Source organism: Erwinia sp. JH02, from assembly GCF_013074405.1.
In the GTDB taxonomy this organism is placed as follows: Bacteria; Pseudomonadota; Gammaproteobacteria; order Enterobacterales; family Enterobacteriaceae; genus Erwinia; species Erwinia rhapontici.
Genome location: NZ_JABANZ010000007.1, coordinates 173015 through 230685 on the forward strand (window position 1 = coordinate 173015; position 57671 = coordinate 230685).

General features: G+C 53.9%; 51 protein-coding genes (2 of these 51 running past the window's edge). 19 read left to right on the forward strand and 32 right to left on the reverse strand.

The features are described from left to right. A protein-coding gene (locus tag HHI26_RS18425; protein ID WP_171149481.1) for a membrane-bound PQQ-dependent dehydrogenase, glucose/quinate/shikimate family crosses the window boundary here: on the reverse strand, nt 1-228 show its start. It extends 2145 nt beyond the left edge of the window; 228 of the gene's 2373 nt are visible here — the first part of the coding sequence; the start codon lies at nt 226-228; its stop codon lies beyond the left edge, outside the window. Nucleotides 229-698: 470 nt separating this feature from the next. Here HHI26_RS18425 and HHI26_RS18430 point away from each other — a divergent pair, with 470 nt between their 5' ends. Further along, nucleotides 699-1763, forward strand: a complete 1065-nt coding sequence (locus HHI26_RS18430) for a LacI family DNA-binding transcriptional regulator (RefSeq protein WP_133844395.1) — start codon at nt 699-701, stop codon at nt 1761-1763. 129 nt (nt 1764-1892) lie between these two features. On the opposite strand, the gene gorA is transcribed toward HHI26_RS18430, so the two are convergent. From gorA to HHI26_RS18470, 8 genes are all read right to left on the reverse strand, one after another. Further along, nucleotides 1893-3245, reverse strand: coding sequence for a glutathione-disulfide reductase (gorA, locus tag HHI26_RS18435; RefSeq protein WP_133844393.1), 1353 nt, complete (start codon nt 3243-3245; stop codon nt 1893-1895). A gap of 332 nt (nt 3246-3577) precedes the next feature. Next, nucleotides 3578-4039 carry a DUF943 family protein gene (locus HHI26_RS18440; RefSeq protein WP_171149482.1) on the reverse strand — a complete coding sequence of 154 codons (462 nt, stop codon included), beginning with the start codon at nt 4037-4039 and terminating at the stop codon, nt 3578-3580. Next, the gene (locus tag HHI26_RS18445; protein WP_171149483.1) at nt 4023-4874 is read right to left on the reverse strand and encodes a YPO3983 family protein; all 852 of its coding nucleotides are present in this window, start codon (nt 4872-4874) and stop codon (nt 4023-4025) included. The genes HHI26_RS18440 and HHI26_RS18445 overlap by 17 nt, the downstream gene beginning before the upstream one ends. Before the next feature lie 153 nt (nt 4875-5027). After that, entirely contained in the window at nt 5028-5492 is a 465-nt protein-coding gene (locus tag HHI26_RS18450) for a DUF943 family protein (RefSeq protein ID WP_171149484.1), read from the reverse strand. After that, on the reverse strand, nt 5476-6324 hold the full coding sequence (locus HHI26_RS18455) for a YPO3983 family protein (protein ID WP_171149485.1): 849 nt from the start codon (nt 6322-6324) through the stop codon (nt 5476-5478). The genes HHI26_RS18450 and HHI26_RS18455 overlap by 17 nt, the downstream gene beginning before the upstream one ends. A 173-nt stretch (nt 6325-6497) precedes the next feature. Beyond that, nucleotides 6498-7280, reverse strand: a complete 783-nt coding sequence (locus HHI26_RS18460) for a nucleotidyltransferase domain-containing protein (protein WP_171149498.1) — start codon at nt 7278-7280, stop codon at nt 6498-6500. 17 nt (nt 7281-7297) lie between these two features. Then, on the reverse strand, nt 7298-8515 hold the full coding sequence (locus HHI26_RS18465) for an RtcB family protein (RefSeq protein WP_171149486.1): 1218 nt from the start codon (nt 8513-8515) through the stop codon (nt 7298-7300). Nucleotides 8516-8517: 2 nt separating this feature from the next. Next, nucleotides 8518-9651, reverse strand: a complete 1134-nt coding sequence (locus tag HHI26_RS18470; RefSeq protein WP_133844380.1) for a slipin family protein — start codon at nt 9649-9651, stop codon at nt 8518-8520. Nucleotides 9652-10166: 515 nt separating this feature from the next. Here HHI26_RS18470 and rtcR point away from each other — a divergent pair. Then, entirely contained in the window at nt 10167-11750 is a 1584-nt protein-coding gene (gene rtcR, locus HHI26_RS18475) for an RNA repair transcriptional activator RtcR (protein ID WP_133844378.1), read from the forward strand. 94 nt (nt 11751-11844) lie between these two features. Here rtcR and HHI26_RS18480 read toward each other — a convergent pair whose 3' ends face one another. The 4 genes from HHI26_RS18480 to HHI26_RS18495 all read right to left on the reverse strand — a co-directional run bounded on the left by HHI26_RS18480 (nt 11845) and on the right by HHI26_RS18495 (nt 14324). After that, on the reverse strand, nt 11845-12324 hold the full coding sequence (locus HHI26_RS18480) for a DUF943 family protein (protein ID WP_171149487.1): 480 nt from the start codon (nt 12322-12324) through the stop codon (nt 11845-11847). Nucleotides 12325-12406: 82 nt separating this feature from the next. Then, nucleotides 12407-12874 (reverse strand): DUF943 family protein, encoded by a 468-nt coding sequence (locus tag HHI26_RS18485; RefSeq protein ID WP_171149488.1) that lies wholly within the window; start codon nt 12872-12874, stop codon nt 12407-12409. A gap of 132 nt (nt 12875-13006) precedes the next feature. Beyond that, entirely contained in the window at nt 13007-13486 is a 480-nt protein-coding gene (locus HHI26_RS18490; protein ID WP_133844370.1) for a DUF943 family protein, read from the reverse strand. Then, nucleotides 13470-14324 carry a YPO3983 family protein gene (locus HHI26_RS18495; protein ID WP_133844368.1) on the reverse strand — a complete coding sequence of 285 codons (855 nt, stop codon included), beginning with the start codon at nt 14322-14324 and terminating at the stop codon, nt 13470-13472. Before HHI26_RS18495 ends, HHI26_RS18490 begins: the two co-directional genes overlap by 17 nt. A 221-nt stretch (nt 14325-14545) precedes the next feature. Here HHI26_RS18495 and rnz point away from each other — a divergent pair, with 221 nt between their 5' ends. After that, nucleotides 14546-15460, forward strand: a complete 915-nt coding sequence (gene rnz, locus HHI26_RS18500; protein ID WP_167864233.1) for a ribonuclease Z — start codon at nt 14546-14548, stop codon at nt 15458-15460. Nucleotides 15461-15566: 106 nt separating this feature from the next. Here rnz and HHI26_RS18505 read toward each other — a convergent pair whose 3' ends face one another. Next, complete coding sequence (locus HHI26_RS18505) at nt 15567-16409, reverse strand: 23S rRNA (adenine(2030)-N(6))-methyltransferase RlmJ (RefSeq protein WP_133844363.1); 843 nt, start codon at nt 16407-16409, stop codon at nt 15567-15569. 94 nt (nt 16410-16503) lie between these two features. Then, the gene (locus tag HHI26_RS18510) at nt 16504-17328 is read right to left on the reverse strand and encodes a CPBP family intramembrane glutamic endopeptidase (protein WP_133844360.1); all 825 of its coding nucleotides are present in this window, start codon (nt 17326-17328) and stop codon (nt 16504-16506) included. Between the two features lie 226 nt (nt 17329-17554). Between HHI26_RS18510 and prlC the strand changes: the two genes are divergently transcribed. Together prlC and rsmJ are read left to right on the forward strand one after the other, a co-directional pair. After that, on the forward strand, nt 17555-19597 hold the full coding sequence (prlC, locus tag HHI26_RS18515) for an oligopeptidase A (protein ID WP_133844358.1): 2043 nt from the start codon (nt 17555-17557) through the stop codon (nt 19595-19597). 7 nt (nt 19598-19604) lie between these two features. Continuing rightward, nucleotides 19605-20393 (forward strand): 16S rRNA (guanine(1516)-N(2))-methyltransferase RsmJ, encoded by a 789-nt coding sequence (gene rsmJ / locus HHI26_RS18520; protein ID WP_133844356.1) that lies wholly within the window; start codon nt 19605-19607, stop codon nt 20391-20393. A gap of 64 nt (nt 20394-20457) precedes the next feature. On the opposite strand, the gene uspA is transcribed toward rsmJ, so the two are convergent. Further along, nucleotides 20458-20895 carry a universal stress protein UspA gene (gene uspA / locus HHI26_RS18525; RefSeq protein WP_133844354.1) on the reverse strand — a complete coding sequence of 146 codons (438 nt, stop codon included), beginning with the start codon at nt 20893-20895 and terminating at the stop codon, nt 20458-20460. Between the two features lie 312 nt (nt 20896-21207). Between uspA and uspB the strand changes: the two genes are divergently transcribed. Then, nucleotides 21208-21543 carry a universal stress protein UspB gene (uspB, locus tag HHI26_RS18530; protein WP_133844352.1) on the forward strand — a complete coding sequence of 112 codons (336 nt, stop codon included), beginning with the start codon at nt 21208-21210 and terminating at the stop codon, nt 21541-21543. A gap of 84 nt (nt 21544-21627) precedes the next feature. Here the strand turns inward: uspB and pitA are convergent, their stop codons facing one another. Further along, entirely contained in the window at nt 21628-23127 is a 1500-nt protein-coding gene (gene pitA / locus HHI26_RS18535; RefSeq protein WP_133844350.1) for an inorganic phosphate transporter PitA, read from the reverse strand. A gap of 242 nt (nt 23128-23369) precedes the next feature. Between pitA and HHI26_RS18540 the strand changes: the two genes are divergently transcribed. Further along, the gene (locus tag HHI26_RS18540; RefSeq protein WP_133844348.1) at nt 23370-24554 is read left to right on the forward strand and encodes an NAD(P)/FAD-dependent oxidoreductase; all 1185 of its coding nucleotides are present in this window, start codon (nt 23370-23372) and stop codon (nt 24552-24554) included. A gap of 39 nt (nt 24555-24593) precedes the next feature. Here the strand turns inward: HHI26_RS18540 and HHI26_RS18545 are convergent, their stop codons facing one another. Both HHI26_RS18545 and HHI26_RS18550 read right to left on the reverse strand, forming a co-directional pair. Further along, entirely contained in the window at nt 24594-24824 is a 231-nt protein-coding gene (locus HHI26_RS18545) for a transcriptional regulator (protein ID WP_133844346.1), read from the reverse strand. 478 nt (nt 24825-25302) lie between these two features. Next, nucleotides 25303-25767, reverse strand: coding sequence for an OsmC family protein (locus HHI26_RS18550; RefSeq protein ID WP_171149489.1), 465 nt, complete (start codon nt 25765-25767; stop codon nt 25303-25305). Between the two features lie 102 nt (nt 25768-25869). On the opposite strand from HHI26_RS18550, the gene HHI26_RS18555 reads away from it, so the two are divergent. Continuing rightward, nucleotides 25870-26511 carry a GntR family transcriptional regulator gene (locus HHI26_RS18555; RefSeq protein ID WP_159337786.1) on the forward strand — a complete coding sequence of 214 codons (642 nt, stop codon included), beginning with the start codon at nt 25870-25872 and terminating at the stop codon, nt 26509-26511. A gap of 61 nt (nt 26512-26572) precedes the next feature. Here the strand turns inward: HHI26_RS18555 and HHI26_RS18560 are convergent, their stop codons facing one another. Then, the gene (locus HHI26_RS18560; RefSeq protein WP_171149490.1) at nt 26573-28132 is read right to left on the reverse strand and encodes a BCCT family transporter; all 1560 of its coding nucleotides are present in this window, start codon (nt 28130-28132) and stop codon (nt 26573-26575) included. A gap of 160 nt (nt 28133-28292) precedes the next feature. Between HHI26_RS18560 and betI the strand changes: the two genes are divergently transcribed. Genes betI through betA form a run of 3 tightly spaced genes read left to right on the forward strand, consistent with a single transcriptional unit; the run spans nt 28293 to nt 32087 of the window. Then, on the forward strand, nt 28293-28880 hold the full coding sequence (betI, locus tag HHI26_RS18565) for a transcriptional regulator BetI (protein WP_133844338.1): 588 nt from the start codon (nt 28293-28295) through the stop codon (nt 28878-28880). Nucleotides 28881-28914: 34 nt separating this feature from the next. Next, a complete protein-coding gene (gene betB, locus HHI26_RS18570) occupies nt 28915-30387 on the forward strand; it encodes a betaine-aldehyde dehydrogenase (protein WP_133844336.1) in 1473 nt (490 codons plus the stop codon). Nucleotides 30388-30407: 20 nt separating this feature from the next. Further along, nucleotides 30408-32087 carry a choline dehydrogenase gene (gene betA, locus HHI26_RS18575; protein WP_133844334.1) on the forward strand — a complete coding sequence of 560 codons (1680 nt, stop codon included), beginning with the start codon at nt 30408-30410 and terminating at the stop codon, nt 32085-32087. 128 nt (nt 32088-32215) lie between these two features. Here the strand turns inward: betA and HHI26_RS18580 are convergent, their stop codons facing one another. Together HHI26_RS18580 and HHI26_RS18585 are read right to left on the reverse strand one after the other, a co-directional pair. Next, complete coding sequence (locus HHI26_RS18580; RefSeq protein ID WP_133844332.1) at nt 32216-33610, reverse strand: APC family permease; 1395 nt, start codon at nt 33608-33610, stop codon at nt 32216-32218. Between the two features lie 180 nt (nt 33611-33790). Then, a complete protein-coding gene (locus HHI26_RS18585) occupies nt 33791-34624 on the reverse strand; it encodes a helix-turn-helix domain-containing protein (protein WP_238337090.1) in 834 nt (277 codons plus the stop codon). Between the two features lie 181 nt (nt 34625-34805). On the opposite strand from HHI26_RS18585, the gene HHI26_RS18590 reads away from it, so the two are divergent. The 3 genes from HHI26_RS18590 (at nt 34806) to HHI26_RS18600 (ending at nt 37832) form a co-directional block, all read left to right on the forward strand. Next, the gene (locus HHI26_RS18590) at nt 34806-35945 is read left to right on the forward strand and encodes a tyramine oxidase subunit B (protein WP_171149491.1); all 1140 of its coding nucleotides are present in this window, start codon (nt 34806-34808) and stop codon (nt 35943-35945) included. A 151-nt stretch (nt 35946-36096) separates the two neighbouring features. Beyond that, a complete protein-coding gene (locus tag HHI26_RS18595) occupies nt 36097-36519 on the forward strand; it encodes a RidA family protein (protein ID WP_133844326.1) in 423 nt (140 codons plus the stop codon). Between the two features lie 20 nt (nt 36520-36539). Next, nucleotides 36540-37832: an FAD-binding oxidoreductase gene (locus HHI26_RS18600; protein ID WP_171149492.1), complete on the forward strand. Its 1293-nt coding sequence runs from the start codon at nt 36540-36542 to the stop codon at nt 37830-37832. Here HHI26_RS18600 and HHI26_RS18605 read toward each other — a convergent pair. From HHI26_RS18605 to HHI26_RS18615, 3 genes are all read right to left on the reverse strand, one after another. Further along, on the reverse strand, nt 37811-38893 hold the full coding sequence (locus tag HHI26_RS18605; RefSeq protein ID WP_133844320.1) for a diguanylate cyclase: 1083 nt from the start codon (nt 38891-38893) through the stop codon (nt 37811-37813). The two genes, HHI26_RS18600 and HHI26_RS18605, sit on opposite strands and share 22 nt — an antisense overlap. A 135-nt stretch (nt 38894-39028) precedes the next feature. Further along, entirely contained in the window at nt 39029-41194 is a 2166-nt protein-coding gene (fhuE, locus tag HHI26_RS18610) for a ferric-rhodotorulic acid/ferric-coprogen receptor FhuE (protein ID WP_241008312.1), read from the reverse strand. Between the two features lie 438 nt (nt 41195-41632). Beyond that, the gene (locus tag HHI26_RS18615; RefSeq protein WP_133844318.1) at nt 41633-42649 is read right to left on the reverse strand and encodes an NAD(P)-dependent alcohol dehydrogenase; all 1017 of its coding nucleotides are present in this window, start codon (nt 42647-42649) and stop codon (nt 41633-41635) included. A gap of 464 nt (nt 42650-43113) precedes the next feature. Here HHI26_RS18615 and HHI26_RS18620 point away from each other — a divergent pair, with 464 nt between their 5' ends. Next, nucleotides 43114-46137, forward strand: coding sequence for an autotransporter outer membrane beta-barrel domain-containing protein (locus tag HHI26_RS18620; protein ID WP_171149493.1), 3024 nt, complete (start codon nt 43114-43116; stop codon nt 46135-46137). Nucleotides 46138-46208: 71 nt separating this feature from the next. Here the strand turns inward: HHI26_RS18620 and proP are convergent, their stop codons facing one another. Continuing rightward, entirely contained in the window at nt 46209-47714 is a 1506-nt protein-coding gene (gene proP / locus HHI26_RS18625) for a glycine betaine/L-proline transporter ProP (RefSeq protein WP_159337789.1), read from the reverse strand. Between the two features lie 429 nt (nt 47715-48143). On the opposite strand from proP, the gene HHI26_RS18630 reads away from it, so the two are divergent. Next, nucleotides 48144-48668, forward strand: a complete 525-nt coding sequence (locus HHI26_RS18630; RefSeq protein ID WP_171149494.1) for a hypothetical protein — start codon at nt 48144-48146, stop codon at nt 48666-48668. Nucleotides 48669-48673: 5 nt separating this feature from the next. On the opposite strand, the gene HHI26_RS18635 is transcribed toward HHI26_RS18630, so the two are convergent. Continuing rightward, the gene (locus tag HHI26_RS18635; protein WP_133844310.1) at nt 48674-50245 is read right to left on the reverse strand and encodes an EAL domain-containing protein; all 1572 of its coding nucleotides are present in this window, start codon (nt 50243-50245) and stop codon (nt 48674-48676) included. A gap of 48 nt (nt 50246-50293) precedes the next feature. Here HHI26_RS18635 and HHI26_RS18640 point away from each other — a divergent pair, with 48 nt between their 5' ends. Both HHI26_RS18640 and HHI26_RS18645 read left to right on the forward strand, forming a co-directional pair. Continuing rightward, nucleotides 50294-50515 (forward strand): hypothetical protein, encoded by a 222-nt coding sequence (locus tag HHI26_RS18640; protein WP_133844308.1) that lies wholly within the window; start codon nt 50294-50296, stop codon nt 50513-50515. Between the two features lie 38 nt (nt 50516-50553). After that, nucleotides 50554-50883 carry a DHCW motif cupin fold protein gene (locus HHI26_RS18645; protein WP_133844306.1) on the forward strand — a complete coding sequence of 110 codons (330 nt, stop codon included), beginning with the start codon at nt 50554-50556 and terminating at the stop codon, nt 50881-50883. A gap of 52 nt (nt 50884-50935) precedes the next feature. Here HHI26_RS18645 and uxuA read toward each other — a convergent pair whose 3' ends face one another. Then, nucleotides 50936-52123 carry a mannonate dehydratase gene (gene uxuA / locus HHI26_RS18650; RefSeq protein ID WP_133844304.1) on the reverse strand — a complete coding sequence of 396 codons (1188 nt, stop codon included), beginning with the start codon at nt 52121-52123 and terminating at the stop codon, nt 50936-50938. Nucleotides 52124-52185: 62 nt separating this feature from the next. After that, nucleotides 52186-53475, reverse strand: coding sequence for an MFS transporter (locus tag HHI26_RS18655; protein ID WP_133844301.1), 1290 nt, complete (start codon nt 53473-53475; stop codon nt 52186-52188). A gap of 261 nt (nt 53476-53736) precedes the next feature. Here HHI26_RS18655 and HHI26_RS18660 point away from each other — a divergent pair, with 261 nt between their 5' ends. Next, the gene (locus HHI26_RS18660; protein ID WP_133844299.1) at nt 53737-54423 is read left to right on the forward strand and encodes a FadR/GntR family transcriptional regulator; all 687 of its coding nucleotides are present in this window, start codon (nt 53737-53739) and stop codon (nt 54421-54423) included. A 63-nt stretch (nt 54424-54486) separates the two neighbouring features. On the opposite strand, the gene HHI26_RS18665 is transcribed toward HHI26_RS18660, so the two are convergent. The 3 genes from HHI26_RS18665 to HHI26_RS18675 all read right to left on the reverse strand — a co-directional run. After that, entirely contained in the window at nt 54487-55524 is a 1038-nt protein-coding gene (locus HHI26_RS18665; protein WP_133844297.1) for an AI-2E family transporter, read from the reverse strand. 267 nt (nt 55525-55791) lie between these two features. After that, on the reverse strand, nt 55792-57447 hold the full coding sequence (locus tag HHI26_RS18670) for an iron ABC transporter permease (protein WP_133844294.1): 1656 nt from the start codon (nt 57445-57447) through the stop codon (nt 55792-55794). Between the two features lie 44 nt (nt 57448-57491). Beyond that, a protein-coding gene (locus tag HHI26_RS18675; RefSeq protein WP_133844292.1) for an ABC transporter substrate-binding protein crosses the window boundary here: on the reverse strand, nt 57492-57671 show its 3' portion. The gene runs 795 nt beyond the window's last position; only the last 180 of its 975 coding nucleotides appear in the window; its start codon lies beyond the right edge, outside the window; it ends in the stop codon at nt 57492-57494.

Sequence of the window (57671 nt, forward strand, 5' to 3'; positions counted from 1 at the left end):
GAATGCCCAGATCAGGCTGACAATCAGTAATGCCCAGGCGAGATACAGCGCCCAGCCATTTCTCCTGACCAGTCCCAGACCGGTGGCGGCCATCGCCAGGCCGGCAGGGAGGTAGAACCAGGACCCCTTCAGGGTGATCAGGTAGATACCGCCACCGGCAAGGGACAGGCCCAGAAGTACCAGGGCTATCCCGATGATAGTAACCAGAATATTGCGACTGTTTTTCATGATGAGATATTTTCCATACTGAACAATTCCTTTTCAGGACGATAGGTGAATCGACTCTTGCCCGACATCAATGAAGAAATATTTAAAGTTGTTATGCGCTTGCACCACTTTCCTTTTGCACCGCGTTGCACCTTTCTGCCACGTACTGATAACATTTTTTTCAAAAGGCGGTTTTTCGCCAAATATTAACCACAGCAAAAGATGGGGTAATGCGGTTTTTAGTCATTTAAAAACAGTGGGTTATGGCAATAGTGTGAGCGGGGTCGGATTTTACCTGACTTTGCTACCGTTGGCAAAGGATGTTGCCAACGGTAGCAATAATAAACATCGATGTAACATGTTGATGATAAAGGGGGACGTAAAGGCGGGGGAAATCACACATCCGCCACCCCGTACTTTTGGGGGCGGCGAGATTACTCTATTCTGTTGGCAACAGGTTCAGCCACCGGAGTGCGGGCGTTTAACTCATCATGAAAAATACAGTGAAAGAAAAACAGACTCAGAAAGCGACGGCCAGTGATGTGGCAGAACTTGCCGGGGTTTCTAAATGGACCGTGCTGCGGGCGTTCAAAACGGATGCCTCAATCTCCCCGCTGGCACGGGAAGAAGTGCTGGCGGCGGCGAAAAAACTCGGCTTTCGGCCTAACCTGCTGGCACGCAGCCTGAAGCAGCGAAAAACCCATATTATTGGGGTGGTGGCCGATGAGTTTACCAATCCCCACACACTGAAAATGCTCAACGAGGTTACGCGTCAGTTGAATGAGCGCGGCTATATGGCACTGCTGCTGAATGTGGATTCTGACGCGAACTACCAGTCAGTGCTGCAAATGGCCGGGCAGTTGCAGGTTGATGCATTGCTGTTCCTGGCCACCATCTTCAGTGATGAACTGATTGTTGCCGTGGACGAGTTGCACCAGATCCCCAGTATTCACGTGTGCCGCAGTACCGACAGTGCCGATGTTGAAGTGGTGAGTGTGGACGGGTATGCCGCCGGCGCCGAGATCGGGCGTCTGCTGCTGTCGCAGGGTTATCACCGTTTTGGCTATATGAAAGGCCAGGAGACATCGTCGACCCACCTGCTGCGTATGGAGGGCTACGCCGCCAGTCTGGATGCCGCGAATAAAACGCTGGATAAAGTGCTGGTGGCGGGTCACTACGATCGGGAAATGGCCTATCAGACGATGATGACCTACCTGAAAAACACCTGGGCCTCTGAGCGCGTGGATGCGCTGTTCTGCGAAAATGATGTGCTGGCCTTTGGTGCGATGCAGGCGATCCGCGACTTCGGTCAGGGTGCACATATCGGGGTGGTGGGTTTTGATGACGTAGGAGAAGCCCGCTCTTCCATGTGGAACCTGACCACCTGGGCGCAGCGCTGCGACTTGCAGATTACCGAAGCGCTGAACCGCCTGCTCGACAACCGCGCGGATGAAGAGGGGGCCTGGCGCAAAGGTGAACTGAAGATCCGTCATTCACACCTCAGCCGCGAAGTGCATGGCGAAATGGCCCAGTGCGGCTGCGCCTGCCGCAGCTGATTGCCAGGGCTCTGTTCAGCATCCCTTCGGCTAGCGCGCGGAACGTCTCAACCCCCTTTGTGGGGATGAGGCGAAAAAAAACCATGACACAAGGTCATGGTTTTTTGTTGTACTTATCCGCTAAAGGGATCAGCGCATCGTCACAAACTCTTCCGAACCCGTTGGGTGGATCGCCACGGTATTGTCGAAGTCTTTCTTGGTCGCGCCCATTTTCAGTGCGACGGCAAAGCCCTGCAACATCTCGTCCATACCGTAACCGATGCCATGAATACCGACGATTTTCTCATCGGCGCCCACGCACACCAGCTTCATGCGGCACGGCTGGCGGTGCTGGGTCACAGCGGTGTACATGGCGGTGAATGAAGATTTGTACACTTTCACCTGGTCATCACCAAACTTCTCGCGTGCTTCTGGCTCGCTCAGGCCGACTGTGCCGATTGGCGGGTGGCTGAACACCACGGTTGGCACATTGCTGTAGTCCAGATGCTCGTCCGGCTTGTTGTTAAACAGGCGCTCGGACAGGCGACGACCTGCGGCAACCGCGACCGGCGTCAGCTCGACCGCGCCGGTGTTATCACCGACGGCGAAGATGCCTTTCACGTTGGTGTTCTGGTACTTATCAACGCTGATGTACCCTTTTTCGTTCAGCTTCACGCCGGTCACTTCAAGGTTCAGGTTGTCGGTCATTGGCTCACGACCAATCGCCCACACCAGGCAGTCAACCGTCTGCTCTTTGCCGTTTTCCAGCTGTAAGGTCAGGCTGCCGTCGGCGTTTTTCACCACGGCTTTAGGAACCGACTCGGTGTGCAGCGTCGGGCCTTCGGTGTTCATCACTTCCACCAGCGTGTCGACGATCAGCGGATCGAAGCTACGCAGCGGCGCATGTTTACGCACATACAGATGGGTTTCAGAACCCAGCGCGTTCAGCACACCAGCAATTTCGACGGCGATATAGCCTGCACCGACAACTGCAGTGCGTTTCGGCAGGGCCTGAAGCTCAAAGAAGCCATCGGAGTTAATGCCGTATTCTGCGCCCGGGATGGTTGGCTGGCTTGGGCGGCCGCCGGTGGCGATCAGAATATGATCAGCAGTGATCTTCTCGCCGTTGACTTCCACTGTGTGCGCATCAACGAAACGGGCATAACCTTTGATCACGTCAACGTTATTCTTGCCCAGCACGTTGTCGTAAGAGGTGTGAATACGGTCGATATAAGCGCTGCGATTTTTCAGCAGAACGTCCCAGTTGAACTGGTTAACGGTGGTATCGAAGCCGTAGTCCGGGCCGTAGTTATGGATAGCTTCGGCGATCTGTGCCGCATGCCACATCACTTTCTTTGGTACGCAGCCAACGTTCACGCAGGTGCCGCCGAGATCTTTCGCTTCGATTATCGCGCATTTCTGGCCATACATGGCCGCACGGTTGATGGAGGCGATACCGCCGCTGCCGCCGCCGATGGCAAGGTAGTCATAATGTCTGGTCATCGAGTCTTCCGGTTAAGTGAGAGTCTGTCCCACCAGGCTATTTTATTTGCCATTTTGAACCCGGGCAGTGCTCAGAATCCTCACGTACTCCGTGTACGCTCCGGTTCCTCCGCGCTTTCCGTGTCCAAATTGGCTGTAACAATAACGCCTGGTGGGACAGACTCTGAGTGAGTTAAATCAGCTGGCGTAGAGTGTAACGCCACAAGGGGAAAACCCCCAAAGATTGCGTCTATGATTGTGATAGGGAAGGCACAGAGCAAGCCCTGTGCCTGGGATGGCTTGGGGTAGCGCTGACTACATCAGCAGGTAGCTATTTTACGGGTGTTTTCTTTTTAATATTCATACTTCACAATCTCACCCTTTTTATTCATGCGATATATTCCATCGCGCACAGTGAATAATATGTCATTATTTCTACCCGTCTCAACGGAAAAAACCCGGTTTTTATCAATGCAGTTTTCTTTAGTTTTCATATCAATAAAGCATCGTCGGTCGTACTTACCTTTCTCTTTATATCCATCACCAAATAACCAGAAAACAATAGTAAAACTGCCATCACTATCTGAATTGGGTATTTTATATTTCGAATCCAGTGCTTCTTTGTTTTTCAACCACCAGTTTATTTTTCCACTATTAGTTAATGGGAAGTTTTTAACCAAAACTGAGCTGAACTCACCATCATTATGAATGGCGACTATCTCTACTGGACGAAGGGACAACCAAGTGCAGAGACCGAGGAGAACCGCACAAACACAGGAGGAAGCATAGAATGCTTTCTTATTTTTTACTTTCATTACGGTTTCCAGTAATTTCAATGTTTGCTTCCATATTGGTCATAAAAGGTTTAAATCCGAATTTATCGTAGCGCTGAAGAACGAACCATATACGGAAAAAAATAAAATCTTTGAATTTAGTGTTTAAAATATCAGCGTTATCGAGACCAAAGTGATCCTGCACTTTGTAATGCACTACAGCACGGTAGCTGTCGTTATCAATCTGTAGCGACTTTAGCGTAATCTGCGTTGCCCAAGTGTCGTGGACGGTAATTCCCATACCATTGAAGTTGTCCTTAAATCTGTCAAATTTAGGTAGTTTTCCATCAAGGATAGATTTGATCATTTTTTCCTTTTTATTGACTGGGTAACATTTATTTTCCCAATCTATATTTACACTAAATGCTTTTTTCAAGATTAAACGTGTACTGTTTTCCGGAGAATTATCATTCAAAATTTGCTCTTTCAACGCCGAATCCAAATGCATACTGGTAAATGCCGCACCGTTTCCGTTCTGCATATGCGTGATCATCTGAGCGATGACATGTCTGTAAGGGCCGTAAATAGAGAATATCCGGGATAAATCGCGGAACTCGTCAAACAAAATGCGGGCACACTCCTGACGGCTTATTTTTTCACTCGCGCCGTGTGAGCTACTGTACATTGATGGTGGTCGGTTAGACGTGGTGAATTTTGTCAGCGTGAAAGGGTTTACTCGCCCGGAGACATGAGCAAGGCGAAACCGTGTCTTTAACTGTTCCGCCGTCAGGTCACCGCATTGCATATCTTTGGCATGGTGATCGTCCATGCGGTTTTGCGTGGTGAACAGCGTGCAGGGTAAGGGGAGTGCGGCCATAATAAAACGCTCCTTGTATGATACCCGTTTCCAAAACGGTGTTGGGTATGTCGTCCTTGATGCTTGTCATCGGTGAAATAGTAAGCGGTAGTGGGGTGTTTTGTAAACAGAACGGCCTGCATCAGCAGGCGATTCAGCACGCTGAGATTTCATCTATTCGTATTTTCTTTTTACCATCTGACCGTTTTCTTTAAAATAATATATTCCACTGTCCATGCGAAAATACAGCCCTGTGTTTTTACTGTATTTTACCATCATCAGAGAATCTTTATCGATACAGTTTGTTTTTGTTTTCATATCCTCAAAGCAAAGCCGGTCATTACCATCTGTTACTTTGTACCCTTCACCAAAATTCCAGAATATTACAGTGAATGATTCATCGTCATCAGGTTTTGGAATGTTGTATTCTTCTTTTAATTTTGATTTGTTTTCCATCCACCAATCTATTCTTCCTTTTTCTGTGAGCGGAAAGGTTTTTACCAGAATGTCACTATAATTATTTTTTTTATGAACTGCGAAAATTTCCACTGGACGTAACGATAGCCAGGTAGTGTAACCAGCAATAATACAGCCAGAAAAGAGTAGTGCATGGACCGTTTTTTTACTTTTTTCTCTCATTACGACCTCCGGTAATCTCAACAGTGGCTTCCATATTGGTCATAAAAGGTTTAAATGAAAATTTATCGTAGCGTTGAAGTAAGAACCAGATGCGAAAAAACGGGAAATACTTGAATTTGACGTTTAATATATCATCATTGTCCAGGCCAAAGTGATCCTGAATTTTGTAATGTACCCGCGCACGATAGCGATCGTTATCAATCTGCAACGATTTTAGTGTGATGTGTGTTGCCCATGTGTCGTGGACGGTAATACCCATGCCGTTAAAATTATCCTGAAGCCTGTCAAATTTTGGCAACTTTACTCTGGATATTGCGTCTCGCAGTTCGCCCTTCTGTTCTGATGGGTAATATTTCTTTTCCCAATCTATCTTTGAGCTAATGGTTTCTTTTAAAATAAGGTATGTACTGTTTTTAGAGTTATCATTCAATACTTGCTCTTTCAATGCCGAATCCAAATGCATACTGGTAAATGCCGCACCGTTGCCGTTCTGCATATGCGTGATCATCTGACCGATCAGATGTCTGTAAGGACCGTAAATAGAGAATGTACGGGATAAATCGCGGAACTCATCAAACAAAATGCGGGCACATTCCTGACGGCTGATTTTTTCACTCGCGCCGTGTGAGCTACTGTACATTGATGGCGGTCGGTTAGACGTAGTGAATTTTGTCAGCGTGAAAGGGTTTACTCGCCCGGAGACATGAGCAAGGTGAAACCGTGTTTTTAACTGTTCTTGGCTTAAATCGCCACATTGCATATCTTTGGCACTGTAGTCGTCCATACGGTTTTGCGTAGTGAACAGCGTGCAGGGTAAGGGGAGTGCGGCCATAATAAAACGCTCCTTGTGTGATACCCGTTTCCAAATGATTTTGGGTATATCGTCCTTGATGCTTGTCATCGGTGAAATAATAAGCGGTAGTGGGGTGTTGTGTAAACACAGCGGGCGTCCATAAAAGGTCGCAGGGTGGGGGTGGCACAGAGCGAACCCTGTGCCTGTTTGCATTACGGTGTCAGCACGGTCTGCATCAGCAAATGGTTTAGCGCGCTGGGATCACGTCGGGTAGCATCGGAGAGCGGCGGGCGTTCCTGCTGCGCCAGCTGTTGTTCAATAAAGGCATGGATGCGTTCACGGCGCGGGCCGTGTTCAGCTTCGCCCGCCTGGCGTTTACGCTCCAGCAATGCCTCGATCTCCGCACGCAGCAGCGGGTCACTGACCGTACCCGCCATCAATCGATCAAAACGCATCGGCGGAACGCCTTTTCCGGCCTCAATCCACTGCACGGCCAGCAGCGGGCGCAGCACGTAAAAGTACTTTTTCAGCCGCACCTGTTCGCCCTGCAGATACCCGCGAAAGTTCTTCTTGGCCATGGACAGATAGTGATAGCGCGCCCGCAGATCGCTGAAGAAATCCGGCACCAGCCCACGTAACGCCTGTACCGTTTCAGGGTGCTGGCGATAGATGACGGGTGAATCCAGCCACTCCATCAGCGTCGGGTTGGCGGCTTTCAGCAGCCCCAGTGTTTTACGCAGCTCCCAGCCGCAGACATCCAGCTCGCTGTCGATCGGCAGTTCGATAACATCCCGCGGTGGCTCGATGCGCAGATACCACTCGGGCTGATGCACGTAAATAAAGCGCACATCGTAATCACTGTCGGGGGAGGAAAATCCCCAGCCCCGGCTGCCAGACTCGCAGGCATACAGCACGCGCACGTGGTGGCGGGCTTCGATCGCTTCTAACGCTGCCAGCACACGTTCACGCATAGCCGGGCTGATCGTTTCTTCCATTTTCATCAGGTTGCTCCTTATCCTTTAACACACACGACCTGGCGCAGCGTATGCACAATTTCTACCAGTGATGACTGTGCGGCCATTACGGCATCGATATCTTTATACGCCATCGGGATCTCATCGATGACGTTGCTGTCTTTGCGGCACTCAACGTGGGCGGTGGCGCGCTGCTGGTCGGCCACCGTGAAGCGGTTTTTCGCTTCGGTGCGGCTCATGACCCGCCCGGCACCGTGGCTGCATGAACAGAAACTCTCTTCATTGCCCAGCCCGCGTACGATAAAACTTTTTGCTCCCATCGATCCGGGAATAATCCCCATCTCGCCTTTACGAGCTGACACCGCGCCTTTACGGGTCACCAGGATGTCTTCACCAAAGTGCTGTTCACGCTGCACATAATTGTGGTGGCAATTCACCGCCTGCTCTTCGGCGATAAACGGCGTCGACAGTGCCAGGGCCAGTGCCGTCAGCGTCTGCTGCATCATCACCTGGCGGTTGTGACGCGCAAACTCCTGCGCCCATTCCACCGCCTCAATGTAGTCGGCAAAGTGCTGGCTTCCTTCGCTGAAGTAAGCCAGATCGCGGTCCGGCAGATTCGCGATGTGCTGCTGCATATCTTCCCTGGCGAGGGTGATAAACAGGTTACCGATGGCATTGCCGACGCCGCGTGAACCGCTGTGCAGCATCACCCAGACCCGCTGTGCTTCATCCAGGCACAGCTCAATAAAGTGGTTCCCGGTGCCCAGCGTACCAAGGTGGTGGTAATGGTTGGTTTTCAGCAGCGCCGGGTATTTATCGGTAATGCGTTTAAAGCCCGCGTCCAGTACCTGCCAGTGGATATCCACGGCATGCGGTGGCGTATTCCATGCCCCCCGGTCATTACGTGAACGTCCACTGCTGCGACCATGCGGCACCGCACGTTCAATGGCACTGCGGATGCCGAACAGATTATCCGGCAGATCGCTGGCCATTAGCGACGTACGCACTGCCATCATCCCGCAGCCAATATCCACGCCAACCGCCGCCGGGATAATCGCCCCTTTGGTTGGGATCACGCTGCCGATGGTCGAGCCTTTACCGACGTGCACATCCGGCATTACGGCCAGATGGCGGTAGATAAATGGCATCCGTGCCGTATTCAGCAGCTGTTGCTGCGCTTTGGGATCGACGGGGACGCCCTCGGTCCACATTTTTATCATTGCCGCGCCTGGCGCGGTCAGTTGTTGAATACTCATTGTCAGTTTCCTTTGATCTGTACCAGTCCGTTCAGCACCTGGTCCAGGCCGCCGAACACGGAGATTTTATCGATGCGCTCTGCCACCCTTTCCAGGGTTTCCAGCTCTTTCAGACGCAGTGCTACCGGGTTGTTCTCCATCACTTTGGCGGTGTTCAGCAGCGAGCGCGTGGCGGCGGTCTCTTCACGCCGACGGATCACGTTAGCCTGCGCAGATTTTTCCGCTTCCACCAGTCGGGAGAGGATGGTCTTCATCTCTCCCGGCAGGATGATGTCTTTGACACCCACGGATATCACCTCCATCCCCCAGGCGGCGACATTCTGGCGGATCTGCGTACTGACCAGTTCGTCAATCACCTGCTTGTTTTCCAGCAGCTCATCCAGGCTGCGTGTTCCCACCGCTTCCCGCAGCGCAAACTGTAACTCACGGTAGAGGTATTCCAGCGGTTTGGTCAGTTGCCCCCAGGCACTCATCACATCGCTGTAACGCCAGTTGGCAGCAAGGTTAATGCGTAAGCTGACTTTATCGCGCGTCAGGATCTCCTGGCCGCTGACTTCCAGCGCCTGCACGCGGGTATCCACCACGTCGACCTCAACCTGATGATTAAAGCGCCAGTAGCCGCGAGTACCAGGTGGCAGCAGCGCCTGCGCCATACCATCCACTTTCAGGATCCCCACATGCCAGGCGGGCACCAGCGCCAGCAGTACCCCGGCGTGACCGGCCACCACGTGCTGGCGCAGTTGGGGTTGCATCAGGCTGGCAACAATGGAGGTCGGGATCGCCACGTCATCGGTGGGCAGCAGATCGACGCGCTGCTCGCTGCCGTTCAGCCACCACAGGCGGCGTGTACCCGGCGGCAGGAGTTCTACCAGCAGGTCATTTTTATAGTGCAGCCCGACGCAGGTTTCAGGCACCGCGACGGTCTGGCAAAACTCGCTCACCCACTGCGGATGGTGCTGCTGCAGGTAGTCCGCCAGCGTGTTATCCAGCGGTTGATTCAGCTCAAAGGTGGCCACCTTGAGCTGACGTCGCCAGTCGCGGAAACGATATTCCCCGGCTGGCAGAATCTGTTGGTATTCGTCGTTCTTTACCAGCAACGCGATATGGCCTTTCCGTATTTTGATGTTGTTAAACATATTATCTCCTTCATTAAGGGTGCACCGCAGAGCACGGGCAGCAGCGTGAAGTCAGGGGGAGCATCTGAGCGGCACCCGAAACTGGCGGTGGCGCGGAGGTGATGCCCCAGACCCGACGCGTTTGCCGGTGCTCCGGGTGGGCTGCTGACTGCACAGCCTGGGTACTGCTAATAGTCTCTTTGGAGAGAGGTGCGAAATCGGGAGTCGAACCCGTTCTGGCCCTGTACCCTTCGCTCAATGTCTTCATGCTGGCAGAACGCCTGCGGGAAAACGGTCATCCGTTCCCGGTGCGCTGGCGGGGTTCGTAACCCGTGCAATTCCAGCATGTTGACGGGGTAACTGTCATGTTGACGGGGTAACTATTGCCAGAAGCGTGCCAGGTGAAGAAATATCGCGAATAAAATTATAATATATTGATTATTAATGGATTTATATTTTCAGGAACAAAAGGTATTGCTGGCAGGGGAACACTGAATTTATCCTGTGGGATAAATATTGCGATAAAGGGATAGGGTATGAAGCGCAGAGTCGTGATCGGTATGCTGGGGACCACCCTGGACAAGCGTGGCAAACGGGAAAACCGCTGGAACAAATGGCGGCCCACGCTGGGGCTGTGTATGCAGCCCGATTTGCCCATCGATCGCCTTGAACTGCTGCATCAGCCTGACCGTCAGACGATGGCGCAGCAGATGGCTGAAGATGTGGCGCTGGTCTCAACGGACACCGAAGTGCGGCTGAATCAGATCACCCTCAATGACCCCTGGGACTTCGAAGAGGTGTATACCACGCTGCTCGATTTTTCCCGCCATTATCCTTTTGATACTGAGAACGAAGAGTATCTGGTGCATATCACCACCGGAACGCATGTGGTTCAGATCTGCTGGTTCCTGCTGACCGAGGCGCGTTACCTGCCAGCCAGTCTGCTACAGACCGCGCCCGCCCCGCGTGAACAGGAGAGCGGAAAAACCGAGGGTGTTTATACGCTAATCGACCTCGATCTCAGCCGTTATGCCACGCTGACCAGCCGCTTTATGCGCGAACGTCAGGAGTCGGTGTCGTTGCTGAAAGGCGGGATCTCCACGCGTAATGCGACCTTTAACAACCTGATCGACCAGATTGAGCGTGTGGCGCTGCGCTCGGATGCGCCGCTGTTGCTGACCGGGCCGACAGGAGCAGGAAAATCGTTTCTGGCAGAACGGATTTATCAGCTGCGTCAGTCGCGCCATCGGGTCAGCGGACGGCTGGTCGCTGTGAACTGCGCAACGTTACGCGGCGATAACGCCATGTCTACGCTGTTTGGTCATGTGAAAGGGGCCTTTACCGGGGCATTGCAGGCACGTAACGGGCTGCTGCGTGAAGCGGACGGCGGGATGCTTTTCCTCGATGAAATTGCCGAACTGGGGCTGGATGAGCAGGCAATGTTACTGAAAGCCATCGAAGAGAAACGCTTTCTGCCGTTCGGCGCGGATAAAGAGGTGAGCAGTGATTTTCAGCTGATTGCCGGGACGCATCGCGATATGCGCCAGTGGGTGGCGGAAGGGCGCTTTCGTGAGGATCTCTACGCCCGCATCAATATGTGGAGCTTTACCCTACCAGGACTGGCGGCGCGGCGGGAAGATATTGAACCTAACCTGGAATTTGAACTGTTGCGTTTTGCCAGCAGTGCGCAGTCGCAGGTGCGTTTTGAGCCGCAGGCTCGTCAGCGTTATCTGCAATTTGCCTGCGCGCCTGCTGCCGTGTGGCGCGGGAACTTCCGCGAACTGAGTGCCTCGGTGACGCGCATGGCAACGCTGGCGGACAATGGGCGCATTGAGCTGCCGCAGGTGGAAGAGGAGATTGCCCGCTTACGCGCCAGCTGGCAGCTCGAACCTGCCGTTGTTTTACCGGAAACGCTGGATTTGTTTGACCACAGCCAGCTGGAAACGGTTTTGAAGGTTTGCCGTGAGTCATCTTCCCTGTCCGAGGCCGGACGCACGCTGTTTGCCGTTTCGCGCCAGCAGAAGAAGCAGCCTAATGACGCCGACCGGCTACGCAAGTATCTGGCGCGCTTTGCCTTAGACTGGGAAAGCGTGAAGTCCGGCGGAGTGCCGGAGCGATAACGGCAAGCGAGTGAAGGTGGCAGCCCCGGCGCGTTATATTGCGGGGCTGTGCCGATCGTTTTACGATGCGCTTCAGTGAATTCGGCGGGTAAATTCACCACACTTCATAGTGATCAACATATTTCACGACTTCGCCATTTTTTTGCAAACGATAAGTGCCATCATAGGCCTCAAACATGGTTCCCATATTCCTACTGTTGTCGACTGAGAAAACGATGTCCTTTTCTATGCAATTTTTCTTTGTTTTCATATCCTCAAAGCATAATCTGTCGTACTTTCCCTCTTCTTTATAACCATCTCCAAATAACCAGAAAGTAAGGTAAAATGTGCCATCTGGGTCAGGATTAGGTATGTTATATTTACCCTTCAGTATCTCCTTATTTTTCAGCCACCATGCTATTTTACCTCTATCTGTAAAAGGAAAATTTTTTACTATTACAGAATTAAAATGACTGCCTCTGTTATGAATGGCGATAATTTCTACAGGGCGCATCGACAGCCAGTAAAGGTAACCCATTAACAGGCCACTCACAAAGAGAAGTGTATAAAATGCCATCTTAGTTTTTGCTTTCATTACGGAATATCATAATTTTAGTCGTGGTTGTCATAAACAATCCTTGTCTATTTATAACGTTTTATGAGTGACGATCTTGACGTTAGTGATATACGTGTTTCACGATCTCGCCATTTTTTTGCAAACGATAAGTGCCATCATAGGCTTTGAACATGGTTCCCATGTTTTTACTGTTTTTGACAGAAAATACAGGATCCTTTTCGATGCAGTTCACATTCGTTTTCATATCAGCAAAGCAGAGTCGGTCATATTTCCCCTCTTCTTTGTAACCGTCTCCGAATAGCCAGACGGTAAGAGAAAATGAGCCGTCTGGTTCCGGATTAGGCACGTTGTATTTTTCCTTTAGCATGGCCTTATTTTTCAGCCACCAGTGAATTTTACCTTTATCAGTAAAGGGGAAGTTTTTGACAAGAACATCGCTGTAACCACTTCTTCCATGATGAACGGCAACGATTTCTACAGGGCGATGCGAATACCAGAGGAAACAACCGTGCAGAATACCGCCCGCCAGTAGTAGTGTGTAGGCGGTTTTTTTAATATTTATTTTCATTACGGGCTCCCGTAATGTGGGTTGACTTCATAAACGCTCCTTGTTTAATCGTTAAGGATGATGAAAATTACCACACAGGCTCGGCCTGTGCGGACCGTTTAATGTTGTTTTTTACTGAGTGTGAGGGAGGATTCACCAGGCCTCAGAATGAGAAATGTATTTCACGATCTCGCCATTGTTTTTCAAACGATAAGTGCCATCGTAGGCCTCGAACATGGTTCCCATGTTTTTACTGTAACTAACCGTGAATACTATGTCCTTTTCAATACAGTTTTTTTTCGTTTTCATATCTTCAAAGCAAAGTCTGTCGTACTTACCCACCTCTTTATAACCGTCACCGAACAGCCAAACATTAAGATAAAATGAACCATCTGGATTTGGATTAGGCACGTTGTATTTTTCTTTTAGCATCTCTTTATTTTTTAGCCACCACGCTATTCTACCTCTATCGGTAAATGGAAAGTTTCTGACAAGAATATCACTAAAACTACTGCTTCTATGATGAGCTGCAACAATTTCTACAGGGCGCATCGACAGCCAGTAAAGGTAAACGAGTAGCAGGCCACTCACAAAGAGAAGCGTATAAAATGCCATCTTAGTTTTTAATTTCATTGCGGCGTCCTACTATATCAACAGTGGCTTCCATGTTCGTCATAAAGGGTTTAAAACCAAATTTGTTGTAGCGCTGGAGTACAAACCAGAGGCGGAAAAAATGGAACTGTTTGAATTTAGATTTAGAAATATCCAGAGTATCCAGGCCGAAGTGGTCCTGCACTTTGTAATGCAACACCGCATGGTAACGCTCGTTATCTATCTGCAGGGATTTGAGCGTGATCTGCGTTGCCCAGGTATCATGAACGGTGATGCTCATGCCATTAAAAATATCCTGGGTTCGGTCAAATTTGGGTAATTTCCCCCCAGCTATAGCTTCTATCAGCTCCCCTTTCGCTTCTGAAGGGTAATTTTTTTCCTCCCAGTTTATTTTATCTTCTAGAACTTTTTCTATTCTCAATCGTGTGCTGTTTTTTGTTGTGTCACGCAAAATCTGTTCTTTCAGCGCCGCATCCAAAATCATACTGGTAAATGCTGCACCGTTGGCGTTTTGCATATGGGTGATCATGTTGCCAATCAGGTGTCTGTAAGGGCCGTAAATTGAAAACGTATGGGACAATGAGCGGAATTCATCAAACATAATACGGGCGCATTCACTACGGGAAATTGTCTCGCCATCGGTCTCACGACGGGAACCAGCAAACATCGACTGTGGCCGATTGAAGGCGGTAATCTTCTTCAGCGCGTAAGGGTCGACCCGTTCAGATACTGTTGTCAGAAGAAAATTTTTCTTTAACTGCTCCTGGGTTAAATCACCATACTGCATATCCGGGGCGTTATAGTCGTCCATCCGTTTTTGCGTCTTGAACAGAGTGCAGGGCCATTGCAGTGCGGTCATATGAAAACTCTCCTTGTGTTAAACCCGTCATCAATGATTAAGGGTTAAATCTTCCGTTATGATTTTTTTCGCTGAAATAATAAGCGGTGTCGGAGTGGATGTCAGCACCGTTGGTGGAAATGGATATTTTGCGACGACACCAGTCTCGGTACATTTTGCGTTAAACTGGGCGTGTGAAGTGAGGTGGATCGCTGGACCCTAACGGAAGGAGTGAGTTGATTATGCAATTGCAGTTTTTAGGCACCGGCGCCGGAACGCCAAGCCGTGAACGTAACGTCACCAGCATCGCGCTGGATTTGCAGGGCGTGCGTAATGCCACCTGGCTGTTTGACTGCGGCGAAGGGACGCAACATCAGATCCTGCGCACCCCGATCAAACCGGGCAAGATCGAGAAGATCTTTATCACCCACCTGCACGGCGATCATATTTTTGGCCTGCCGGGGCTGCTGACCAGTCGATCGATGAACGGCTCCACCGATCCGATGACAATTTATGGCCCCTCAGGGCTCAAAACCTTTGTCGACACCGCGATCAGCCTCAGCGGCTCGTGGCTGACCTTCCCGCTGGAGATTGTCGAGATAACGGCGGGTGAAGTGTGCCGTGATGAACATTTCCTCGTCACGGCATACCCGATGACCCACCCGGTTGAGTGCTATGGTTACCGCATTGATGAACATGATAAACCCGGCGCGCTGGATGCGGCGAAGCTGGCGGCAGACGGCGTGCCTGCCGGGCCGTATTTTTACGACCTGAAGCACGGACGCAGCGTCACGCTGGCTGATGGCAGAGTGATTAATGGCTGGGATTATGTCGGCGAGAAGATAAAAGGGCGCAGCCTGGCCATCTTTGGCGATACCGCTCCGACAGCGGCAGCCACGGTGCTGGCAGCGGGCGTCGACCTGATGGTGCATGAGGCAACGCTTGAAGTGGCGATGGAAGAGAAAGCTAACAGTCGCGGGCATTCCACCACGGCGCAGGCAGCAGCAGTGGCGCAGGAGAGTGGGGCGAAACGGCTGATTGTGACGCATCTCAGCTCTCGCTATCTGCGGGCTGACTGTGAACGGCTGCTGGAGGAGTGTCGGGCGGTATTTCCGCACACCGAGATGGCGCACGATTTCGCGGTGTTTACATTATAAACCCGGGCGAGTTGTGCCTCATAAACCTGGGCGAGGCATGCCCCGCCCCTACAGGGTAGGGCGGGTTTTGTTGGGGTCGGGCATGCCCGACCCGCAGGCCACAACGTTATTCCGGCACAATCCAGCTGACTTTGGAGTAACCGGTGCCCGATGGCACCAGCACTTTTTCCAGCCACGGCAGCACGTTTTTCATCTGCTGCTCCAGCTTCCACGGTGGGTTAATCACAATCATCCCGGAGGCGGTCATGCCAAAGCGGTCACTGTCCGGGCGAACGCCCAGCTCAATTTGCAGAATACGGCGAATGCCGGTGGCCTGCAGCTCGTTGAACATACGCTTGATTTGCTGGCGCAGCACCACCGGATACCACAGGGCAAACACGCCCGTACCGAAGCGTTTGTACCCTTCCTGAATACCCTGCACCACGGCCTGGTAATCGCTTTTCATTTCGTACGGCGGGTCGATGAGGATCAGACCCCGGCGTGACGGCGGTGGCAGCTTGGACTTCAGCTGCTGGTAGCCGTCGGCGCGGGCGAGACGTGCACGATCGTCCTTCTGGAATTCACTGCGCAGCATCGGGAAGTCGCTGGAGTGCAGTTCAGTCAGCTGTAACTGGTCGTACTCACGCAGCAGATGGCGGGCAATCAGCGGAGAGCCCGGGTAGTAACGCAGCTTGCCACCGGGATTGTAGTTCTTCACCACGCTGATATAAGGCGCCAGCTCTTCCGGCAGATCATCCTGCTGCCAGATACGTGCAATGCCTTCCAGATACTCTCCGGTACGTTCCGCATGCTCACCGCTTAACAGGTAGCGCCCGGCACCCGCATGGGTATCGAGATAGAGGTAGGGTTTTTCCTTCTCATTCATCGAGCTGATAATCAGGCTCTGCACGGTGTGTTTGAGAACGTCGGCATGGTTGCCGGCATGGAAGCTGTGGCGATAACTGAGCATGTATTGGGATAATCCGGATGGTAAAAACAAGCGTGCCGCCAGTGGGCGGCACAGGTTGCGGTCATTATAGCGAAAACGGCTTAAAAAAGCGCGTTCAGGTCGGAATGTGCTGCCAGAACGGATAGGTAAACAGCAGCAGGTGCAGCATATTAAAGGAGAAATGCACCAGTGTCGCCACCCACAAACGTCCGCTCCACAGCCAGGCAAGGCCGTAGATCACACCGGCCATCGTGGCAAACAGCACCAGCAGCAGTCCGCCGGAAAAATGGGCCAGACCAAACAACAGTGCTGCAATCAGCAGCGCCCGTTTGTCACCCAGTAGCTGGCTTAAACGCTGCTGGATATAGCCGCGAAATAGCGCTTCTTCTGCCAGACAGACAAAAAACAGATTGGCCAGCATAAACGATCCCAGCCACGAAGGCAGATGGGGTTCCACCTTCAGGCCGCCAGCAAAGGTCGCCAACAGCAATAGCAAAGGCATCGACATTAGCAGAACCAGCCACCAGAGCACGTTAGCCGGGGGCTTTGCCGGGCGCTTCAACAGCGTGGGCAGGCAGGCCAGTAACAGAAACGGGATAAGCGCTTTATCAAGGTTGTAGTAAAAGGTAAAGGGCGCACTCTGTGGCCCGGCCTGTTCACCAGAAACAATGATGAGATTATTCACTCCAGGGATCATGTGCAGCATCAGCGCCACTGCGCTGAAAACCAGGATAATTTCACCGGGTAGCGCGAAAGCGTGAGGTTGTTTCTGAACCGCGCAGTACACCGCGACAACACCCATCACCGTCAGTGCGATAATGCCGGGCGGCAGCAGCGTCTGATCCAGCACAGCCAGGACGAGGGCGATCGTCAGTAATATCAGTGAACTGCGCAGATAAAAGGGTAAAAAAAGTAACGAGGCCGCCAGCGTATACCACATAAATAAACTCCCTGTTTGTAACGGAGTAATACGATGTATGAAAGCGGGGGGAGTATGCAATGCTCACCTGAGTGTGGCAATGCGTAAAATGCGGTGAAAAGGGTGGGTAGCACGGGGGGAAAGCCGTTGCCGACACGCTGACCCATTGATTTTCACTACACTTACCCTCATGTTAAAGAAATCGTGCGTGAAAACGCGCCCCATACAACGATTAAAGGACTGCGCTATGACCAATCCGTTACTCTCTTCTTTTACGCTTCCCCCTTTCTCCGCCATTAAACCTGAACATGTGGTCCCCGCTGTGACCCAGGCGCTGGATGACTGCCGTGCGGCGGTAGAACGCGTGGTGGCCCAGGGGGCACCGTACAGTTGGGATAACCTTGAGCAGCCGCTGGCCGAAGTGGGCGATCGCCTGAGCCGCCTGTTCTCGCCGGTCAGCCATCTGAACTCGGTAAAAAACAGCCCTGAACTGCGCCAGGCGTATGAGCAGGCGCTGCCGCTGTTGTCAGAATACAGCACCTGGATGGGGCAGCACGAAGGTCTGTACCAGGCCTATCGTGACCTGAAAGAGGGCGACAACTTCGCGGCTCTGGATATTGCGCAGAAGAAAGCTATCGATAACGCGCTGCGTGATTTCGAGCTGTCTGGTATTGGTCTGTCGAAAGAGAAGCAGCAGCGTTACGGTGAAATCGCCGCGCGTTTGTCAGAGCTGGGTTCGACCTACAGCAACAACGTGCTCGATGCCACAATGGGCTGGAGCAAGCTGATTACCGATGAAAAAGAGCTCTCCGGGATGCCGGAAAGTGCCCTGGCCGCAGCGAAAGCACAGGCGGAAGCCAAAGAGCAGGACGGCTGGTTGCTGACGCTGGATATTCCAAGTTATCTGCCCGTCATGACCTACTGCGACAACCAGGCGCTGCGCGAAGAGATTTACCGTGCTTACTCCACTCGCGCCTCTGATCAGGGGCCAAATGCCGGGAAGTGGGACAACAGCGATGTGATGGCGGAAGAGCTGGCACTGCGCCATGAACTGGCTCAACTGCTGGGTTTTGCATCCTATGCTGAGAAGTCGCTGGCGACCAAAATGGCCGAAAACCCGGCACAGGTAATTGATTTCCTGAACGGGCTGGCAACACGCGCCCGTCCGCAGGCTGAGCAGGAAGTCGCTCAGCTGCGTGCCTTCGCGAAGAAAGAGCACGGTGTTGAGGATCTGGAGCCCTGGGATCTGACGTACTACGGCGAAAAGCAGAAACAACATCTGTACACCATCAGTGATGAGCAACTGCGTCCGTACTTCCCGGCCCAACGTGCGCTGGATGGTCTGTTTGAAGTGGTGAAACGCATTTATGGCATCACCGCCAGCGAACGCCACGATGTGGATGTTTACCACCCTGATGTGCGTTTCTTCGATTTGTTCGATGAAAGCGGTGAGCTGCGCGGCAGCTTCTACCTTGACCTGTATGCGCGTGAACATAAACGCGGTGGGGCGTGGATGGATGACTGCGTGGGACAGATGCGTAAAGCCGATGGCACGCTGCAAAAACCCGTGGCCTATCTGACCTGTAACTTCAATCGTCCGGTTAGCGGCAAACCTGCACTGTTCACCCACAATGAAGTCACCACGCTGTTCCATGAGTTCGGTCACGGCCTGCATCATATGCTGACACGCATTGAAACCCCAGGCGTGTCCGGCATCAGCGGTGTGCCGTGGGATGCCGTCGAACTGCCAAGCCAGTTTATGGAAAACTGGTGCTGGGAGCCGGAAGCGCTGGCGTTTATCTCCGGTCATTTCGAAACCGGTGAACCGTTACCTCAGGATCTGCTGGAGAAAATGCTGGCGGCCAAAAACTATCAGGCAGCGCTGTTTATCCTGCGTCAGCTGGAGTTCGGCCTGTTCGATTTCCGCCTGCATGCCGAGTTCGACCCGGCGAAAGGTGCCCGTATTCTTGATATTCTGAAAGAGATCAAAGCGCAGGTCGCCGTGGTGCCTGGCCCATCGTGGGGCCGCTTCCCGCATGCGTTCAGCCATATCTTTGCCGGTGGCTATGCCGCAGGTTACTACAGCTACCTGTGGGCCGATGTGCTGGCGGCAGATGCCTACTCCCGCTTTGAAGAAGAGGGGATTTTTAACCGGGAAACCGGGCAGTCGTTCCTCGACAATATCCTGACGCGGGGCGGATCGGAGGAGCCGATGGAGCTGTTCCGTCGCTTCCGTGGTCGTGAGCCACAGCTGGATGCGATGCTGAAACACTACGGTATCAAAGGGTAAGTCATCAGTGAACATCTGTTTGTTAGATGAAACGGGCGCCGGAAACGGCGCCTTATCTGTTTTAGCTGCCCGCTGGCAACTGGTGCATGATGAAAACGCGCTGATGGCGCTGGTGCTGACCCCGGAACATCTGGAGCTGCGTAAGCGCGATGAGCCGAAGCTGGGCGGCATCTTTGTTGATTTCGTCTCCGGGGCGATGCTGCACCGGCGTAAGTTCGGCGGTGGCCGCGGTGAGGCTGTGGCGAAAGCCGTCGGTATCAAAAGTGGCTATCTGCCGGATGTGGTGGATGCGACCGCCGGGCTGGGACGGGATGCCTTTGTACTGGCATCGATTGGCTGTCGGGTGCGGATGCTGGAACGTAACCCGGTCGTCGCCGCGCTGCTCGATGACGGTTTACGTCGTGGCTATGCCGATACGGAGATTGGTTCCTGGCTGCGTGAGCGTCTGACGCTGCTGCATGCTTCCAGTCTCAATGCACTGACGGATATCAGCCCGCCGCCTGATGTGGTGTACCTCGATCCGATGTACCCGCATAAGCAAAAAAGCGCGCTGGTGAAGAAAGAGATGCGTGTTTTCCAGTCGCTGGTGGGCCCGGATGAAGATGCCGACGGGCTGCTGCTGCCCGCGCGCCAGCTGGCCAAAAAACGCGTTGTGGTGAAACGGCCTGATTATGCGCCGCCCATCGCCGATGTTGCCACACCGAATGCGGTCACCACCAAGAGCCACCGTTTTGATATTTATTCACCCGTAAATGCCCCACGGGACCACCGGGAAGAAGGGGCGTCCCTGACATAATGGGGCTGATCTTCTTTTTTGGCGTAGCGGCTGACCTTCTTTTTCGGTCAGCCCGCCCGGCACATTAATCTTCGTCTTCGTCGCGCAGCGGTACGATCAGCATATCGATATGCACGGTGTTGATCAGCTGGCGTGCGGAAGACATCAGCTTGCTCCAGAAATCCTGGTGGTGCCCGCAAACCACTAAGTCCACCTGATACTGCTTAATGGCATCGACCAGCACCTGGCCGAGGTCACCGCTACCGCTTAACGTTTCCGCAATCGGATAGCCCGCGCTGTTGGACAAATCCGTCAGTGCAGTGTGCGTCTCTTCAGAAATACGTTTTTGCATATCCCCAAGGTTGACGTCAATCAGGCCGGTGTAGAGGTCTGAATAGTTCACATCAACGTGGATCAGGGACACCTTCGCATCGTAAGGTCGTGCCATCGAAACCGCTTTGTCGACCAGCAGTTTACTTTCCGGCGAGAGATCGACGGCAATCAGAATATGTTTATAGGCCATTTGAATACTCCTTTTCACGTAAGTGTTGAGAGTGAGTATAGCGAAAAATGTTACCGGGTGTTGTGGCATGCGGCGGCGTTTGCGAGGGCGATCAACATGAATTTTTGTCCCTTTGCTGGTGGACGCAGTAAACATCGCTGGAAAAAATTTAAACATATCTCCTACACTGATAATTGACGGCAGCAAAAGCGTTATGTGGCGTCAATCGGCATGCAGCAATCATCTTAATAATAAGGTTGGCGAAACCATCGTGGGGCGTATCCGGCTTTGCCCGGGTTATGCATTTCCGTGATGAGTGGCCGGGAGGGGATCATGATCAGCACCATTGCGCTTTTCTGGGCTCTTTGTGTCGTTTGTTTGGTGAATATGGCGCGCTATTTCTCTTCACTGCGGGCGCTGTTAGTGGTGCTGCGTGGATGCGATCCGTTGCTGTATCAGTATGTAGATGGCGCTGGATTCTTTACGTCTCATGGGCAGCCGAGTAAACAGGTGCGGCTGATCGGGTATATCTGGGCACAGCGTTATCTTGATCATCACGATGATGAATTTATCCGACGCTGCGAGCGCGTTCGTGGGCAGTTTTTATTAACCAGTTCACTCTGTGGGTTGGTGTTTATCAGTCTTATTGGGCTGGCCATCTGGCATTAAAAAAGGCGCCCCTGATAAGGGGGCGCCTTCTGGATGAATCATGAGTTCTATCGGGCGGACCTTTTTCGGTCCACCCGCTGCGCATCAAATCAGCTTCAGTGCCAGCCAGTACAGGCTACCGGAAAGGACAATCGAGACCGGCAGGGTGAAGACCCACGCCAGCAGGATGTTCTTAATGGTGCGCCCCTGCACGCCGCCGCCGTCAACCAGCATCGTACCGGCAACGGAAGAGGAGAGGACGTGGGTGGTTGAAACCGGCATCCCGGTATAACTTGCCACACCGATTGAGACGGCTGCCGTCATCTGAGCAGACATTCCCTGTGCGTAAGTCATGCCTTTTTTACCGATTTTCTCACCGATAGTGGTGGCAACACGACGCCAGCCAACCATGGTACCCAGTGACAGCGCCAACGCGACGGCCAGGATAATCCACACCGGAGCATACTCAATGGTGTTGAGCAGGTCGCCCTTCAGCTTGTTGAGGAAGCGTTTGTCGTCAGGCTTGGTTTCCGGCAGCTTGGCGGCTTTCTCTGCGGTGTCTGAGATACACATCAGCAGGCGACGCAGCTGTCCGCGCTGTTCCACGCTTAACGCATCATAGCTGGAGAGGTTGTTCAGCAGACCCTGAGCACGCTGGATGGCAGGCAAAGCACGCGCCGCATCACAATGGAACTCATGAGGACCTGTTGGCACCTCTTCCGGCGTTGGCAACGCAGGCGGTGACATCTCGATGATATGCTTCAGCGAGGTGGCATGCTGCTGGTAATACTGTTCCAGATGGTTGACCGCATCGCGGGTGCGAGTGATGTCATAACCGCTGGAATTCATATTGACCACAAAGCCTGCCGGTGCAACGCCAATCAGTACCAGCATAATCAGGCCGATACCTTTCTGGCCGTCGTTTGCGCCGTGCGAATAGCTGACGCCAATCGCCGAGACAATCAACGCGATACGGGTCCAGAACGGTGGCTTTTTCTTGCCATCGATCTTTTCACGCTCGGCTGGAGTCATATGAATCCGCTGACGTTTTTTATTCCCGCTCCAGAAGCGGCGCAGGATAAACACCAATCCACCGGCAATCACTAAGCCGACAATCGGTGAAATAATCAACGACATAAAGATACCGATCATTTTGGGAATGTTCAGCGCATCCACCACCGAGGTGCCAGTCAGCAACGCGTTGGTCAGGCCGATACCAATGATGGCACCAATCAGAGTATGAGAGCTGGAAGCCGGTAACCCGAAGTACCAGGTGCCGAGATTCCATATAATAGCGGCAAGCAACATGGAAAAGACCATGGCCAGCCCGTGAGCCGATCCCACATTCAATAGCAGATCGGTGGGTAGCAGATGGACGATAGCGTAAGCCACGCTTAAGCCGCCCAACAGTACACCAAAGAAGTTGAACACCCCTGCCATGACAACCGCTAACTGCGAGCGCATTGCACGGGTATAGATCACGGTAGCGACTGCATTGGCCGTGTCATGGAAGCCATTGATTGCTTCGTAGATCAAGACAAACAACAGAGCGAGTACCAGTAACAGGCCGGTATGAAAATCAAGACCAGCAAACAGATGTAGCATAAGCGTTACGCCATTTTGGAGGACATGAACGCGGCGCATTATCAGCGACAAACCGCACCCGGGGAAAGGGAAATATAGACTTTTTTTGACAGTAACGTGTCAATGTGATGACAGTTACGGGTGAAAAGACTAAAAAATCATAAAGTTACAAAATGTTTCAACCCCGATTGGGGCCTGAAGCTGGTATCCCCGCCCCCAACTCACTACAATCAGCGTTTTTGAGAGTCGGCGCGGAGTGTGTGGTGGAAAAGTTTGACGTTATCGTAGTAGGCGCAGGCGCAGCGGGTCTGTTTTGTGCAGCCCAGGCGGGGCAAAAAGGGCTGCGGGTGCTGCTGATTGATAATGGCAAAAAAGCCGGGCGTAAAATCCTGATGTCGGGCGGCGGACGCTGTAATTTCACCAACCTTTACACCGAACCTGCGGCTTACCTGTCGCATAACCCGCATTTTTGTAAATCTGCGCTGGCGCGTTATACCCAGTGGGATTTTATCGATCTTATTAACCGTCACGGTATTGCCTGGCATGAGAAAACCCTGGGCCAGTTGTTCTGTGACGACTCTGCCCAGCAGGTGGTTGACCTGCTGCTGAAAGAGTGTGAGAACGGGCAGGTCACATTACGCTTGCGCAGTGAGGTGGTGTCCGTCACGCGTGACGACAGCGGCTACACGCTGCAACTGAACGGCACAGAGGTACAGGCAGAGAAACTGGTGATCGCCAGTGGTGGATTGTCGATGCCGGGGCTGGGTGCGTCGCCGTTCGGCTATAAAATGGCTGAACAGTTTGGCCTGAAGGTGTTTCCCACCCGCGCCGGGCTGGTGCCGTTTACCCTGCATAAACCACTGCTGGAACAGCTTCAGACACTATCCGGCGTCTCGGTGCCATCGGTACTCACCGCCGAAGACGGCACGGTATTTAAAGAAGCGCTGCTGTTTACCCATCGTGGCCTGTCTGGCCCGGCGGTCCTGCAACTCTCCAGCTACTGGCTACCGGGTGAATTTGTCACCGTTAACCTTTCCCCAGGCCAGGATATTGACGCGTTTATTAATGATGAGCGTAACAGTCATCCTAATCAGAGCCTGAAAAACACCCTGGCAAAACTGCTGCCGAAACGTCTGGTTGAGTGCCTGCAACTGCTGGGGACCGTACCGGAGTGCACGCTGAAGCAGCTGAACAGCCGTCAGCAGGCCGATCTGGCGACTGCGCTGCACCAGTGGCGCGTGCAGCCTAACGGAACCGAGGGCTACCGCACCGCCGAAGTCACGCTGGGCGGCGTCGATACCACCCAGCTGTCATCGAAAACGATGGAGGCGCGTGATGTTCCAGGGCTCTATTTTATCGGTGAAGTGGTGGATGTGACCGGCTGGCTGGGAGGCTATAACTTCCAGTGGGCGTGGAGTTCCGCATGGGCATGTGCGCAGGCGCTGTGAGTGAGTATGACGTCATCATCCTGCGCATTGCTGTCTTATTTACTGCGCTGTCAGAGTGAAATTCGGATGGCGGCCTGCCAGCAGCAACAGGAACTCATATTCAACCTGACTGAGTAGCGCCGGCTTACTGGCGGCCTCTTTCGTTTGCCAGACACGCAGGCTGAGGTTAAAGCGCTCGGCTGCGCCTTCCTGAGAAAGACCGGCGGCGAGGCGAAGTTCACGCACGTTAGTCATGACTGGCACGGGGCGCTGTGATGTGCGGGTTGGCATAGGCGTTTCTCATTATTGTACGGGGCCACCAGGGTGGCCGGGATTAAACGAAAGCAGCCTTTATCTGAAGAACGACATCACGGTGTCAGTCGGCTACAAGCTGAAATCAGAATGTCTAAATGTGGCTGGCATGCTGACAAAACCACGTATCTGTAAGAGTTTTCCCTGGTGTTGCAGGTATTAAAAATCCCCGGTGTTGCATCTTTTTTATAATCAATCGTAGAACTTTAAGTAGCGCGCTATTTAATCGCGCATTATGTTTCTGATTTCATTGTGGCACTGTTTAGAAAAAAGAGAAGGGAATTTTGATTAAATGTATGCATCGTCAAAGTAGCGGAAATTTATCAAAAACGAGGGCACAAAATGCCAGGCCGCGCCGTGCATAGCCTGGAAGGGGAAGTGAATCTTTAATCGTTTTTTCCTTTCTGACTGATAGGGCACACAACGCTTAGGTGGCCCTGTTTTTTTCAGCTCAATACTAATACTGCACAATCGTTGGTTCGCACTGCACCGGGAAGTTCAGCGAGTTGGCAATATAGCAAAGCGAATGGGCCCGGTGATGCAGCATGCGCGCCAGCTCCGGGTCGCCTGAGGAAATGCTCACCTGCGGTTTTAGCACAATGTGGGTAAAGCAGCCTGTCTTGCCTTCCACCATTGTTCCCTCCGCGTCATCCCGGTAAGCCTGGACAATAATTCCGGCTTCAGCGCACAGGTGCAGATACCATAATTTATGGCAGGCCGAAGCCGAAGCAACCAGCAGATCCTCAGGGTTCCATCGTGTGGCATCGCCCAGAAATGCCGGATCGGATGAGCCTGCAATCGGTGCTTTCTCGCCCGCACTCATCTGGTAGTCGCGGTCGTATGCCTTGTAGGATGCGGTGCCCTGTCCTTTATTCCCTGTCCATTCAACCGAAACCTGATAGTGATGTTCACGTTGTGCCATGTTGCTTGCTCCTGAGGGAAATGCGGATAACCGCGCACGTTGATTGTGCAAGTAAAGCAGATGGTATACCATTATTCCAACTGTTTTGTTGAGAATACACTGATGCTGACTAAACCAGGCTCCACGGCAGATGTTATTGCTGCCTCCCTGCGCGACATGATCAATCAGGGCGAACTGCCTGATGGCGCACGCTTGATCGAACGTGAACTGGCCAGTCAGTTTGCCGTTAGCCGCATCCCGCTGCGTGAGGCCATCCAGCAGCTTGAACGCGAAGGAATTGTTGAAACGCAGCGTAACCGAGGTGCTGCTGTCAGAGCCCTAACCGTCGATGATGTGAATGAGATCTACACGCTGCGTGCGCTGCTGGAGGGGGAGGCGATTTATCACAGCGTGATCCACCGCGACGAAGAGACGCTGGCGCGTGTCAGACTGGTTCATCAATTACTGGAGAGTACGGTGAGCGTGCAAAAGCAGGGAGAGCTGAACCGCGAGTTTCACACCCTTCTTTATCGCGGCTGTCATAACGGCAGGCTGTTGAAAATGATCGCAGAGTTATGCGCGCAGATTGAGCGCTACGAATATCTGCAACGCCGACTGCTGGCGGATACTCCCGCGTTCCAGCATGAACATGCCGCCATTCTTGATGCGTATGCGCGCGGGGATGCGCAGCAGGCACGCGAGGAAACCATCAGGCATATTGAGTCTGCCCGGCAGGTGGTACTGACACGAATCTCCCTTCAATAACCCCTGACGTTGATAGTCAGGGGCATTGATGGTTTCAACGATATTGTGCAGTATCGCCAGACTAGCCCTGGCGGTCTGCCTGCATCATCGTCTTATCACCAAATTTCTGCAAATCGCGGTACAGGCTTGCCATATACAGCACGATCACCACAGAGAAGGGTAAGCCACAAATCACGACAGCGGTTTGCATGGCGCTGAAGCTGCCAGCATACAACAGGCCTGCACAGACTAACGTGGTGACAGAAGCCCAGAAAATGCGTAGCCAGGCAGGTGCATCATCGTCATTGGTTCCCCCCTTGCTGGATAGATTAGCAATCATCAGCGTGCCTGAATCGACAGGTGTCAGGAACAGCACAAAACTGATGACAATAGCGAAACCCGCAGTGATTTTAGTGAAGGGGAGGTATTCGAAAAGTTTGAAAACCGCCATAGGGGGATCTTTCAACGCAACCTGACCCAGAATTTTATCTGAATGCTCCAGCACAAGACTGATCGCGGTATTGCCGAAAATAGACAGCCAGGCGAGGGTGAAGCCTAACGGGATCAGCATGACACCCAGGATAAGCTCACGGATGGTACGTCCCTTTGAGATACGGGCAATAAACAAGCCGACAAACGGTGCCCAGGCAACCCACCACGCCCAGTAGAAAAGCGTCCATGCACCCTGCCAGCGACGCGCTTTGCCATAGAGATACACATCAAAACTCTTCCCGACAATCGATGTCAGGTAATCGCCCGTATTCTGAAGCATCCCGTTGATCAGATTGAGCGTTGGGCCGGTGACGAAGACGAACAGCAACAGTAAGCACAGGAAGCCAACGTTGATGTTAGAGAGCATCGCGATGCCTTTCTCGACGCCGGTGACGGCGGCTAGCGTTGCCACAATCATCATCACAACAATCAGTATCAACAGCACATGTGGCGTTTGTGGGATATCAAACAGATAGTGCAGGCCGGAGTTCACCAGCAATGCCCCGATACCGAGGTTAGTGACCATCGAAATCACAGTGACCAGAATGCCAAAGCTGTCGACTAAATGCCCGGCCCAGCCGTGAACCCTCTCGCCAAAAATAGGGTAAAGGGCCGAACGCAGCGCCAGAGGCAATCCGCGGCAGTAAGCAAAATAGGCCAGTGCTGTGGCGATGAGCGCATACAGCGCCCAGCCGTGAAGGCCCCAGTGCAGGAATGTAATCGCCATTGCCTGACGGGCGGCCTCAGGCGTTCCCCCCTGGCCTTCTGGCGGTTGCAGAAAGTGGTCCAGTGGCTCATAGGCACCGTAATACACCAGTGCGATTCCAATACCCGCTGAGAAAAGCATGGCAATCCATGAAGGGTAACTAAACTGCGGTGCTTCCCCCTCCTCGCCCAGTCTGATGTGCCCGAAGCGGGAAAGGGCAAGCCAGAATACAAAAATCATGCACGCGATCATCAGCAGCATGTAGTACCAGCCAAACACATCCGCCATCCAGATTTGGGCGCTGTTAAGCCATTGATGGCTTCCGGTAGGAAACATCACCACCAGCAGTCCTAACAGCAGGATAACGACAGCAGAGCTAAAAAAAACGGGAGCATTCAGTCTGATCGGTGCATGGCCGATCGGTTTTGGCGCGATCTCAGTCATATGAACAGTTCCATGGTGTAAAGCGTAAAATCCATCTTATAAAGACATGGTCATTAACATTTAATAACCACGCCTTTGACATTTTCGTAGCATAATGTAGATTGATTGAACGTTCAATCAGTGAATTTTAAATGTGTGGTCGCTGCCACCTGGAGTTGAAATGTCCCGTAAAGCCATACCTGAACAACGCAAAGAGCAGTTGATCACTGCGGCCTTCGAAACCATAGGTGACGTCGGTTTAGCGGGTGTGACGTTATCTCAGGTCGCCAGCCAGGCAGGGATGTCTACGGGTATTGTCAGCCACTACTTTGGCGACAAAGACGGTTTGTTAAACGCCACGATGCGCCGCATCCTGTGCGACCTGCACGATGCAGTGGCTACCTGCCGGAGTAGCGCGCAGGACACCCCTGAAGCGCAACTGTTCGCCATTATCGAAGGCAACTTTCACCGCAGCCAGACCAGCGGAACATCAATGCGTGCCTGGCTTGATTTCTGGGCAGCAAGTCTGCATCAGCCCGCGTTACGTCGTTTGCAGCGGGTCAACGATCACCGACTGTATTCCAACATTTGCTGCCAGTTTCGCCGCTGTTTACCGCAGGACGAAGCACGCAGAGCTGCCCGAGGCCTGGCGGCAATGATTGACGGATTATGGCTACGCGGTAGCCTGGCTGGCATCGATTTTAATGCACGGAAGGCATGCGAAATTGCCTTCGACTATGTTGAAAATAAGCTAAGTAACAGAATCTGAATCCCCAAGCCAACTGACAAAAGGAACCGTACTGATGGCGAAACTCCCCCTGCAACAACTTTATATTGATGGTCGTTTGACTGACGCCAGTGGCCCAGAGACGTTTGAAACGATCAACCCGGCAAACGGTGAGGTGCTGGCTGAGGTGCAGCGCGCAACCGAGGACGATGTTGAACGAGCGGTCACGAGTGCAGAACGTGGCCAAAAAATCTGGGCCTCAATGACCGGAACGGAGCGTTCACGTATTTTGTTACGTGCCGTAGACATCCTGCGTGAACGCAATGATGAGCTGGCCCACCTGGAGACGCTGGATACCGGCAAGCCTTTCTCTGAAACTTCGGTTGTCGATATCGTCACGGGCGCGGATGTGCTGGAGTATTACGCTGGCCTGGCAACATCCATTGAAGGTGAGCAGTATCCGCTACGCGATAGCAGCTTCTTCTATACGCGGCGTGAACCGCTGGGCGTGACGGCCGGGATCGGTGCCTGGAACTATCCGATCCAGATTGCGTTGTGGAAATCGGCCCCCGCGCTTGCCGCAGGTAACGCGATGATTTTCAAACCTAGCGAAGTGACTCCGCTGACCGCACTTAAACTGGCTGAGATCTACACGCAGGCGGGTCTGCCAGATGGTGTATTTAACGTGGTTCAGGGGGCAGGGCGTTTAGTCGGTGAATGGTTAACACAGCACCCACGTATTGAAAAAATTTCCTTCACTGGCGGTATTGAAACCGGTAAGAAAGTCATGGCCAGCGCGGCGGCTTCATCGCTTAAAGACGTCACGATGGAGTTGGGCGGCAAGTCACCGCTGCTGATTCTGGCCGATGCTGATATCGAACTGGCCGCAGACATCGCAATGATGGCGAATTTCTACAGCTCCGGGCAGGTGTGTACCAACGGGACACGCGTGTTTGTGCATCGTTCACAGAAAGCCGCACTGGAAAAGGCGCTGGAAATTCGCGTTAAGCGTATTCGCATGGGGGAACCAATGGATCCCCGCACCAATTTCGGTCCGCTGACCAGTTTTTCCCATATGGAAAATGTCCTGCGCTATATCGACAGCGGCAAAGCGGAAGGGGCACGTTTATTGTGCGGTGGTGCGCGCGAAACATCAGGCATTTTTGCACAAGGTGCTTACGTTCAGCCGACGATTTTCACCGACTGCGAAGATCATCACACCATCGTCAAAGAAGAGATTTTTGGGCCGGTCATGAGCATTCTGACCTGGGACGATGAGCAGGAAGCCATTGACCGTGCGAACAATACCCACTTTGGCCTGGCGGCAGGTGTCATCACACGCGATCTGGCAAAAGCTCACCGCACCATTCATCAGTTAGAAGCCGGTATCTGCTGGATCAACAGTTGGGGAGAATCGCCTGCGCAAATGCCGGTAGGCGGCTACAAACAATCCGGTGTTGGACGTGAAAATGGGATAAGCACGCTCGCCCATTACACGCGTATCAAGTCAATCCAGGTTGAGTTGGAACGCTATCAATCTGTTTTTTAAATAAGGACATTGAGGTTTTTATGACGACTATCAGGGAATATGACTACATCATTATTGGTGCGGGTTCAGCGGGTAACGTACTGGCGACGCGCCTGACAGAAGACGCTGATGTCAGCGTGCTGTTACTGGAAGCCGGAGGCCCGGACTACCGTCAGGACTTCCGTACGCAGATGCCTGCGGCACTGGCTTATCCGTTACAGGGACGGCGCTATAACTGGGCCTATCTGACCGATCCAGAACCCTTTATGGACAACCGACGCATGGAGTGCGGTCGTGGTAAAGGGCTGGGCGGATCGTCGCTGATCAATGGGATGTGTTACATCCGTGGTAATGCCATGGATTATGACGGCTGGGCGAAACAGAAAGGTCTGGAAAACTGGAGTTATCTTGACTGCCTGCCGTACTTCAAAATAGCGGAACGCCGCGATATTGGCGGCAATGATTATCATGGTGACTGTGGTCCTGTCAGCGTGACTACGCCAAAACACGATAACAACGTGCTTTACCACGCAATGGTTGAAGCGGGTGTGCAGGCAGGTTATCCGCGTACTGACGATTTAAATGGTTACCAGCAGGAAGGTTTTGGCCCGATGGATCGCACCGTAACGCCACATGGGCGTCGTGCGAGTACCGCACGGGGCTATCTGGACATGGCGCGTCAACGTCCAAACCTGACGATTGAAATCCATGCCGTGACCGATCGTATTTTGTTTGAGAACAAACGGGCGACCGGAGTGGCCTGGCTACAAAAAGAGATCCCGCACTCGGCACGTGCGCGACGTGAAGTGTTGCTTTGTGCGGGGGCGATTGCTTCTCCGCAAATCCTGCAACGCTCAGGCGTTGGCCCGGGTGAGCTGTTAAAAAGCCTGGATATTCCAGTTGTTCACGATCTGCCCGGTGTTGGCGCAAACTTGCAGGATCATCTGGAAATGTATTTGCAGTATGAGTGCATGCAGCCCGTTTCGCTGGTTCCTGCGCTGAAGCTGCATAATAAGCCGTTGATTGGTGCGGAGTGGATGTTTATGGGGAGGGGTATTGGTGCCAGTAACCATTTTGAAGCGGGCGGATTTATTCGCAGCCACGAAGAGTTTGAATGGCCAAATATTCAATATCATTTCCTGCCGATCGCGATTAACTATAACGGCTCGAATCCGATTAAAGTCCATAGCTTCCAGGCACACGTAGGTTCGATGCGTTCAATGAGTCGTGGCCGTGTGCAGGTCACCTCGAAGAACCCGCATGACCATCCGAGTATCCTGTTTAACTATATGTCCCAGGATCAGGACTGGCGTGAATTCCGTGCGGCTATTCGCCTTACGCGTGAAATCATCCAGCAGCGTGCGCTGGATCCTTATCGTGGCAAGGAAATTTCGCCGGGTGCGAGCTGTCAAAGTGATGCCGACCTGGACCGTTTTGTCCGCGAGCATGCTGAAACGGCCTATCACCCCTCCTGTTCGAATGCGATGGGTTATCATGAAATGGCCGTGGTTGGACATGATGGCAAAGTGCATGGCATGGAGAACCTGCGCATCGTGGATGCCTCCATTATGCCGCGCATCACCACCGGAAACCTTAACGCGCCAACGATCATGATCGCTGAAAAAATAGCCGATATGATCCGTGGGCGTCCGCCACTGGCCCGTAGTGACGTTCCGTACTATGTGGCTAATGGTGCACCTGTACGGCGTGTTCGGGATTAAATAAGCGTATTCAAAGTAACGTGTTCACAGAACGCTTCCGACCTGTAAAGGCGGGAGCGTTCTGCTGTCCGGGGCGGCAATAAAACACCGTCGCCGCCATTCGTATTGCATTCCGCGAGTCCGGCCTCTCAGGCCGGGAGTGTACGTCCTTTGCGCTTCACTGACATCGCATAGCCTGCCGCTGAACAAACCGCGATAAACCACGGGATGAGCTGCACCAGCTTCGAGTCGCTGCCGCTCAGAATTTGCAAATTGTTGATCACCAGAATAATAGTGACTGACATCGCTGTCATGGCCAGCAGTGGTGCCCAGAAGACCTGCCAGGCGCTATTATTGTGGTGCTCTAAACGGCGGAAGAACAGGATCACCGCCGCCGATACACCCACCTGCAATACCAGAATCGACAGCGTGGCGATCGCCGATCCAAAGGCAAAAATCTGTGCCATTGGGTCAAGGTCGATGCTGCCCATGCCCACCAGCATCATCAGTAGGATCACGCTGTGCACGTGGCTGGCTTTGTGCGGTGTGCCGTTGGTCGGATGTGTCTCGCACAGCTCTTTCCAGATCAGGCCATCACGGCTGATACTGAAAATGTAGCGTGAAATATTATTATGAAATGCCATCGCTGCCGCGAACAGGCTGGTGATCAGCAGCACCGACATGGTCTCCACCGCCCACTGGCCGACATACTGACGGGTAATATCAAAGACGAAGTTGCCGGGGTCTTTACGCGCAATCTCCACCAGCTGATCGATGTCATACGCCTGCACCAGCGCCCAGCTGGTAAAGCAGAAAAAGACGGTGATCAGCAGCAAAGCACAGATCGTGGCACGCGGTACGGTTTTATGCGGATCGCGGCACTCTTCGGCATAGATGGCAGTGGATTCGAAGCCGATAAACGAGGCAATCGAGAACATAAAGGCAATGCCGAGGTTACCCTGCATAAACACGGAAGGTTCAAACGAGCTGATATTGAGATCGCCGGATTTTTTGATCAGTAGCATCACATCGGTCAGCAGGACGATAGCCACTTCTGCCACCATCAGCACGCCCAGCAGCTTACCGCCCACCTCCACGCGCTTAATGCCCAGCACCCAGGCAATCACCACAAACAGCATACTCAGCGCCCACCAGGGAATATGCACGCCCAGATGCTGCTCAACAAACAGCTGGCTAAAGAAGCCGAGCATCGCCACCACGGCCGTTTGCACCGAGAAGTAGGCGATCAGTGCCAGCACTGAGGCCGACGCCCCCCAGTTTTCCCCCAGCCCTTTCGAAATATAGGTATAGAACGCGCCCGCGTCGCTGACATGGCGGCTCATGGCGATATAGCCGACCGAGAAGATCATCAAAATGGCGCAGGCCATAATATAGATCACAGGAATACCGCCGCCGTTCCCGGTGAACATAGCCACCGGAAGTCCGCCGACCACGCCGGTCAGGGGAGAGGCTGCCGCCACAACAAAGAAGACCAGGGAAAATAAGCCCAGGGTATTTTTTCTTAAACCGGTAGAGTTGCTCATCGCCAGCGCCTTAGATGACAGTGAAATCGTACTCAGGAAGTGTTCTTCCGAGGCCAGGTACTGCTGGCATCATTTATCAGTGACGGCGGGTGCGGATAGAAAAAATCGGACAGCACCAGGGTGCAACAGTCGCACTGTTTTAGTGCTACTTCACGCTAACCTGGCGCTAACTTTTCGCCCTTAGTGATAACGAATACGCTCGCCCCACGCACCGAGCAGGGTCTGACGCTGATAGTCGAGTGGTGTGGTACTGATCAGCTTTTTAAACTCGCGCAGGAAGTGCGACTGGTCGCTGAAACCGAGGTCGAGCGCCAGGTCAGAAAACGACACCGGCCCTTGCTGGTGCAGGGAATGCAGTGCCGCCTGGCAGCGCATAATGCGGCCAAACGCCTTGGGTGACATGCCAGTATCCTGACGAAACTGGCGCTGAATGGTGCGGCAGGTATAGCCGGTTAACGCCTCCAGATGCTCCACGCGGATATTGCCTTTCTGTTGCAGGATGGTATGAATGATCGTTGCGGTGACCAATGACGTTTTGCGTACCAGGCGCGGAGTGAAATGGGTGTTAAACAGGGCGATCTGCTGTAAAAACAGTGGGGTACGCAGGATTTGTTCGCAGGCCTGGCGTGCATCCGGCACCACATCGAAGAAGTTAAACTCACGATCTGTCAGCTCCTCTGCCATCACATCGAGAAAATCCGGGGTCACTCCCGGCGCAAAGCGCACGCCAAAATAGCGGTGGTTGCGGTTCAGCGCAGCACTGCGTGCCGCAAGCGTAGTACCGCACACTCTCGCCACAGGATGCGTAGCATCACAGTCAAACACGATATCCACGCAGCCATCCGGCACTGCCAGCGTCAGGCTGGCCGACTCGGCGACTTCAAAGCTATAGAAATGGGAAATCGCCGGATGGCTGCTGGCCTTCAGTGAGTAGTGTTTGGCTGCACTGAGAACAAACCAGGGTTGCTGCGGTTGAATATCGGCCGCCGAATGTGAAGCCAGAGTGTTTGACATAAGACGAGTCCTGCAACAGGGATGACAAACCCTCACTGCAATTCGGGTGCCACTTTCCGTTTGTCGATTCGCCCTCATGTCGCAAAAGTTCAATACAGGCCGGAAGATCCCTCGTTATTTTCATGGTGTAGCGCAACGTCGACCGCGCAACGTCATTCACTCATTTAACGGGGTAACCGGCATGTCTGACTCAACTAAAATCGATTTCATCTACCTTTCAGAACCGGACATGATCCGCGCCGGAGTCACCGATATGCCCGCCTGCGTGGATACGATGGAAGAGATGTTTGGCCTGCTGTATCAGGGCGACTATCGCATGGCAGGATCGAACAACGACTCGCACGGTGCGATGGTCACCTTCCCGGAGGACTCACCGTTCCCGACCATGCCGAAACCCACCGCCGATCGCCGTTTAATGGCGATGCCTGCCTACCTGGGCGGCAGTTTTTGTACCGCTGGCGTCAAATGGTACGGCTCGAATATTGCCAACCGCCAGAAAGGGCTGCCGCGTTCCATCCTGATGTTCACGCTGAACGATGCCGATACAGGCGCCCCGCTGGCGCATATGTCCGCCAACCTGCTTTCGGCCTACCGTACAGGCGCTGTCCCTGGCGTGGGCGCCCGCCATTTAGCGCGCAAAGATGCAAAAGTGATTGGTCTGCTGGGGCCTGGCGTGATGGGCAAAACCGCCGTCGCGGCGTTTATCGCCGTCTGCCCACTGATCGACACCATTAAAATCAAAGGACGCGGGCAGAACAGTCTGGACACCTTTATCTTCTGGATCACCGTGACGTTCCCGCAGATCACCACCATTGAGGTGGTCGACAGCCTGGAAGCGGTGGTGCGCGGGTCGGATATCGTCACCTATTGCAGCTCTGGCGAAGTGGGCGACCCGTCTACCTACCCGCTGGTGAAACGTGAATGGGTAAAACCCGGTGCATTTCTGGCGATGCCTGCGTTGTGCAATATCGATGAAGGCATGGAACAGGCCGATGTCCGCAAAGTGCTGGATAACACGGGGCTCTATCACGCCTGGTATGAAGAAGTGCCCAAACCCGCGCATCACACCATCCCGGTGATTGGCGTGCGCTTTATGGACATGGTGGCGGAAGGCAAGCTGACCCACGCGCAGTTAGAAGACATCGGCAAGATTGTCGCCGGAGATGCACCCGGCCGTCAGAACGACGACGAGATCATCATTATGTCGGTGGGCGGGATGCCGGTAGAGGACGTGGCGTGGGGCACGGTGGTTTACCGCAATGCGCTGGAGAAAGGTATTGGCGTGAAGCTGAATCTGTGGGAAACCCCAGAATTACATTAATCCTCGTCATCCTTGACGCTGCAACGGCGTTGGCTGCGCACATTCACCCCGGTCACTTACCTGAGTAAGCTCCCGGGGATTCATGTCCTTGCCGCCTTGTCGCAACGCCAATGATTTAGAGGATGGTCTGCATATATCAAAAGGAAGAAAAATGACTCAGATAACCAAAGTAAAAACCGGATCGATTTTTGAAGAGAAGGCCAGCTACTCGCGCATTGTGGCAGTGGATAACTGGATTTTCGTGTCGAACACCGCCGGACGTAACCCGCAAAGCAAAGAAATTCCTGAGGATATCAGCGAACAGACGCATCAGGTGTTCGCCAATATCGAACAGGCACTGGCAGCCGTAGATGCCTCGCTGGCCGATGTGGTGATGTCGCGCGTCTTTATTCAGGACCCGCAGGACGTGCCGACGGTGATGGCGATTATTGGCGACAAGTTTCGCGGGATAAACCCGGCTTCGACGGTCACCTGCCCGCCGCTTGGCTCCACCGTGTATAAAGTGGAGCTGGAAGTGACCGCGTATCGTGGTGCCTCTGCGGCAAATGTTGTCGAACTCACCGTGGCGCTGTAACGCCCGCTAAGAAGGTATGTATGGCCCCTGTGATCACCCCGGTTCAGACCGCCACGACATTGCCCCTTGCCACCAACGTCGTGGTGATTGGCGGCGGTATCGTCGGGTTAACCGCCGCGCTGGCGCTGGCAGAACGTAATATTCCCGTTGTACTGTTGGAAAAAGGCCGCCTGGCGGGGGAGCAATCTTCACGTAACCTCGGCTGGGTGCGTAAAACCAGCCGCATGGCCGATGATATTCCCCTGGCACTGGCTGCCGACCGCCTGTGGGCCGCAATGCCGGAGCGCACCGGGCAGGATGTAGGTTATCGCCAGGCGGGCATTATGTTTGTCGGCCGAACTGATGTGCAGATGGCGATGCATGAGGGCTGGCTGAAATCGGTTGAGCATCTTGGCCTGGATTCACAGTTACTGACGGCGCAGCAGATTGCGGCGCGGGTGCCGGGCGGCCGGGGCAACTGGGCGGGAGGGATTTATACCCCATCCGATGGCCGGGCCGAACCGACGCTGGCTTCCAGCGCCATCGCTCGCGCGGCCATTGCCAAAGGGGTGACGATCGTTGAGAACTGCGCGGTACGTACCCTGTCGCTGGCGGGGGGTAACGTCAGTGGCGTGGTGACGGAAAAGGGTGAGATCCGCTGCGAGCAGGTGCTGCTGGCGGGCGGGCTGTGGTCACGACGTTTTCTCGGTAACCTCGGTGTTTCGCTGCCAACGCTGCCGCTGATCTGCTCAGTATTGCGCACCACGCCGATGGAAGGGCCGACAGACATTGCCGTGGGTGCACCGGATTTCTCGTTTCGTAAGCATCATGACGGCGGCTTTATCATTACTCAACGCGGTGCGCTGGATGCCTCGCTGACGCTGGACCATCTGTTAATCGGTTCGCGCTACCTGCAACAGTTGCGCACGCAGCGCAGCTTCCTGCGTATCTCCGTCGGGAAAAATTTTGTCAGGGATCTGGCGTTGCCGCGTCGCTGGAAAGCCCATGGCCGTTCGCCGTTTGAACAGGTTCGCACGCTGGACCCGCAGGTGAACCCGGTGCTGAATCAGGAAGCGATGACCAACCTGAGAGCCGCCTGGCCCGCGTTTGAAAAGGCAGTGATTGCGGATGCCTGGGCCGGAGCTATTGATGTCACCCCGGATTCGAACCCGGTGATTGGTCGGGTGGCGAAAATTCCGGGTCTGACGCTGGCAACAGGATTTTCAGGGCATGGGTTCGGGACGTCACCGGCGGCGGGGCAGTTGGCTGCCGATCTGGTGTCGGCTGCAGCGCCGATTATCGATCCGCGCCCTTATCGGTTTGAGAGGTTCTGAGGCTCCGGCTGCCAGAGCTGGATGCCATCGCGGCCCGTGCGTTTGACGTTGTACAGCGCCTGGTCGGCATTCCGCAGCCACTGATGAATGGAGTCTGCTTTGGCCGCCGGGGCAATGCCGATGCTCACCGAACACTGAAAGTTCGGTGACGCCGGTAGCTGTATTTGAGCAATTTTCTCTTTCAGCGCCGCCGCCAGTATCACAATGCTGTTACTGTCGGCATCGCGCACAATCACCCCCAGTTCATCACCCCCAAAACGGGCGGGAATATCCCGGATGCCCACTTCCGTGCGCAGCAGCATGGAGATTTCTGCCAGCAGATAATCCCCGGCTTCATGGCCGAAACGATCATTCACCTGTTTGAAATTATCCACATCCAGCAACAGAAGCCAGGCATGGCTGTCACCGCGCTGGGTACGCAGATATTCGCTTTCCAGGCGGCGGTCAAACAGGCGGCGGTTAGGGATTTTCAGGCTGGGGTCCATCAGTGAAATGCGTTCCAGCTCGCGGTTTTTACGGCGCAGGCTCAGGGTTAACTGATAGGACACGGCGCTCAGCACCATCATATAGCAGGTAGCCAGCGGCAGCGACAGCCACACCGTGCGGGTGCTGAAGGTCAGCTGTAATGGCATACCGGCCACGCTCCAGGTGGGAATAAAGGCCAGCAGAAACGCGGCAAGCGCAGGTCTTAACTGCGCCCAGCCACCGGCGGCATAGCGATCAGACGCCAGCACCGCCATGATAATCAGTGACGGCAGCGGGCTGATGCCCATCAGGGCTACCCAGACACCCCCAAAGGCGGCATCAATGGTGAGGTTTCGCCGTTCGGTGGCGGTCGGATCGCTGGACGAGTGTGCCAGTATCCATGCAATGACCGGCCAGATAAAAGCGTTAATACTGAGCAAAATGGTCAGCCACATGCCCCGACCCAGCTCCAACAGCACCGACAGGATAGGGAAAAAACACAAAAAGGTGCCCAATTGCCGCATGGCGAACATGCGACGAATAAAGCGCTCAGAGCGCTGTTTTAATTGTCTGTCATCAGGTGAGTAATAGTGCATGAATAAGCGACATTGTGCCGATCGATGGTGCAGTGTAATCGGAAAAAAAGTCACGCGTTGGTATTTTTATCAGGGCGGGGTAACAATGCCAGCCGCGATAGCAGGCTGGCATTGTAGAGAAGGGAATTTATCTAATTAAAACGAGTAGTTAGCAGATATTGTGAAGTTACGCGGTGCGCCATAAACCACGTAAGTTCCCATATAATCGTAATACTCTTTATCGAACAGATTGTTAATGTTTGCCTGTACGGAAACCTGCCTGGTCACCTGGTAGCGGCTGAACAGATTTACCAGCGTCACAGGGGACTGATCGATGTAGTCACTCCCTGCCGGGCCGCCTGCAACAGTGGCCCAGGTTTTATTCTGCCAGTTAACACCCCCACCTACGGTCAGGTCCTGCAACATCGGCAGACGATAGCTGGTAAACAGCTTAGCGGTGGTGCGTGGTACTTCCGGCATCACGGCGGTGCCGTTACGTTGTTCTGCAATGTAGCGAGATGCACCGAAGGTCATCTGCCAGTTATCGGTCAGCGCACCGTTCACTTCAAACTCTACGCCACGGCTGACGGCATCGACTTCGTCATAGGCATATTCAGTGGTATTAGGAATATAGACGTAACTGTTGACACCCAGGCCGTTCTGTTCGGTACGGAAGAGCGATAGCGTGGCCGTCAGGCGGCTGTTATTCCAATCCCCTTTCAGGCCTGTTTCGTAGCTTTTCCCGGTCACCGGGCTAAGGTACTTCGCATCGCTGCTACGCGAGGTCTGCGGCTGGAAGATACTGGTGTAGCTGGCGTATACCGAGTAAGTGTCGTTAATGTCGTACGTCAGGCCCGCATAAGGAGCGACCTTATCGCTATTGTTACTGCCTGAAGTGCCGTTAGCGCTCCAGTCGGTATAACGTGCGCCCACTAACAGTGACAGCGGGTCCGTCAGAGAGAAGCGGGCGGCGGTATAGACTGATTTCTGACGGATAGTATCAGCCAGAGAGTTTGTCCACGGTGACCACGTACCTTCTGTGACGTTACCGTTCCAGTTGCGGTAATCACCGATATTGACCCCTGTCAGGTCAGAGACGCTATTGAAGAAGGTATTTTCCTGTTTGCTGTAGCTGCCACCGACCATCAGCTGATGTGTACGGCCAAACAAATCGAACGGGCCATTGGCATACAGATCGGCGCTGTCTGTAGTGCGGCGGCCTTTGTTCCAGCCACTGTACAGAACGGAGCCGGTACCGGTTGTTTTATCCGGGTAGCCATCGGCATACATCAGACGGGTGTCAAAGTTAGTTCTGGTATGGCTGCCGCTGACCTGGGCCTGCCATCCGCTATCAAATTTCTGCGTCAGAGTCGCGAAAAACTTATTCGATTCTTTATCGCTATAAGTCCAGTCAGCACCTGAGTTGAAGCTGCGATCGAAGTTTGTGCGCTCGCCATTGCTGAAGAACGTCGGGATCCCGCCCCAGCTTGGATCTTCACTGCTGCTGGACTGATAGTCCCATCCCAGTGACAGCTGAGTTGAATCGGTCAAATCAGCATCCACTACCGTGGTCAGGAATTTCTTACGCGCGTGATAACGGTCCAGCCAGGTATCGTTCTCCTGGTATCCGCCAATGGCACGGGCACGCACAGTGCCGGATTCATTTAACGGCACGGTGATATCACCCACGTAGCGCTGTTTATCCCAGCTGCCGGTTTCAGCAGACAGGCTGCCCGTCAGTACTTTGCTGTCGGCGTGTTTACGAACCATATTGATAGAGGCTGACGGATTACCGGAACCCAGCGCCAGGCTGTTCGCCCCACGAATCACTTCAACACGGTCATAGATGGCGGTGTCTGAACGGGCATCACCCAGATCCCAGACATCGGTCACGACTGTCGGTACGCCGTCGAACAGGTAGTTATTAATCAGGAAGCCGCGTGAATAATAATTTGAACGATCGGAGTCGATATTGGAGGCGGACACACCGACGGTATTGTTCAGCACCTCGCCAACAGTTTGTAATCCCTGATCCTGCATACGCTGCTTACTGACGATAGAAACAGACTGGGGAATATCACGCAGCGTCAGCGGCATCTTAGTGCCCGCTGACGTCACCGGAACGCTGTAGTCGGTGACGTCCTGCTGTGCAGTCGCATTAACATTCGCTTCAACGGTCAGTGTGTCAGTTTTGGCGTTGTCGGCGGCAAAGGCAGGCTGCAATGCCGACATTACCAACAGTGCGGCAACAGACGGGGTGAAAATACGTGATGCAGATAATGGCGCTGAGTGAGGCTGCTTACGGGATTCAGAGTGAGACATTGGCACGATCATTCCTGGAATAAGTTGCTGATGTTGAGTCAATACCTGCACCGGGCACGAAAATATCTACCGGTTATCCCTAGGCGGTATTGGCACGCTGACTTATCCATGATTTGACGGTGAGGTCCATTGGCACTGCAATCAGACAAGATTCTGCCTGTAATGGGAAAGCAAATGAGAACTATAATTATTTGAATATAGGATGTAAATAAATATTGCATGAAGGGTGAACTAAAACGGGAACAAGGAGTCTGCCGATGAAACGGGTCGGGCATGCCCGACCCCTACAATGGATGATGCCGGGGACCTCGCAGGGGGCATGCTGACCCCTGGAATGGATGATGCCGGGGATCTCGCAGGGGCATGCTGGCCCCTGGAATGGATGATGCCGGGGATCTCGTAGGGGCGGGGCATGCCCCGCCCGTTACGATCAACGGCTTAAAAATCCGCTTTCAATACCACGCGGAAATTGGCTTTTCCGGCGCGCACATGGTCCAGCGCATCGTTAATTTTCGACATCGGGAAATACTCGACGTGCGGCGCGATATCGCGACGTGACGCCAGCTTCAGCAGCGAACGCAGCTGGCCCGGCGATCCGGTAGACGAACCGGTCACTGCTTTGTCGCCCATGATCAAATCAAATGCGCCCACTTGGAACGGCTTCATCACGGCACCCACGGTGTGGAATTTGCCTTTCGGTGCCAGGGCATCGAAGTACGGTTTCCAGTCAAGGTCAACGGCAACGGTGCTGAGGATCAGGTCGAAACGGCCCGCCTGTGACTTCAACGCTTCCGGGTCACGGCTGTTGATCACTTCATCGGCACCCAGATCCAGGATGGACTGCTTTTTATCCGGTGTGGAGCTGAATGCGACCACTTCAGCGCCCATCGCCCGCAGAATCTTAATCGCGATATGGCCAAGACCGCCAATGCCGATGACGCCGACGCGGCTGGTGGCGGTAATGTTGCTCATCAGCAGTGGTTTAAACACGGTGATCCCCCCACACAGCAGTGGGCCTGCGGTCGCCGCATCCAGGCTTTCTGGTAATGGGATCACCCACTGCCAGTCTGCACGCAGCTTCTCGGCGAAACCGCCGTTATTCAGAATTGTCGGGATGGTTCCCTGTTCGCAGTTCACCTGCTCACCGTTAATGCAGGCATCGCAGTGCTGACAGCTTTTCGCCGTCCAGCCAATGCCCACGCGCTGACCCACAGACAGTCCTTTGTTTTTTGCCGCATCCCCGAGCGCGGAGACACGTCCGATCACTTCATGACCGCCGATAGTCGGGTACTGAGAGATGCCCCATTCGTTATCGATCATCGACAAATCGGAATGGCAGACGCCACAGTATTCCACCTCGACTTCCACTTCCTCTGCACTCAGCGCGCCTGCGTCGAACTCATACAGCTCCAGAGCCTGTCCTGCTTTCATTGCTGCGTAGCTTTTAATTTTCACTTAATACCTCAGATTCAGTTTACGGTCAGGGCGAAGTGTAGCGCTATGAGGGCAGAAAGTTGGATTTTTGCCGCACAAACTGCCCATCTGCGCCGATGAATGGGGATAATTTAGCCATTCCCTCCTGATTGAAGGGTGAAAAGTGTACGCCAGTTTTGCCGCAAAAAGTGCGATATCCCTCTTACATGGTTCACTGTAATTCACTATTACCTTAGAGAAATCCTAATTCTGAAAAAATATCTTTCAGATAATCTGAGTGGCTACAGCCTGTTTTTATTTTATTGTTTTTTATTTTTATTAGTGAGGCTTAATCGTTTTTTTTCATTTTTTATTTCGAAGAATAAAGTACTTTCCTATTGTTAATTTATGAGTTAAACCCAATGGGGAATATGATGTTGTGACGTTTAAATGGACTGTTTTGTCTTTATTGATGAGTTAAGTAATAAAGGGATTTTATGCGAAAAATGAATAAGCGATTTACCTGCAATATCGTGACGCTACTATTGTTTCCTCTGAGTGCTGCGGCAACATCACCATGGGAAGTTAACGATGGTCAGAAACTTCAGGTCAGTCAGGGAAATATGACCACGGGCAATAATCAGCCTGCGCTATCTGCCAGTGGTGAAAACAGCCACCTGGTGACGGACCCGAACCTCAACTTTATCACTTCCGGCTCTGGCTCTTACGGTGTACGGGTCGTTCAGGGGGCGCAGGCTGACATCAATAAAGCCTCCATATCTACCCAGGGAAGCTATGGCAACGGTGCCAATGTTGTTCAGGGTACGCTCAACATGGATGGAACCAATATTCATGTTACCGGGATAAATGCTTATGGTATTTCGGCCACCGGAAATTCAACGCTGAATCTCAGTAATACCCATATTACACTGGGGAACAGAATGAATGAGGGCATCGATATTGCGGGCGGAACGCTTAATGGTAATGGCCTGATATTAACGGCAAATAGCCCCACCGTGTTGAATATGATAGAAATCTCTCAACAGGCTCAGGCAACGCTAAAAGATTCCCAAATTATTCTCAATGGCCTGAGCTCCAGTTTTGGTATTCATGTTAATAACGCAACGCTGAATGCATCCGGTCTGATTATTAATGCGAGTAATCTGGGCCAGGGGATTCTGGTAGAAAAGAGCAACCAGGCCGGTTCTGCATTGACCCTGAATGACAGCAGTATCAGCACGACGGGGAGAACGGCCACCGCGATATCGACGCTAGGACAAAGTGTTCTCAATAACGTGAATATCAACACCACCGGTGATTTTGCCCATGGTGTGAGCCTGGAATATGCCGGTTCGGCGCAGGTTAACGGAGGTCATATCGAGACATCGGGTTCTGATGCTTACGGCATCTGGACAACAACCAAAGATTCCTTGCTGCAGGTGAAGGATACGGTGTTCAGCATTTCAGGTGAGAACGGTATAGCGGTGGCAGCACAGGGCGGTAAAGCATCACTCGACAATATTCAGGCCACGATCACCGGTGAGAGAGGTCGCGGTATTGTCACGGAAAGTCAGTTGGATGCAAAAAATATCAATGTGCTCACAACGGGGAACAACAGTACCGGTGTGCAGTCCAGCGGCGCAAAAGGTGATATGACGATAAGCAACTCATCGATTACCGCCACCGGAACGGGGGGGTCGGGGATGGCCGCAGCGCTCGGTGCGAAAATCAACGCCGACGGTATCAACATGACCATGAAAGGCGAAAAGAACATTGGGCTATGGTTGAGAAAGGGAACGCTCAACGTGGCGAACAGTACTATCGTCACGGCGGATGGCCCCGGATTATATACAGATGGTAACGCCCTCAGCGAGGCTGCCCTCGACAATACTCAGCTAGAGAGTGGCGGCTTCAGTGCGTTTCAAATACTGGGCAGTGCGCTGAATCTGAATCTGAGCAACGGGACGGTCGCCACCGGAGGCAATGGCAATGTGCTTGAGGCTCTGACCCTGAAAGACGCTCAGGGTGCAGATGCCCGCAACAGCCAGGTGAATCTGATGGCAGATAACGCCACCCTGAATGGCAACGTGATATCAGATTCTGTGCGTAATCAGGTCAACCTCAATCTGCAAAACGGTTCGACTCTGACCGGCATGATGAAAAATGTCAGCAGTACCCTACTGGATTCGACCAGCACCTGGAATATGACCGGGGATTCCGATCTGAATACGCTCCAGCTGGATGGCAAGGTTCTGTTTGATGGTCAGGATTTCCATACGCTGACCGTGAACAATAACCTGAGCGGCAGCGGCTATATTGGTATTCATACCCGGCTGGATGGCGACGATTCACCGAGCGATCGATTGAATGTGAAGGGCGATGCCACAGGCCATTTTACGGTAGATATCACCAATCAGGGGGGGAAAGGGGCTGAGACACACATGGGTATTCCGGTCATTAACGTGGCGGGGGAAACGAAAGATGTCACCTTTACACAATCACAACCCTTACTGGCCGGGAACTATGAGTACTTCCTCAACCCGGTCAACAGCCATGAATGGTACTTACAGTCCAGCTATAAGCCCGTGGTCGACCCCAATGCACCCGCTCCCGAGGCACCCTATCGTCCAGAGACCAGTGGTTACCTGATTGGGCCTTATCTCAATGCGGCTTATGCTTACACGGCGGCCGGAACCTACCATCAGCGTCTTGGTGCCCGTCAGGAGGGCGAGGCCGCCTGGGGCCGCATCTATGGGCGGCATGATATCTACGGAGCAGGCCAGTTTGGGTATGACAGCACCACCGCCTTTATGCAGCTGGGGGGGGATCTGTGGCGGGGGAGTGTAACGCCTGACATTCAGGCGCGTTCAGGCGTGATGGTGACCCTCGGTGATATCCACAGCAGTGCACGTGACTATGCTCGTAGCCAGCGTAGTGGCTTGTCGGTCAATACCGGTAAAATTAATACCACGGCATACAGCCTTGGGGGGTATTTCACGGCTGATAATGAGGAGGGGGCGTATCTGGATACCGTGGGTCAGGTCACCTGGTATCGTAACCACTACAAAAGTATCAACAACACCGGGCAAGGCAGCTACAGTACTCTGCTGTCGGCTGAAACGGGCGTTCCTTTTACCATCAGCGGCGAGTTTAAGCTGGAACCTCAGCTGCAACTGATGGGGCAGTATCTGCACAATGGTGAAATCCGTGCGGGTGGTGCCAAAGTCGATCGCAGCCATGACGTCATGGGGCAAGCGCGTGGTGGGGTGAGGCTGTTTTATGATGCGCAGGATGTCCAGCCCTGGGTGCAGGTTGATACGGTGCAGCGGATGGGGAAAATTCCCAGTATCGCGATGAATCAGGAGAGTCTCTCACCGGATATTCACTCCGGCTGGTGGCAGCTGGGGACGGGGATTCGCGGTCAGGTTAATCCGGCTCTCAGCCTGTACGCCGATGTGACCTACCAGCACAGCTATGGGCAGGGTGTGGAAGGCTACGGCGGGAATATAGGGATGAAATACCAGTTCTGAGTGCGTCAGGCTTGCCCGATAAAAAAGGGCCGACCGGACAGGCCGGTCAGCCCTCATCATCAGAATCAGAACTACTCGTTAATACGCGGATGCTGATCAATCAGGCGGGAGCGTTTGGCTTCCAGCTCGCTAATCTGCTCACTAATATCTTCGATTTTCTGCTCAATGTTATCGTGATGCTCCTGCAGGATCTCTTTCGCTTCAGCCATATCTGAAGCGGCAGGGGTGGCGCCACGCAGCGGCATATTGGCGGTTTCCTTCATCATAATCCCGGTCACCAGGCCAATCACTGCCACGACCATCAGGTAGTAAGCTGGCATGTAAAGATTATTGGTGGTTTCTACCAGCCAGGCCACGGCGGTTGGCGTCAGACCCGCTACCAGTACGGAGATGTTAAAGGCACTGGCCAGCGCACTGTAACGGATATGGGTCGGGAACATGGCCGGCAGGGAAGAGGCCATCACGCCAGTGAAGCTGTTCAGGATCACCGCGAGGATCAGCAGGCCGGCAAAAATCAGCCCCATCACGCCGCTGTTAATCAGCATAAAGCACGGCACCGCCATCACCAGCAGCGCGATGCTACCAATAATCACAAACGGACGACGGCCAAACTTGTCGCTCATCAGACCCATAACGGGCTGCACAAACAGCATACCCAGCATAATGGCGATGATAATCATCACGCCATGATCCTCCGAGTAGTGCAGGTTATGCGACAGGTAGCTCGGCATGTAAGTCAGCAGCATGTAGTACGTGACGTTGGTAGCAATCACCAGGCCAATACAGGCCAGCAGGCTTTTCCAGTGCTTAGTGGCGATCTCTTTGAACGAGACTTTCGGGCCATCGGCCAGGCCTTCACGGTCGCCCTGTTCCAGCTTATCTACGTGCTGCTGGAACGCTGGCGTCTCTTCCAGCGCGTGGCGCAGGTAAAGCCCGATGATGCCTAACGGCAGAGCAACAAAGAACGGAATACGCCAGCCCCACTCAAGGAAGTTTGCTTCGCCGATAATGGCTGAAATCAGCACCACCAGTCCCGCACCCAGAACGAACCCGGCGATAGAACCGAAGTCCAGCCAGCTACCCATAAAGCCGCGCTTACGGTCAGGAGAGTACTCAGCAACGAAGATCGATGCGCCGGTATACTCACCCCCGACCGAGAAGCCCTGTGCCATTTTACACAGCAGCAGCAGGATCGGCGCCCAGATACCAATTGAGGCATAGGAGGGAATTAAGCCGATACAGAAGGTACTGATCGACATAATGATGATGGTGATAGACAGGATTTTCTGGCGTCCGTACTTATCCCCCAGAGCGCCAAAGAACAAGCCACCTAATGGACGGATTAAGAAAGGAACGGAGAAGGTTGCTAAAGCGGCAATCATTTGTGTGCCGGGATCGGCGCCTGGGAAGAAAACTTGCCCCAGTGCATAGGCAACAAAGCCATAAACACCGAAATCGAACCATTCCATGGCATTGCCTAATGAGGCGGCGGTGATCGCCTTGCGTAATCTGGTATCGTCAATGATGGTAACGTCTTTTAACCCAATCGGCTTGACACGCTTCCTACGTAGCTTCATATAGAGCACCCTGTAATTTTCTGTTTTTCCTGGATAAATATCTCGCCGCTGTGGTCAGACCCGTGGTGTGATTGACCGCTCACGGGAGAAAACCAACTGCAAAATGCGCCATCGTCAGGCATTGGTATGAGCCAATACGGTACGGCAGCGCACTCTGCCAGCTATACAGTATATAGGCTCTTCGCAAGCTGACATAATTTCAGTAAGAAACCTCTTATCTGAGATGGCAAAAATCGGCGTTTCCACAGCGGTTCATTCTGCGAATTAGCACTGTGCTGGAGAATTAAATGTGAGGTGTCAGTCATCTGTAGATTAATAAGTTAAGCTTATCATTGGCTTGGTGGGAATAATCTTAAAAAATTCCTCTTTCTGCTCTTGATCGGCTGTCATCTATCAGTAATACTCGTCGCCGCCTTTTAGGGGGACGATGTGAGTCAGACCAAAAACAATAATTTCCAAAACCACTGGCTGATTATGTTGGACAGTGTTGAAGAAAATCTAAAGTATTATTGCCGTACTCACGTCTTATCCGATGGCGTTGCCAACGTGAACGGTGGCAAAACAGCGCAGACTAATGAGTGGCTTCACTGCGCCTCAAGCGTGGAAAATGTGCTGCAAACGTTGTCGCTGAACAGTGAAAATCTGGGTGAACAGGTCAAGGCACTGCGGGGAGAAGGGCTGGTATCCGGCCGGGCGTATCGTCTGATCCTGCGTTTCCAGTCATTAAGCGCGTTACTGGCTGAACGGACGGCCTCGGTGCAGGCCCGCGAACGGCATGCGGAATACCGCCAGCTGGCTGACCAGATTATGCCAACGCTGGCGCGCATTAATAAACGTGTGGCTGCCCGCCGCCAGATGCTGGATGCCTGCGGCGAGGGGGGGCAATTCGTGGCGTGCCCGGCGGACGATACCATAGACGTCGCGCTGCGCGCGGCGCAAAAGCGTCGTATTTAATCGACTCAGGGCTTGCTGCCATTGATATCGCGCTGCGCAATCCACTGCATCAGTTCCTCATTGCCCATCGGACGGGCATAGTAATAACCCTGAATGTACTCAACGCCGCGATTTTTCAGATATTCCAGCTGCATGTTACTTTCCACACCTTCTGCCACCACCTTCATCGCCAGCTTCTGCGCCAGCAGGATAATGGCATCCAGCACCGGCGTTTCGCCCTCAATCGATTCAATGGCGTTGACGAACCCCTTATCGATTTTCAGATAGTCGATCGGGAACGTTTGCAGATAGGTCAGTGAACAGTGCCCGGTACCGAAATCGTCGATAGCCACCTTCATCCCCTCACGACGCAGCTCCGACAGTTTTTTCCCGACCTCAATACCATCACGGATCAGGCTGCGTTCCGTCAGTTCCAGCGTAATGCAGGCGTTCAGATGGGCAATTTCGCGAGAGAAATGGCGCATATCGCTCACAAAGTCCGGGTGTTGCAGGTGTTCGGCAGCGAGGTTGATGCCCAGATTAAAACCGGGTGGAACCTGCCAGTCGGCACAGTCTTTGGCGACCAGCGTCAGCAGATGGCGGGTCAGCGGGATGATCATTCCTTCGTCTTCCGCGGCCGCGATAAAGATATCCGGGCGCACCCAGCTTCCGTCGGGGCGCTGCCAGCGCAGCAGCGATTCAGCCCCGGATAACTGCCCGGTCAGCTGGTTATAAACTGGCTGGTAATTCACCGTGAACTCATCATGGACAATGCCTCGGTGGATTTCGTCACGGAAGGAAGCCTTACGATTCAACCATTTATTGGTGATGACGACAAACAGCAGTGAAAGAATGATCGCCATCGGCAAGAAGGTGAACATTATCTGCCGCCAGCTTTGCAGTGCTTCAGCACGGGGGGCGGTGATGTTGATGGTAATCGGGTAACGGCTGGACTGGCTGGTATAGCTACTGGTGCCCAGAACACCCTGATAGATATACAAGGGTTTACCGCTGGAAATGCGGTAGCCACCGCCAAACTGCATGGTGATATGGTAGCCACGCTTAAGGCCGACGGCAGTCATAAAGTCGATCAGGTACTGACCATCAATGACAGCATAGGTGCCAAAGGTGGGGTCGGTTTCACGTATAAACACCACCGCAGGCCGATCTTTCACACCAAAGGTTCCCGCAACGGACCATGACCATGACGGCGCGCTTCCGACCGGGAGCGCGCCTCGTACCATTGTTTCCAGGGTTCCCCGGGTGGTGCCAAAAGCGGAGGAGCAATAGATTTCGTTACCGCGGGTGAGACCTACGGAACGGAAGTAGGGGTAGAGCGTGCCGAACTGCTGGAGCTGCAGACGAATATCCGAGCACTCACGGGGACGGAACTGCTGCAAGAGGTCGGTCATCTTCCACGCAAGATCGCTGACATTATCCGCCTGAGCAAGTAGCATAGAGGCCGTGAGCGTTTGCTGGTGGATCACCGTTTTACGGGCTTCAATAAAGGCAAAAATAAGACAGAGTACCAGTGGCAACAGCCCGGTAAGAGTCAGCCAGATATACTTTTTCTTCTTCGGCTTTGCGAGAGCTTGCAAGCGGTTCCCCTGTTAGCTGCCTGAATGGATCGCAGCGGCGGTAGATGATTGAAAAATGCCTTTTACTACCCGGTGGTTATCGGCGCACCGGGGCAATCACTAAATAAGTCCTTTTTGCTTGCGCTTATGCCTGATGTGACAGGCACACTGTGCATCAGCGTTATTATTATGCAAAAAGCGGTTGAATTCACCATCACTCATACTGAAATCTTTACCACTCCTCTTTCTTTTCCACCCGAACGGCTGGGCTTGCGGCGCGTATCCTTCTGACGTAGTTTATTTTTTTCACTACTCACGGAAGCCTGATAATGAAGATGAACGATATCCCTTTTGGCACCACGGACTGGTCAACGCTGACAGCAACGGAACATCCGGGAGAAACCGGTACGGCCTGGTGGCGGACTCAGCAGTTTGGTGAGGTTCGGGTGAGAAGGGTGGATTATACCGCCGGGTATCTGGCGGATCACTGGTGCAGCAAGGGGCATATTCTGCTGTGTCTGTCCGGTGAGCTACACACTGAGCTGGATGATGGCCGCGTGTTTACCCTGACGGCGGGGATGAGCTATCAGGTGGCGGATAACGCGGAAGCGCACCGTTCGTGGACCGACAGCGGTGCGCAGCTGTTTATTGTTGACTGATTTGTCTGCTTCACACGGCAGGTGCCTTGTTTGCACCTGCCTGAGATCGATATTATTCCGCGTTGAAGAAAATCTGTTTTAACGCTAACTCTACGCCGCGGATCTCCGCCAGCCCCTTCAGGCGACCAATCGCGGAATAACCCGGATTGGTTTTTTTATGCAGATCATCCAGCATCTGGTGTCCGTGGTCCGGGCGCAGCGGAATGGCGCGCTGGTTGCCCGCATGGCGGCGCTTCTGCTCCTCGGCCAGAATCACCTTAATCACGCCGACCATATCAACATCTCCCGCCAGGTGGGCGGCTTCGTGGAAGCTGTTCGGGTTCGCTTCGCGCTTCGTAGAACGCAGATGGGCAAAGTGAATTCGGTCGGCAAAGGTTTCCGCCATTTTTACCAGGTCGTTGTCGGCGCGTACGCCGTAAGAGCCGGTACAGAAGGTGAAACCGTTATGTACGCTGTCGACGGTCTCTTTCAGCCACTGCATATCGTCGATAGTGGACACAATGCGCGGCAGGCCGAGTATCGGACGCGGTGGATCGTCCGGGTGTACCGCCAGCACAATTCCGGCTTCTTTCGCCACCGGCACGATGGCACGCAAAAATTCGGCCATATGTTCACGCAACTGCGCTTTGTCGATGCCATCGTATTGGGATAACTGCGCCTGGAACTGTTCCAGCGTGTAACCCTCTTCTGCGCCCGGCAGCCCGGCGATAATGTTGCGCGTCAGGGTATCGATCGCTTCCTGGCTCATGGCGGCAAAACAGGCGGCGGCTTCGCGCTGTTCTTGCGCGTCATAATCCTGCTGCGCACCGGGGCGTTGCAGGATATGCAGCTCAAAGGCGGCAAAGGCAATATGGTCAAAGCGCAACGCTTTTGCCCCGTCCGGTAACGTCCAGCCGAGATCGGTACGCGTCCAGTCCAGCACCGGCATAAAGTTGTAGCACACGGTGTCGATGCCGCAGGCACCGAGATTGCGCAGTGATTGCTGATAGTTGGCGATGTACTTTTTGTAGTCGCCGCGCTGGGTTTTAATCGACTCGTGGATCGGCACACTTTCCACCACCGACCAGACTAACCCTTTCTCTGCCAGCAGAGCCTGACGAGCTTTGATCTCTTCCACCGGCCACACCTCGCCGTTAGCGATATGGTGCAGAGCGGTCACGATGCCCGTCGCACCCGCCTGGCGAGCATCATCCAGCGAAACCGGATCGTTAGGGCCGTACCAGCGCCATGTATGTTCCATACGTTCTCCTTTCGGGGCTATCTGCCTGCGATAACGCCCCTGATGTTGAATGATTTAGCTAATTAATCCGCAATCGGATCTTTCACGATAAAGAAATAAGCCAGTGCGCCTGCGAAGGTCACGCAGGAGCAGATCACCAGCGCCATATTGAACGAACCGGTGGTATCGACTACCCAGCCGGTGACAATCGGGGCGAATGAGGCACAGATAAAGCTACCGAAGTTTTGAATACTGCTGACCGAGGCCACCATGCGTGACGGTGCCATGACCTGTACCAGCCCCCAGGCGGACGTCCCGGCAAAATGCACAAAGAACAGCGCCAGACTGATAAAACCGACGGCCATGGCGGTTGAGGTGGATTGCACCACTAACAGGGTACAGGCAGCGGAACAGACCAGGCCCAGGCAGATGAGCGCCTTGCGGGTTTTCGCCAGCGCATAGCCACGGCGTGCCAGACGGTCAGCAACGGTGCCATTCACCAGCATCCCTATCGAACCAAACAGAAAGGGAATGGCGGCGACCCAGCCAGTGCTGGTCAGGCTCAGACCGCGCTCGGCCTGTAAATAACCCGGCAGCCACGAGAGATACAGCCAGCCGGTGTAGTTCACGCCGCTGAAGCCGAGGATCATTCCCCATACGGTGCGCTTCTTAAACAACGCGCCCCACTCTTTCAGCGATACGCGGGTTTTCTGTGACGGCATGGAGCCTTGATCGAGGTACTGCTGCTCCTCCGGCGTCAGGGCAAAACGGTCGCGGTTGCGATACCAGGCATACCAGCAGAGAGCAATCGCCACCCCGGCCACACCGATAATCACAAACATCATGCGCCAGCCGAAGGCCAGCATCAGCGCCACGAGGATCGGCGGGGCGAACGCCTGACCAAAGGTAGTGGAGGAGTTAAAGATCCCCATCGGCAGGCCACGTTCACGAGCATTAAACCAGTCGTTGACGACTTTAACGCCGCTCGGCATAAACGGCGCTTCGCCTATCCCCAGACCAATACGCAGCATAATGAAGTGGCTGAAACTGTTGACTGCGCCAGCCATCGCCTGCATCACCGACCAGAACAGCAGGCCGCCGCCCAGCACGATACGCGGGCCGAAGCGGTCCAGCAGCAGGCCGCTGGGCAACTGGGAAATACCGTAAGAGAGAGAAAATGCCGAGAGCAGCACGCCAAACTCGGTGGCCGACAGGCCAAGATCGTTGCGGATCGCGGCATTAGCGATCGATAACGATCCGCGATCGAGGAAGTTAATGATCCCGGCGAGGAACAGCAGCGTCAGCGAAACGGTCTGTATCCGTTTGAGGCGGCTGGATTTTTGTAAGGGTGATTCAAAGGCTGAAACCGTCATCGGTGTTCCTTGTACGGCTCAACGGCCGTTTTCTTATCAGAAAGTCACAGGTTACATTGTCTGGCCCAGTGGTCAGGCCGCTGGACCAGAGCATAAATGCGAAGGGCCTGTGGGTTCCGTGATCGCGATCGCAGCATGAGCATTTTTCCCAATACGGGATCAGGTGGTGATGCCGGATACACCGTAGGGGCGAGGCATGCCTCGCCCGGCTGTGGGGCCTTGTGATAAGCTCTGCCATCATCTTTGCCGCCTGGAACGGGTATGGAATTACCAACACTGAAAGTCGAACGCCTTTACCGGCAGATTTCTAACCTGCTGATTGGCTGCATTAAAAAGGGACAGTTTCCCGCCGGTGCCATTTTGCCGCCGGAGCGTGAGTTAGCGAAGCAGCTGGGCGTCAGTCGTTCGTCGATTCGTGAGGCTCTGATTGCTCTGGAGATTACCGGCTGGGTGGAAATTCGCACCGGCAATGGCGTTTACGTGATGAATCCGCTGCCGCAAAGCGAAGATACACCGGTTGAAGAGGAGTTCAGCCTGAAGGCGCTGATCCAGGCTCGTCAAGTCTATGAAGCGATGACGGCTGAACTGGCGGCGCGCAACGGCAGTGACGATCAGCGTGCCGAATTGCAGGAGATCACCCAGGACCTCATCCAGTTACACGTTAATGATGAGAAATTCCTGCGGGAAGATAAGCGTTTCCATTTGCTGATCGCCGAGATGACCGGGAATGAAGTGCTGCGCGATATGATGGAATATCTGTGGAACAAACGTAAAAGCTCGCGCTTTGTGCGGCTGGAGAGCCACTACGCGGAGAGCGATTTCCCGCGTGAGATGAACCAGGATCATGAAGACATTGCCCGTGCCATCATCGCCCGGGATGCCGTTCAGGCACGGGCCTGCATGGAACGCCATTTACAGCATGTGTATGACCGATTGTTTATCGAATAACACGGATTGGCATATCGGCCAGTAGGGTTTTTGTAGGGGTCGGGCATGCCCGACCCGTGAGGATTAAATTGATTTGCGCCCATTCCCCAACAGGATAGCCAGCTTGCCGCCGCCGGGGGTGGTTTCCATCAGAATTTTACAGACGCTGGTCAGTGGGACAGAGAGTAGCATTCCCACCGGGCCGAGCAGCCAGCCCCAGAATATCAGCGACAAGAACACCACCAGACTCGACAGCCCCAGCCCGCGTCCCATCACTCTGGGTTCCAGCAGATTGCCCAGCAGCATATGAATGGCGATAAACAGTGCCGCGACCAGCCCGGCTTCCAGCGGCGTGTTCAGCAACAGCGCCTGCAACACGGGGGGGATACCGGCAATCACGGGCCCGATATTAGGCACAAAGTTCAGCACGAAAGCGACCACACCCCACAGCAGCGCGAACTTCACCCCCAGGGCCAGCAGCGCCAGCCAGACCAGCACACCCGTTGCCAGACTGATCAGCGTTTTCAGTGCCAGATAGTGGGTGACCCCCTTCAGCGCCTTATGCATGCCGGCAATACGGATCTGCGGATTGACCAGCGCGTAACGTAGCTTGTACGGCAGATGATGAACCTCAAACAGCATAAAAATCACCGTCATCATCACCAGAACGATCTGCGCCATTGCCCCGGAAAACTGCCCCAGCATGGTGGTGGCGACATCCATCACTGCATTCGGGTCCAGCCGCTGTGCCAGCGACTCAGGGGAAATCATGATATGAAAACGGGCGGCAACGTGTTGCACCAGGGCCAGTTTTTGCTCCGCCTGCGCCTGAAGCTGTGGGTAGACTTCGCCAAACTCCTGCAATGACCCGGCAATCATGGCGATCAGCAGCGCCAGCCCAATCAGCACCACCACCACGACCAGACTGATAGCAACACCACGGCGCATTTTTCGCCGCATCAGCCAGCTCACCAGCGGGTTCAGCACGATGGCGAAAAACAGCGCCATCAGGAACGGCACCACGATCTCTGCCGACAGCTTGATGCCGCCCAGAATTACCACCAGCGTAGCCAGTTTTAGCAAAATATTTTGCCCGATCTTCTCCTGCGGCAATGACTTCATTGCGTCTCCGTTTTGACAATATGCGCAGCAAGTGTAGCGGCTCTGGCGCGACAGCCATTCACTTTAGGAATGGTCGTGTTTTTCCGTTGGTAACGGGCGAGGCATGCCTCGCCCCTACGGCAATGAAGTTTTGTCGGGGTCGGGCACGCGGGTGTTTCGTAGGGGGGCGGGCACGCCCGACCCGGTGACAATGGAAAGGTATGCAGGTGTTGGGTCGGGGTCGGGCACGCGGGTGTTTCGTAGGGGTCGGGCACGCCCGACCCGGATTTATCCGCGCTCGCGTCGTTGCAGGATCGCCAACGCAGTGAGCATCAACGCCAGCCCGGTGCCCATCGCAATGCTGGCCATCGCCATTCCCTGACCCACGGAACCCTGCTCGAACTGACGCCAGATAAAGACCGATACTGTCTGGGTGCCCGCCGGGGCCAGCAGCAGCGACGTCACCAGCTCGCGCGAGGCGATGGCAAACACCATCAGCATTGCGGCCAGCAGGCTGGGGAACACCAGCGGCAGCACGATATGGCGCAATGCTGCCCAGGCGCTGGCGCCGTGCACACGCGCTGCCGGCTCCAGGTTGCTGCCCAGTTGTTTGAGCGCGCTGCTGACATAGCGCACCGGCCAGGGCAGCAGCAGGCAACAGTAGGAGAGCAACAGGATCGGCCAGCTGTTATAGGGTGTCAGCGGCCAGAACGGCTGATTCCATAGCAGGATCAGCCCAACGCCGACCACCACGCCCGGCAGCGCGGCCGGGAGCAGAGACAACGCATCGATCAGCGCAGCACCGCGAATACGCCGTACCACCACCAACCAGGCCGCCAGAAAACCTAACAACCCGGTGATCACTGCCGCGCCGAGCGCCAGGCCGAGGCTGGTGGAGAGCGCCGTCAGGGCATCACCCTGTAGCGCAAACAGCGCCGCGAAATGGCGTAGCGTCAGATTGCTGAGATGCATCCCGCCGGATAGCGTGGAAAGCAGTGACGTCAGCAGCATGGAGCTCATCGGGAGCACCACCATCAGTAACGCCATCAGGCAAAACAGCAGCAGCACCGGTGCGCGCCAGGCACCGAGCGAAATGCCGCTGTTCTGCGCGGGCTTGCCGTTAATACTGGTGACATCTTTGTTGCCGACCAGCTTCTTCTGCAAAGCGAACGCCGCCAGCGCCACCATCACCAGCAGCATGGAGAGCAGCGACGATCCCGGCAGGTCTATCGGCCAGTCTGCCAGGCGCTCCTCAATACCAACGGTCAACATCACCACCCCCGCACGTGAACCGAGCGCGGCGGGAACGCCATACTCCTCAATCGCCAGAGTAAAGGCCAGCAGGATGCCGGCGGCCAGCGCAGGCAGCAGCATGGGTAGGGTAATGTGCCAGAAAGCCCGCCATGCGCTGGCGCCATGTACCCGTGCCACGATGGCCAGCTGCTGTCCGCTCGCCAGCAGACTGCGCGATACGGCAAAGTAGACCACCGGGAAAATATTCAGCGTCATCACCAGCGTAATGCCGCCCTGACTGAACAGTAGATCGTTGAGATCGAGACCGATCGCCTGATACAGATAGCCGTTATGTTGCAGCGCCAGCATCCAGCTGAGGGCAGAAATATAGGGTGGAGTCAGGAACGGGATCAGCAGCAGCAGATCCCAGATACGCGCCAGCGGCAAATGAAACAGCCCGCGCAGCGTGCCGAGAGGAATGCCGACCAGCGCACTGAGCAACGCTACGCTCAGGCCGGTTTTCAGCGTACCGCTGAGTAGCGCGGGCAACTGCGGATCGGCCAGCAGCGTCGGGATCGGGGTAAAGGCACCGGCCAGCGATCCCTGTGCCAGCGCGGGAAACAGCGCCTGTAGCAGAATAAACAACAGCGGCAGAGCGACCAGAATAAGCAGCAGCGCCACGGTCAGCAGCGGAAGTAAACGAGAGGTCATTGTGGGTTCCTGCGGGGCGACGCAGAGGCGCCGCCCGGGGAGAATTAAGGATGGCTGAACAGTGTGCCAAAGCGTTGCAGGACGGAGCCACGGTCGGCGTTACCACCGCTTTGGGCTGGCAGAATGTTCAGGTCACTGAGCAGTGGGCGTTTTGCGCCGACGTCAGAACGTGCGGGCATTAACCAGGCATCGGCCACTTTCTGTTGCCCCTCTTCCGACAGCAC

Bases quoted from the DNA above. Each gene is read 5' to 3' on its own strand.
- HHI26_RS18430 (WP_133844395.1), top strand. From the start codon at position 699: ATGAAAAATACAGTGAAAGAAAAACAGACTCAGAAAGCGACGGCCAGT.
- gorA (WP_133844393.1), bottom strand. From the start codon at position 3,245: ATGACCAGACATTATGACTACCTTGCCATCGGCGGCGGCAGCGGCGGT.
- HHI26_RS18440 (WP_171149482.1), bottom strand. From the start codon at position 4,039: ATGAAAGTAAAAAATAAGAAAGCATTCTATGCTTCCTCCTGTGTTTGT.
- HHI26_RS18445 (WP_171149483.1), bottom strand. From the start codon at position 4,874: ATGGCCGCACTCCCCTTACCCTGCACGCTGTTCACCACGCAAAACCGC.
- HHI26_RS18450 (WP_171149484.1), bottom strand. From the start codon at position 5,492: ATGAGAGAAAAAAGTAAAAAAACGGTCCATGCACTACTCTTTTCTGGC.
- HHI26_RS18455 (WP_171149485.1), bottom strand. From the start codon at position 6,324: ATGGCCGCACTCCCCTTACCCTGCACGCTGTTCACTACGCAAAACCGT.
- HHI26_RS18460 (WP_171149498.1), bottom strand. From the start codon at position 7,280: ATGGAAGAAACGATCAGCCCGGCTATGCGTGAACGTGTGCTGGCAGCG.
- HHI26_RS18465 (WP_171149486.1), bottom strand. From the start codon at position 8,515: ATGAGTATTCAACAACTGACCGCGCCAGGCGCGGCAATGATAAAAATG.
- HHI26_RS18470 (WP_133844380.1), bottom strand. From the start codon at position 9,651: ATGTTTAACAACATCAAAATACGGAAAGGCCATATCGCGTTGCTGGTA.
- rtcR (WP_133844378.1), top strand. From the start codon at position 10,167: ATGAAGCGCAGAGTCGTGATCGGTATGCTGGGGACCACCCTGGACAAG.
- HHI26_RS18480 (WP_171149487.1), bottom strand. From the start codon at position 12,324: ATGAAAGCAAAAACTAAGATGGCATTTTATACACTTCTCTTTGTGAGT.
- HHI26_RS18485 (WP_171149488.1), bottom strand. From the start codon at position 12,874: ATGAAAATAAATATTAAAAAAACCGCCTACACACTACTACTGGCGGGC.
- HHI26_RS18490 (WP_133844370.1), bottom strand. From the start codon at position 13,486: ATGAAATTAAAAACTAAGATGGCATTTTATACGCTTCTCTTTGTGAGT.
- HHI26_RS18495 (WP_133844368.1), bottom strand. From the start codon at position 14,324: ATGACCGCACTGCAATGGCCCTGCACTCTGTTCAAGACGCAAAAACGG.
- rnz (WP_167864233.1), top strand. From the start codon at position 14,546: ATGCAATTGCAGTTTTTAGGCACCGGCGCCGGAACGCCAAGCCGTGAA.
- HHI26_RS18505 (WP_133844363.1), bottom strand. From the start codon at position 16,409: ATGCTCAGTTATCGCCACAGCTTCCATGCCGGCAACCATGCCGACGTT.
- HHI26_RS18510 (WP_133844360.1), bottom strand. From the start codon at position 17,328: ATGTGGTATACGCTGGCGGCCTCGTTACTTTTTTTACCCTTTTATCTG.
- prlC (WP_133844358.1), top strand. From the start codon at position 17,555: ATGACCAATCCGTTACTCTCTTCTTTTACGCTTCCCCCTTTCTCCGCC.
- uspA (WP_133844354.1), bottom strand. From the start codon at position 20,895: ATGGCCTATAAACATATTCTGATTGCCGTCGATCTCTCGCCGGAAAGT.
- uspB (WP_133844352.1), top strand. From the start codon at position 21,208: ATGATCAGCACCATTGCGCTTTTCTGGGCTCTTTGTGTCGTTTGTTTG.
- pitA (WP_133844350.1), bottom strand. From the start codon at position 23,127: ATGCTACATCTGTTTGCTGGTCTTGATTTTCATACCGGCCTGTTACTG.
- HHI26_RS18545 (WP_133844346.1), bottom strand. From the start codon at position 24,824: ATGCCAACCCGCACATCACAGCGCCCCGTGCCAGTCATGACTAACGTG.
- HHI26_RS18550 (WP_171149489.1), bottom strand. From the start codon at position 25,767: ATGGCACAACGTGAACATCACTATCAGGTTTCGGTTGAATGGACAGGG.
- HHI26_RS18555 (WP_159337786.1), top strand. From the start codon at position 25,870: ATGCTGACTAAACCAGGCTCCACGGCAGATGTTATTGCTGCCTCCCTG.
- HHI26_RS18560 (WP_171149490.1), bottom strand. From the start codon at position 28,132: ATGACTGAGATCGCGCCAAAACCGATCGGCCATGCACCGATCAGACTG.
- betI (WP_133844338.1), top strand. From the start codon at position 28,293: ATGTCCCGTAAAGCCATACCTGAACAACGCAAAGAGCAGTTGATCACT.
- betB (WP_133844336.1), top strand. From the start codon at position 28,915: ATGGCGAAACTCCCCCTGCAACAACTTTATATTGATGGTCGTTTGACT.
- betA (WP_133844334.1), top strand. From the start codon at position 30,408: ATGACGACTATCAGGGAATATGACTACATCATTATTGGTGCGGGTTCA.
- HHI26_RS18580 (WP_133844332.1), bottom strand. From the start codon at position 33,610: ATGAGCAACTCTACCGGTTTAAGAAAAAATACCCTGGGCTTATTTTCC.
- HHI26_RS18585 (WP_238337090.1), bottom strand. From the start codon at position 34,624: ATGTCAAACACTCTGGCTTCACATTCGGCGGCCGATATTCAACCGCAG.
- HHI26_RS18590 (WP_171149491.1), top strand. From the start codon at position 34,806: ATGTCTGACTCAACTAAAATCGATTTCATCTACCTTTCAGAACCGGAC.
- HHI26_RS18595 (WP_133844326.1), top strand. From the start codon at position 36,097: ATGACTCAGATAACCAAAGTAAAAACCGGATCGATTTTTGAAGAGAAG.
- HHI26_RS18600 (WP_171149492.1), top strand. From the start codon at position 36,540: ATGGCCCCTGTGATCACCCCGGTTCAGACCGCCACGACATTGCCCCTT.
- HHI26_RS18605 (WP_133844320.1), bottom strand. From the start codon at position 38,893: ATGCACTATTACTCACCTGATGACAGACAATTAAAACAGCGCTCTGAG.
- fhuE (WP_241008312.1), bottom strand. From the start codon at position 41,194: ATGTCTCACTCTGAATCCCGTAAGCAGCCTCACTCAGCGCCATTATCT.
- HHI26_RS18620 (WP_171149493.1), top strand. From the start codon at position 43,114: ATGAATAAGCGATTTACCTGCAATATCGTGACGCTACTATTGTTTCCT.
- proP (WP_159337789.1), bottom strand. From the start codon at position 47,714: ATGAAGCTACGTAGGAAGCGTGTCAAGCCGATTGGGTTAAAAGACGTT.
- HHI26_RS18645 (WP_133844306.1), top strand. From the start codon at position 50,554: ATGAAGATGAACGATATCCCTTTTGGCACCACGGACTGGTCAACGCTG.
- uxuA (WP_133844304.1), bottom strand. From the start codon at position 52,123: ATGGAACATACATGGCGCTGGTACGGCCCTAACGATCCGGTTTCGCTG.
- HHI26_RS18655 (WP_133844301.1), bottom strand. From the start codon at position 53,475: ATGACGGTTTCAGCCTTTGAATCACCCTTACAAAAATCCAGCCGCCTC.
- HHI26_RS18660 (WP_133844299.1), top strand. From the start codon at position 53,737: ATGGAATTACCAACACTGAAAGTCGAACGCCTTTACCGGCAGATTTCT.
- HHI26_RS18665 (WP_133844297.1), bottom strand. From the start codon at position 55,524: ATGAAGTCATTGCCGCAGGAGAAGATCGGGCAAAATATTTTGCTAAAA.
- HHI26_RS18670 (WP_133844294.1), bottom strand. From the start codon at position 57,447: ATGACCTCTCGTTTACTTCCGCTGCTGACCGTGGCGCTGCTGCTTATT.